The organism is Geodermatophilus sp. URMC 64 (assembly GCF_053502555.1).
Window position 1 is genome coordinate 5,558,605 of the sequence record NZ_CP199955.1, and the last position, 57,671, is coordinate 5,616,275.

A 57,671-nucleotide genomic window follows, 5' to 3' on the forward strand; every position below is an offset into this window, starting at 1 on the left:
CAGGTCCTCGAGCTGCAGCGGGGGTTCCAGCCGGTCCAGTCGATCCCCGCCCTGCTGCTGTGGGAGAGCGACCGGCCGATCGACGAGCAGACGCTCGGCGAGATCACCGACCGGGTCCAGGAGGCCACGCGGATCGCCGAGGATGCCGGCTCCCTCGCCGGCGACGTCTCCCCGCCCATCCCGTCCGAGGACGGCGAGGCGGTGCAGGTCTTCCTACCCCTGACCCCCGACCTCGGCGACCGGATCGTCACCCTGGTGGCCGACCTCCGCGCCGCGATCCCGGTCGAGGGCATCGACAGCTACGTCACCGGACCGGGCGGCATCTTCGCCGACTTCGCCAACTCCTTCGTCGGCATCGACGGCGTCCTGCTGATCGCCGCGTTCAGCATCGTGCTGCTCATCCTGCTCGTGGTGTACCGCAGCCCGCTGCTGCCGCTGCTGGTCCTCGGGACGGTGGGCCTCGCCCTCGTCGCCGCCGAGGCCGTGGCCTACCTGCTCGCCGACGGCGGCGTCATCACCGTGAACGGCCAGAGCCAGGGCATCGCGGCGGTCCTCGTCGTGGGGGCGGCCACCGACTACGGCCTGCTGCTGGTCTCCCGCTTCCGCGAGGAGCTGCGCCGGGAGCAGTCGAAGTACACGGCGATGCGCATCGCGCTGCACCGCTCGTGGGAGCCGATCGTCGCCTCCGGGGCCACCGTCGTCCTCGGCGTGCTGTGCCTGCTCTTCTCCGACCTCGGGTCGACCCGCGGCCTGGGCCCGATCTCCGCGGTCAGCGTCGTCTTCGCCGTCCTCGGCGCGCTCACCTTCCTGCCCGCCGCCCTGGTCCTCCTCGGCCGCGCGGCGTTCTGGCCCTTCCGGCCGCGGTACGGCGTCGAGCCCAGGCACGGCCGGGGCTGGCAGCGCGTGGCCGCGCTCGTCGGCCGCCGTCCGCGCCGGGTGCTCGCGATCAGCACGCTGGCCCTGCTGGCCGCCGCGGTCTTCGCGCCCACCTACGCCGCGGACGGGATCACCTTCTCCGACGCGATCCGCGGCGAGTCGAACGGCGTCGCCGGGCAGGCGGCGCTCGAGCGGCACTACGAGGCCGGCGTCGCCAGCCCGGCGGTGATCGTCACCCCGGAGGACAGCTGGCAGGAGGTCGCCGAGACGGCGGCCGGCACGGACGGCGTGGCTTCGGTCGCCCCGTTCACCGGCGCGGCCCCGCTGCCGCTGGCCCCGCCCACGGTCGTCGACGGCATGGTGCGGCTCGACGCCACGCTCGCCGTCGCCCCCGACAGCGTCGCGGCGATCGAGACGGTCGAGTCACTGCGCACGGCGCTGGACGCGGCCGACCCCGACGCCCTCGTCGGGGGCGACACGGCGGCCAACCTCGACGCCCGCGAGAGCGCCGCCCGCGACCTGCGGATCATCGTCCCGGCGGTGCTCATCGTGATCACCGTCGTGCTGGCCCTGCTGCTGCGCTCGCTCGCGGCGCCGCTGCTGCTGGTCGCGACCGTCGTCCTCAGCGTCCTGGCGACCGCCGGCGTCGCGGCGCTGATGTTCGAGCACGTCTTCGACTTCCCCGGCAGCGATCCCAGCATCCTGCTGATCGCCTTCGTGTTCCTCGTCGCGCTGGGGATCGACTACAACATCTTCCTGATGACCCGCGCCCGCGAGGAGTCGCAGCGGCACGGCACCAGGGACGGCGTCCTGCGGGCGCTGGCCGTCACCGGCGGGGTGATCACCAGCGCCGGCCTGGTGCTCGCGGCCACGTTCGGCGCGCTGTCGGTGCTCCCCCTGCTGTTCCTGGCGCAGATGGCGTTCCTCGTCGGCTTCGGCGTCCTGCTCGACACCCTCGTCGTCCGCTCGCTGGTCGTGCCCGCCGCGGTCGCGTTGCTCGGCGACCGCACCTGGTGGCCGAGCGCGCTGTCGCGTCCGCGGGCGCGCGGGAGGGAGCCCGAGCCGGAGCCGGCCCGCGTCTGACCGGCTGGGTCAGGCCGTGCCCTCGCGGACCTTCGCCAGCCAGACCTCCGCCTCGGCGAACGCGGCGTCGTCGGCGGTCGGGGCCACCGGCCGGTTCTGCCGGTCGTCGGCGCGCGGGTACGAGCCCAGGAACCGGACGTCGTCGCAGACCCGGTGCAGCGCGGCGAGCGCCTCCCCCACGCGGCGGTCGAGCACGTGCCCCTCGCAGTCGAGGGAGAACGAGTAGACGCCCAGCCGCTCACGTCGCGGCCGCGACTCGATCCGGGTCAGGCTGATGTCCCGCACGGCGAACTCGCGCAGCAGCTCGAGCAGCGCGCCGGTGCGGTCGCCGACGACCGCGACCAGCGAGGTCTTGTCGTTGCCGGTCCGCTCGGGCAGCGCGCCGGGGCGCGTGACCAGGACGAAGCGGGTGACCGCGCCCGGGTGGTCGGCGATGTCCTCGACCAGGGTCGCCAGGCCGTAGCGCTCGGCCGCGATCGGGGCGCAGACGGCGGCGTCGAACTCGCCCTCGGCGACGGCCCGGGCGGCGGCGGCGGTGGACGTCGTCGGCAGCGGGGTCACGCCGGGCAGGTGGTCGGCGAGCCAGCGCGCCGACTGGGCGATCGCGTGCGGATGGCTGGCCAGCGAGCGGACGTCGGCGAGCGTCGTCCCCGGCCGGGCGACCAGCGTCATCGACACCGGGAGGAACACCTCGCGGGTGATGACCAGCGGCTCGCCGTAGGCCAGGCCGTCCATCGTCGCGGGCACGGAGCCCTCGACGGAGTTCTCCATCGGCACGAGCGCGGCGTCGGCGTCCCCCGATCGGACGGCGGCCAGGGCCGCGGCGACGCTCGGCTGGGGGTCCCGCCGTCCCTCGGACGCGGCAACGGCCCTGCTCAGTGCCGCTTCGGCGAAGGTACCCTCAGGACCGAGATAGGTGAACCGCGTCGGGGGCATGCTGCGAGGCGTTCCGGGCACCCGGCGAGGGTAGTGCGGTCGCCACGGGGTGGACGCCCCGCCCGGGAGAGCTGCCTCGCTCTCGGCAGAGCCGGCCGACCCGGCCGGCTCGCCCCGTCGTATGGAGGGACGCGTGACGCCCGGCCCGGTCCAGGACACCGAGAGTGACCTCGACGCTGCGCTGTGGCGCCTGCTGGCCGCGACCGACCGCCAGGACGCCGCCGCCTTCCTCGCCGGTCTCGACCACGCCGAGCCCGCCCTCGCCACGGCGACCGGGCCGCGCTGGGGCGTCTGGCGGCACATCCTCGCCGCGCGCCGCGCGCTGCTCGAGTCGGCGCCGGAGGCCGCGGGTGAGGAAGTCGCCGCCGCCCGGGAGGCGCTCGACAAGTGGCCGCCGACCGCCGACACCGCCCTGGCCCTCGCCCACCTCGCGCACGTCGAGGTGACGGCGGACCGCTTCGACGCGGCGATGCTGCTGGCGATCGACGCCAGCCTGCTGACGGAGGGCTCCCCGCCCCCGGCCCCCAGCCGCGCCCTGCTCCAGGCGCACTTCTGGCTCTCCCGCACCCTCACCGCGCTCGACCTCGAGGAGCTCGCCGTCGCCCACGCCCTCCGTGGGCACGGGGTGGCCCTGCAGCTGCCCGACCTCGCCGACCAGTGGCGCCTGCTGCTGCTCACCGCCCAGCAGCACACCGAGCTGGCGCAGACCCTGCGCCGGCGCGGCGAGATCGACCGCTCGCGCGAGCTCGCCCGCACCGCGATCGACTGCGCCACCACCGCCCGGGCCCTGGGGCACGAACCCGAGGACGCCGACGGCGACCTGCTCGACGTCGTCCAGTCCTGGGCCCTGACCTGCCGCGACGCCCTCGACGACGCCCTCGGCCCCATGCGCAGCGCCCACCGGCGGGTGCAGGCCGACGGCGGCGTGTGGCTGCGCGGGTACGCCGACCTCGCCCTCGCCCGCCTGCTCGTGCTGCTGGCCGCGCGGGACGGCAAGCCCGCGCTCGGCGAGCAGGCCATCGACCTGCTGGTCGACGCCTCCGGCGCGTTCGCCGCCGCGGGTGACCGGCGGCGCTACCGGCACTGCCTGCTGGAGCTGGGCCAGGCGACCGCCGCGCTGGGCCGGCCCGGGGAGGCGCTGCACTGGCTGGAGGCCTATCGCGCCGACACCGGCCGGGCGCAGGCGCGCAGCCGCGAGCTGTGGGCGGAGATGTTCGTCCGCCGCAGCCGGCTGCGGGAGGCCGAGCGGCAGGCGGCGCTGCTGCGCCGGCACGCGCTCGAGGACCCGCTCACCGGGCTCGGCAACCGGCGCAGCGCGGAGCGACGGCTCGGCGCCCTGCAGCTCGCCGAGGCCCCGCTCTCGCTGGCCGTGGTCGACGTCGACCGGTTCAAGGAGGTCAACGACGAGGGCTCGCACTCCTCGGGCGACGCCGTCCTGAAGCGGGTCGCCGACCTGCTGCGCGAGCACAGCCGCACCGGCGACGAGGTGTACCGGTGGGCCGGGGACGAGTTCCTCGTCGTCCTCCCGACCGCGACCGAGGCGCAGGCCGTCGTCGTCATGGACCGGCTGCGGGCGGCCGTGGCCGGCGCGGACTGGTCCGACCTCCCGCTGGCGGGACCGGTGACGGTCAGCATCGGCGTGGCGACCGCACCGGCCGGCGAGGACGGGACGGTCGGCTGGCGGGCGCTGTTCGACACCGCCGATCTGCACCTGTTCTCCGCCAAGCGGAGCGGCCGCAACCGTGTGCGGGCCCCGGGTGGCATGCTGCCCTCCTCCGATCCGCAGGCCTCCGCATGACCGTGTGGGGCGCGTGGGGCAGGACGGACGGGGGACGGCGCGCCTCCCGACCGGTGCTCGACACCGGTGGGGACGACGTGCACAGTGCGCTCGTGCCACCCGGAGCCCTGCATCATCGGGTGACCGCTGCCCTGGCGAACTGGCAGCTGGACGACGCCGAGGAACTGCTCGCCGATGTCGAGCGCGATCCCTCCCCGTACGAGGTCCCCGAGACCGAGAGCCCGGCCGACCTGGGCCGTGCCTGGGCCGACACCCTCCGCGCCGAGCTGCTGGTCCGGCGGCTGCGCGTCGCCGGGTTCACGCTGGTCGGCGACCCGCTGGGACCGGCGTCCGAGGCCGCGCCCGCGCTCGATCTGCACGCCGGGGTGGCCGAGCTGATCGAGGGCACCGGGGACGACGGCGCCGACCCGCGCGCCGAGTCCGCCTCCCGGGCCGCGCTGGCGATCGCGCTGGTCCGCTCCGCCAAGGCCGCCTTCGACGCCACGGACGACGACCTGCAGCGCGCCGCCGGCCTGGCCCGGCACGCCCGCATCGAGCTGCTCTCCCGCCGGATCGACGCGGCGATGGACGAGGCGGTCGAGGCGGCCAGCCTGCTGGACCCGGCACTGCCGCCGAGCGCGCTGCTGGTCGACACGCTCTCGACGCTGGCCGGGGTGCTGGCCGACCTCGAGCTGATGCCGCTGGCCCTGGACTACCAGCGCCGCGCCCACGAGACGGCGGTCGCCGCGGCCGCCGCGCCCGGGGCCCTGTCACCGGAGGACGGCGACCCCGAGGTGCTGGTGGCCGCGCACGCCACCCGCCTCGGCGAGCTGTGCGCCGAGCTGGGCGAGGGCCTGCTCGACGACGGCGCCCCCGAGTCGGCCGCCCCGCACTTCGCCGAGGGCCGCCGGATGGCCGAGCGCGCGCTGGAGCTGCTGCCGCCCGACGAGCCCGGCGTGGTCGCCGCGCAGGTCGTGCACGGCTGGGCGCTGGTCGGCCTCGGGGAGCACGCGGCCGCCACCGGTCCGCTGCGCGCCGCCGTCCGGATCACCTCGGCCACCGCCGACCGCGCGCTGCTCTCCTCGGCGCAGCTGGCGCTGGGCCGCGCGCTGCGGCGGCAGGGCGACGGCCGCGGCGCCGACGAGCACCTCACCCAGGCACTGGCGCTGGCCACCGAGCACGGGCTGCCCCGGGTGCGCCGCGCCGCGCTGCGGGAGCTGTGCACGCTGCACTCCGAGCTCGACGACGCCGGGCGGGCGCTGCCCTACCTGCAGGCCTACATCTCCGACGAGCTGGACCGGGTCGACGAGCGGCGGACCCGCTGGGTGGAGCTGTTCGGCCGGCGCAAGAGCCTGCTGGAGACCGAGCGCGCGGCCGGCCAGCTGCGCCGCCAGGCCTACGAGGACCCGCTCACCCACCTGCCCAACCGGCGCTACGCCGAGGCGCGCCTCGACGGGCTGCTCTCGGCCGGCTCCGCGCCGGGCCTCGCCGTGGTCGACGTCGACCACTTCAAGTCGATCAACGACGCCGTCGGCCACCCGGGCGGGGACGCCGTGCTGCGGGTGGTGGCCGAGCTGCTGGTCGACGGCGTCCGCGACACCGACGAGGTGTGCCGCTGGGCCGGCGACGAGTTCGTCATCCTGCTGCCCGACACCACCGCCGAGCAGGCCGAGCACGCGCTCGAGCGGATCCGCCGGGCGATCGCCTCCTACGACTGGTCGGAGTTCGGCCTCGACCGGCCGGTGACGATCAGCGTGGGCATCGCCTCGGCCGCCCGCGGCGACGACCGGCGCACGCTGTTCGCCGCGGCCGACGGCGTCCTGTACGACGCCAAGCGCAGCGGCCGGGACCGCGTCGTCCGCCTCTCCGCGGTCACCCAGACGCGGGCCGACAGCCTGTTCACCCCCGCCGTCCCGGCGGACGACGCCCCGGTCGCCGACGCCCCGGTCACCGACGTGCCGCCGGCCCACGGCTTCGCCGCCCTGCTCGTGGACGGTCCCCTGCCGGTCGACCCGCCGCTCGGGCTCGGCGGCCCGGCCGACCCTCCCCTGGCCCCGCTGCCCGGGCGCGTCCCGGCGCGCACGCCGGAGGCCCTCTCGGCGACGGAGCCCGAGGTCGTCCGGGGCGCCGGGCGCAGCACCGAGCAGGTGCTGGCGCTGGTCCGCGAAGCGCGCCGGGCTCACCCCGACCGCCCCGCGCTCGTGCTGCGCGCCGCCCCCGAGACCCTCGTGGCGCTGGCCGCCGAGCACGGCGGCTGCACGACGCTGGACGCGGCGGCGATGGCCGCTGCCGTCGGGCCGCTGCCCGAGCCGGTCGGCCGCGTGGCCGTCGTCGGGGGTGCCGGCGACGACGCGCCGGTCGCGGCGGAGGTCGCCTTCGTCGCCCGCGTGACCGGCACCGAGGTGGCCCGGGTCGAGGACGCCGATCCGCTCGCCGGCGCCGACTGCGTGGTCGTGGTCCCCGGACCGGACGCCGCGCTGGCCGGCCGGATCGCCGCCGCGACCGACGTCCCCGTGGTCGCGGTGCCGACGTCGAGCGGGCAGACCGGGAGCTTCGCCGGGCTGGGCGCGCTGCTCACGATGGTCGGCACGCCGACGCCGGGCGTCGTCGTCAGCACCGTGGACGACGGCTGGTCGGCCGGCGTCTTCGCCGCCCGGATCGCTCGCCGTACCGCCCGCCCCTGACCGCTCCCGGCGACAGGCATGATCGCCCGGTGACCCTCGGCTGGCTCGATCTGCAGGCGGGCGCGAGCGGCGACATGCTGCTCGGCGCGCTGGTCGACGCCGGCGTGCCGCTCGACGTCCCCGCCCGCGCGGTCGCCGCCCTCGGGGTCGAGCGGATCGGACTGCGCACCGAGCAGGTCACCCGGCACGGCCTCGGCGCGACGCGCGTGCACGTCACCGCGCCGGAGACCGCCACCCGCCGCACCTGGTCCGACGTCCGGGCGATCCTCACGGCGGCGGACCTGGCCGGCGACGTCCGCGACCGGGCGCTCGCGGTCTTCCGCCGGCTGGCCGAGGCCGAGGGTCGGGTGCACCGGACCGACCCGGACGACGTGCACTTCCACGAGGTCGGCGCCCTGGACGCGCTGGCCGACGTGGTCGGCGTGGTCGCCGGCTTCGCGCACCTGGGGCTCGCCCGGCTGACCGCCTCCCCCGTCGCGCTGGGCAGCGGCTGGGCCCGGGGCGCGCACGGCGTCGTCCCGGTGCCGGCTCCGGCGGTGCTCGAGCTGCTGGCCGGCGTGCCGGTGGTCGCCGGCCCGGTGCCGGCCGAGATGTGCACCCCCACCGGCGCGGCGCTGCTGGCCGAGCTGGTGGACGAGTGGACGACGCTGCCGCCGATGCGGGTCGCGCGGACCGGCTACGGCGCCGGCGGGCGGGACCCCGCGCAGCTGCCCAACGTCGTCCGCCTGGTGCTGGGCGAGCCGGCGGCGGAGGACCCGGGGGCCGTCGTCCTCGAGGCCAACGTCGACGACCTCGACCCGCGGCTGTGGCCGGGCGTGCTCGACGCCCTGTTCGCCGCGGGCGCCTCGGACGCCTGGCTCACCCCGATCGTCATGAAGAAGGGCCGCCCGGCGCACGTGGTCAGCGCGCTGTGCCCGCCCGCCGCCGTCCCGGCCGTGCAGGCGGCGGTGTTCGCCACCACGTCGACGATCGGGCTGCGGGTGGTCCCGGTCGGCAAGGTGGCCCTGGACCGGACGACGGCGTCGGTGCAGGTGCTCGGCGGGTCGGTCGGCGTCAAGATCGCCCGCGCCGGCGGACGGGCGGTCAACGTGAGCGTCGAGTACGAGGACGTCGCCGCGCTCGCGCGGGAGCTGCGCCTGCCGGTCAAGGAGGTCCTGCGCGCGGCCACCGCCGCCGCGGCGGAGGCCCATCCCGTGGAGAGGACATGACCGGGGTCGACGTGGTCGAGGCGGTCTACGACGCGTTCGGCCGGGCCGACGTGCAGCGGATCATGGAGCTGTTCGCCCCCGACTGCGTCAGTCCACCAGTCCCCCGCGCTGCCGTCCGGAACGGGCGGATCGCCCGCTTCGAGGTCTACCTGGACACCGCCGGCATGCTCGCCGCGCTCGGGTCACCGCCGGCGTAGTCCCACCGCCACCACCGGGACGACGGCGAGCACCAGCAGCGCGACCGCGCCGGTCCCCCCGACCGCCCACGCCGCGAACACCGGCAGCGACGCCAGTTCGATGCCGAACCCGGCGACCGAGGTGATCGTCGCCCGGTGCGGGCCCGTGATGCGGTGCTGCAGCCGGGCCTCGGCGACCACGAGCACCGCGCAGTACAGGCCGTAGAACAGGGCGACGGCGGCCAGCGCGGCCGGCCGCGCCCACGCGCCCGCGGCGGCCAGGAACAGGCCGGAGGCCACCAGCAGCGCGAGCAGCCACCGGGTGGGCAGCCGCTCCGCGCGGCCGGCCAGCGCGGCACCGACCCCGCCGGCCAGCGGGACGGCCAGCGTGGCGAGCGCGACCGCGGTGGGGGGCACGCCCCAGGCGCCGGCCATGAGCGGCCAGTACTCCTCCACGCCGTCGATCCCGCCCAGCAGCGCCGCGGCGACGACGATCGCGCGCAGGCCCGGCCGGCGGGCGGCCTCGGTCACCCCGCCCCACAGCGTGCGCAGGAAGCCGGCCACCTCCGCCGCGCCGTCGCCGTCGTGCCGGCGGGGCGGCTCGGGGAAGCGGGTCGCCAGGACCGCGGTGACCAGGCAGGCGGCGACGCTGGCCCAGCCGACCAGCGGATAGCCGCCCAGGGCGAACAGCGCCGTCGCGGCGAACGCCGTCGGCACCTGGACGACGAGGCCCGCCGCGCCCATCCAGCCCGACACCCGCGCGTAGGCGGGGCTCGCGCCGGCGGCGTCCAGGCCCTCGTACACCAGCGCCTCGGCCGCGCCCGAGGCCAGCGCGCCGCCGACGCCCCACAGCGCGAAGCCCACGGCGAAGGAGGCCGCCGTCGGCACCGCCGTCCACAGCGCGAAGCAGGCCGCCTCGAGCAGCGAGGCGAGCACCAGCGCGCCGCGGCGCGACCAGCGGTCGGCCAGGGCGCCGGTGGGGACCTCGGCGAGCAGGGCGCTGACCGACCACACGGCGAACAGCGCGGAGACGGCCGCCTCCGACAGCCCCGCGTCGACGAAGAGCAGCGCGTAGATCGGGTAGAGCGGCACGAGGGAGTCGGCGACCGACCAGGCCAGCGCGAGCCGGGCCAGCGGTCGCGCCTGCGGGGTCAGCGCGGGAGGAGAGGCAGCGCGTCAACGGAACGGCATGGCGCGGACCGTAGCGGCCGAGCTCCTCGGCCGCACCCGTGTTTCGCGGCTGGCCCCGCGGGGCCACCGGTTGGCCCCTCTGGCGCCGGAGCCCGGGCAGGAGGAGGGTGGTTCCCGCGAACGCCGAGAGGACGTGGTTCTTCGTGTCCCTGCCGTCGATCCCCACCGTCTGCCGGACGGTCGTCGTCCTGGCCTTCCTGCTCGCCCTGGCCCTGGCGGGCCGGCCCGGGTGGGCGAGCTTCGTGCCGGCCCTCGCGCTCGTCGCCGTGTGGATCGCCCCGCTGGTGGTGCGCCACCGCCGCCGCGCGGTCGTGGCCGTGGCCGACGCGGCGCCCGCGGAGGCGCCGGCCGCCTGATCAGGCCAGCTCGGCGATGGCCTCGATGGCCAGCCAGATGCCGAAGAGGAAGAACAGCGCCGCCGCGCCGTAGGCGATGACCTTCTCGGGCAGCCGCTTGCCCAGCGCCCGGCCGACCACGATGGCCAGGGCGTCGGCCGCGACCATGCCGAGCGTGGACCCCAGCCAGACGCCGAACCAGCCGTAGTCGGGGTCGGTGGCCAGGGTGATCGTGGCGAGCATCGTCTTGTCCCCGAGCTCGGCCAGGAAGAACGCCGTGCCGACGGCGATGATCGCCCGCTTGCCGGCCCGGTTGACCTTCTCCTGCTCGTCCTCGGTGAGGGTGTCGCCCCGCAGGGTCCACGCGCCGAAGGCGAGGAACGCGACGGCCGCCGCGAGGTTGATCCAGCCCGTCGGCAGCGCGGCGCCGAGCCCGAAGCCGATCGCGACCGAGACAAGGTGGACGATCGCGGTGGCGACGGTGATGCCGATGAGGACCGGCCACACCTTGAAGCGGGTGGCGAAGGTCAGGGCCATGAGCTGCGACTTGTCCCCGAGCTCGGCGACGAAGATGACGCCGAAGGAGATGAGCGTGCTGATCAGGACTGCGTCCACGGGGCGGTGCGGGCCTCTCTGGTCCGGCCGGTCCGAAGCGCGACACCTCGACCCGGCACGTGCTGCCTGGATCGAAGGTCTCGCCCGCCTGCCGGAACGCAGGCCGCGCGGCCGGACCTCCGCCGGGAGACCGGCGTCGGTCAGTGTGTCGACCGCGACATTGGGGGCTACTCCCCTTCGCTGACCCCCAGGCTACCGGCCGACGACCCCCGGCACACCGTGACGCTGCTCTCGCGCGGGACCGCGCGGGACCGCGCCGCTCAGCCCGTCGGGCCGGCCTCCCGCGGCTCCGCCACAACGCGTACCGGGCGCCGCCGGTTGCTGACCAGCAGGTACGGGGCGGCCCACACGCCGACGAGCAGCACCCCGAGCAGGGTGGCCAGCCAGCCCGGGCGGCCGGCGACCGCGAGCGCCACCACGAAGGCCCCGATGACGACGGTGCGGGCGAGCGTCCGGGTGGTGAGCGGGTGTCCCATGACGAGCGCCTCCTCGGTCATGCGATGGGCTGGGCAGCGGTCGGGACGGAGATGCCGTAGTCGCGGATCTTGCGGTAGATGGTGGCCCGCGACATAGCCAGCCGGCGGGCCGCCTCCACCTTGCTGCCGCCGGCGTCGAGCAGCGCCTCCACGATCGCGTCGCACTCCAGGGACTCCAGCGGGGTCAGCACCCGCTTGGTGGTGACCCGGCACTCCGGCGGCAGGTCGCGCACGCCGATCACGCCGGAGCGCCGCTTGGCGACCACCTTGCGCAGCACCGCGACCAGCTGGTCGACGTTGCCCGGCCAGCGGTTGTGCGTCAGCACTCGCATGACCTCCGGCGACGCCGTGACGACCGAGCCGTGGCCGAGGCGGGAGAGCAGGTGCGGCACGAGCTCGGCGACGTCCTCGATGTGGTGGCGCAGCGGCGGCACCGACACCGTGCGGGGGAAGGCCGACAGCAGCGCCGTCAGCTCGGCGTCGGGCTCCCGGCCGAGCGGCCCGACGGTCGCGATCAGGACCGGCCGGTCCGAGTCGGTGGACTCGCGGTAGGGCTCCAGGACGTCGGCCAGCTCGGCCATCGCCTCCCGCGGGAGCCGGTCGACGTCGGTCAGGATCACCGTGCCGCCGCCGGCGGCCAGCTCCTCGGCGACCTCGGACACCCAGTCCGGCCCGGCGTCCTCCGCGTGCAGCACCCGGAGCCGGGCCGCGGGCGTGCGCGCCTGGTGGGCGGCCCGGGCGACCGTCTCGCGGCCCGACCCCCGCTCGCCCTCGAGCACCAGCCACTCACCGGCCTGCAGGTGGCGGTCGACGGCCGCGCAGCACTTGGTCCAGGCCGGGCCCGAGCCGACCGCGGCCGGCAGCGGGCTGGGCGCCGCCACGGCCTGCCGCGCGTCCGCGGCGGCCGCCGACTGGACCAGCTGGACGTCGAGCACGCCGCCGGCGACCCCGCTGGAACTGACCGTCGGCCGGATGTGCACCCGCGCCGTCCGCCCGCTCGGCAGGTCGATCAGCAGCGGATGCCGGCGGCCCTCCGCCAGGGCCTCGGTCGCCTCGGCCAGCAGCGGTTCCTGGTCGGCCGGGTCGAGCACCTCCCGCGCCTTGTCGTTCATCATCACCAGGTCCTCGCCGATGGCGAGCACCGGGCCGCGGTTGCGCCGGCAGGCGACCAGGTAGTCGTTGAGGACGGCGAGCTCCCGCTGCCCGCTGTGCTCGAGCAGCATCTGCTCGATCCGGCGGGTCAGCGTGCCGGCGGTCGCGACCAGCAGCGGCCCGGCGTCGCGCTGCCAGCAGGTGAGGTCGACGACGCCGAGCACCTTGCCGGTGACCGGGTGGCGGATCGGGGCGCCCGCGCAGGCCAGCTCCTCGAGCCGCTCCACGTAGTGCTCGTGGCCGAACACCTGCGCCGGCCCGCGGGCCTCCAGCGCCGTCCCGATGCCGTTGGTGCCGACGAACTGCTCGGCGTAGCTGAACCCGGGGGCCAGCCACACGCGGTCCAGGTGCTGCCTCAGGGCGCTGTCGCCGGTGCGGCGGCTGAGCACGACACCGTCGGCGTCGCAGAGGATCACGCTGACCGGTTCGGTGGCGAACAGGTCGGCGATGTCGCGGAGCACGGGCTCGGCGGCGCGGTTGAGCAGCGAGTCGTCGTCCGCACCGGGCTCGAACGGCAGGTCGAGGTGGTCGGGCCGGATCTGCCAGAGCCGGGACCGCGTCCAGGAGGCCAGGATCGGCTCGCGGACGACGCCGGGGAGCACGGGCTCGTCGACGAGGAACAGCGTCCGCGCCCGCGCGACGTCGTCCCCGCCGGGAACGGCGGGGACGCCGGCCCGGCCGCGTGCCAGCTTCGGGCCCGATCCCCTCGACACGGCCACCCGTCGCCTCCCTCGTCTCTGAGGAGCGCATCAACGCCTGGGTGTGGCACCCGGACGACAAACCCTAGGGAGCTCAACCCTAGGAACGGGCGAATCGGCCGACGTCTCATATTGAGACCACTCACGGCCCGGCGAGCCACTGTGATCCGTAGCACGAGGAGCACGGTGCAGGGGGCACCGCGCCGCGCTGCTCGCCGCCTCCGGGGTCCACGACGCCCGTGTCCGTCGCGGCTTCCGAGGAACCGAGAACGCGCTGCCGCGCGGCCTCCGGCGCCCCGCCGCCGAGGGCCCCGGCACCGCCCGAGTCCCGACCCCGACCGTGAGGAGTCGACGTGAGTCGACAGAGCCTGGCGAAGGCCCACCAGAAGATCCAGGAGCTGGCCTGGGAACCCGTCTACCACGAGCCGTACATGAAGTACGGCACCGACTACACCTTCCGGAAGGCGCAGAAGAAGGACCCGCTCAAGCAGATCCTGCGGTCCTACTTCCCGATGGAGGAGGAGAAGGACAACCGCGTCTACGGCGCCGAGGACGGCGCGATCCGCGGCAACATGTTCCGCCAGGTGCAGGAGCGCTGGCTGGAGTGGCAGAAGCTGTTCCTGTCGATCATCCCGCTGCCCGAGATCTCGGCGGCCCGCTCCATGCCGATGCTGTTCCAGGCGGTGCCCAACCCGGAGCTGCACAACGGCCAGGCTATCCAGATGATCGACGAGGTCCGGCACTCGACGATCCAGCAGAACCTCAAGCGCCTGTACATGAACAACTACATCGACCCGGCCGGCTTCAACAACAGCCTGCGCAACTTCCACAACGACTACTGCGGGACGATCGGGCGGCAGTTCGCGGAGGGCTTCATCACCGGTGACGCGATCACCGCGGCCAGCATCTACCTCACGATCGTCGCGGAGACCGCGTTCACGAACACGCTGTTCGTGGCCATGCCGGCCGAGGCGGCGGCCAACGGCGACTACCTGCTGCCGACGGTGTTCCACTCGGTGCAGTCCGACGAGTCCCGGCACATCTCCAACGGCTACGCCACGCTGCTGATGGCGCTGTCGGACGAGGGCAACCGGCAACTGCTCGAGCGCGACCTGCGCTACGCGTGGTGGAACAACCACGCCGTCGTCGACGCCGCGATCGGGACCTTCATCGAGTACGGCACCAAGGACCGCCGCAAGGACCGCGAGTCCTACGCGGAGATGTGGCGCCGGTGGATCTACGACGACTACTACCGCAGCTACCTGGTCCCGCTCGAGAAGTACGGACTGACCATTCCGCACGACCTGATCGAGGAGGCCTGGAACCGGATCTGGAACAAGGGCTACGTGCACGAGGTCGCGCAGTTCTTCGCCACCGGGTGGCTCGCCAACTACTGGCGCATCGACCCGATGACCGAGGAGGACTTCGAGTGGTTCGAGCACAAGTACCCGGGCTGGTACGACAAGTACGGCAAGTGGTGGGAGAACTACCGCCGGCTGTCGATCCCGAACGGGCACAAGCCGATCGTCGGTGAGGACGTCGACTACGTGTACCCGAACCGCTGCTGGACCTGCATGGTGCCCTGCCTCATCCGTGAGGACATGTGCACCGCCGAGGTCGACGGCGTGCACCGCACGTACTGCAGCGAGACCTGCCGGTGGACCGACGTCGAGGCCTTCCGCCCGGTGTACCAGGGCCGCGAGACCCCGAACATGGGCCGGCTGGTGGGGCACCGCGAGTGGGAGACCCTGTACCACGGCTGGACCTGGGACAAGGTCGTCGAGGACATGGGCTTCGTGCGGGACGACGGCAAGACGATGACGGCGCAGCCGCATCTGAACCTCGACCCGAAGAAGATGTGGACGACCGAGCACCTGAAGCGGCTCGGCGTGCTGCAGAGCCCGAACGTCCTGTTCAACGAGATGACCGACGAGGAGCGGGCGGCGTTCGTCGCCGACTACCACCGCCAGGGCCCGGCCGGCCGTCCGGCACCCGCCAAGAGCGCCTGAGCGCGGGTCAGGCGAGGGGGAGGGTCGGGTGCCCCCCGGCCCTCCCCCGCCACCCCCTCATCAATGGCTGAAGGCTGCCCGCGATCCGCGGGGCCCGAGGGCCGACCCGCGACGACCCAGAGGTGGAGCCCATGGGCGAGAAGTACTCCGTCCGGTTCGAACCGGTCGGCATCGAGATCGAGGTCGACTCCGACCAGACGATCCTGCGGGCGGCCGCGGAGCAGGGCGTCCAGCTCATGCACGGCTGCAAGGAGGGCCAGTGCGCCTCCTGCAAGTCCTTCGTCCTGGACGGCGAGGACATCGAGCTGGACAGCTACTCGACCTTCGCGCTGCCCGACTTCGAGAGAGAGGAGGGCCAGACCCTGCTCTGCCGGGCCCACGCCTACGAGGACCTGGTGATCGAGCTCCTCAACTACGACGAGGAGATCATCGCCTCGGGGCTGCCGCTGCGGCAGGGCACGGTCGAGGTGGTCGCCAACGACCCGGTCACGCACGACATGCGGCACCTCGTCGTCCGGCTGCTGGAACCGGAGGAGATCAAGTACTTCCCCGGCCAGTACATGGACTTCCAGGTGCCCGGCCACCACGCGACCCGGTCGTTCTCCATGGCGAACACCCCGAACCGGGAGGGGATCTTCGAGTTCGTCATCAAGGTCTACCCCGGGGGGCTCTTCTCCGGGCTCCTGGCCGATTCGATCAAGGTCGGTGACCGGCTGCAGGTGGAGGCGCCGTTCGGCGCGTTCCGCCTGCGCGAGAGCAGCACCAACGACCTGCTGTTCCTGGGCGGCGGGGCCGGCATCGCACCGCTGCTGGCGCTGCTGCGGTCGATGGCCGAACGCGGGATCGACCGCCCGGTCACCTTCTACTACGGGGCACGGACCGTGCGGGACCTGTGCTTCGAGGAGGAACTCGCCAAGCTCGCCGAGCAGTTGCCCGGCCTCACGTTCGTCCCAGCGCTGTCCGAGCCGGCGGCGGACGACGGATGGGGCGGCGAGACCGGCCTGATCACCGACGTCGTCGCGCGCCGGGAGACCGACCTGAGCAGGGTGGACGTCTACGTCTGCGGACCGCCGCCGATGGTCGAGGCGGCGCTCGTCCTGCTCCCCCGGCTCGGACGCAGCGAGGACCACATCTTCTACGACAAGTTCACCACCACCGGTGAACCGGAAGGCGAGGACTGACCATGACCACCACCGAGCCCCGCGTCGCCGAAGTACCCGCGCGGCCAGAGCGGAGCGTCCCGCGGGTCAGCTTCACCGACGCCGAGGCCGGGGCCAAGGAGTTCCCCGACTCGAGCGCCAGCGCCCGGCGCTACAACTACTACAAGCCGGCCAAGCGCAAGCAGACCCACTACGAGGACGTCACCGTCGAGGTGCAGCCCGACCCCCGGCACTACCTGTCGCAGGGCTGGATCTACGGCTTCGCCGACGGGCAGGTCGGCTACCCGCTGAACTGGACCAAGCTCAAGGCCTGGGGCGTCGACAAGCCCGAGCCGAAGCGTGGCGTGGGGACCGGTGGTGGCGGCAAGGACCTCGACTGGCCAGCCCACGGCTGGCACGAGTTCCGCGACCCCAACGAGGAGTGGGAGCAGACGATCTACCGGTACAACGCCAACGTCGTCCGGCAGGTCAACCAGAACATCGAGAACGCGCGCAACGCCAAGGCCTTCGAGCAGTGGAGCCGCAACTGGGTCACGTTCGTCGAGCGCAGCGTCGGCGCCTGGATGCACGTCGAGCACATCCTCGGGCTCTACGTCTTCGCGGGCAACGAGCGCTCCGGGCCGACCAACATGCACAACACCGCGATGGCGGTGAACAGCGCGCACAAGATCCGGTTCGCCCAGGACCTGGCCCTCTACAACCTCACGCTGACCGAGGAGGTGCCGGACTTCGACGGCACCGCCCACCTGTCGTCGTGGAACGAGGACGCCGAGTGGCAGGGCGTCCGAGAGGTCACCGAGGCGCTGCCGGCCATCGAGGACGACTGGGGCGAGGCGATCTTCGCGACCAACATCGTCTTCGAACCGCTGATCGGCGAGCTGTTCCGCAGCGGGCTGGTCATGCAGGCCGCCCCGGGCAACGGCGACTTCGTCACCCCCACCATCGTCGGCGCCGGTGAGTACGACTACGCCCAGCGCGACCTGCGCTGGACGCAGGCCTGCTTCGGCCCGCTGGTGCAGGACCGCGAGTTCGCCGACCACAACAAGCGGCTGATGCAGGAGTGGCTGGCGCACTGGGTGCCGCGGGCTCTCGGCGCCGCGCGCACGATGCAGCCGCTGTGGTCGCAGCCCGACGCCCGTCCACCCCGGTTCGAGGACTCCCTCGACCGCGCCAAGAACCGCTTCGCCGGGATCCTGTCCGATCTCGGCCTGGAGACCCCGAAGGAGCTGGCCCAGTGACCACCACGGCTGCGACCGAGTTCGGCGCCGTCAACAAGACCTCGTCCAACCGCGCCGGGATCACGCTGATGAACGACCAGGTCGGTCACGTCGTCGCCGAGGTCATGCGGACCAAGCCCGGCGTCACGGTCACCTACCTGCCGTCGATGATCCGCGTCGACGCCGACCAGCGGATGGACTTCGTCTACGACGAGCTGGCCGAGGCACTGGGCGAGGAGCCGGGCTCCTTCACCTCGGCCGACCTCGAGGAGAGCATGTCGACCCACTACGGCCGCATGGTCCACGAGGACGACCGCACGATCATGTTCGCCAACCCCGAGGAGGCGGCCGAGTACCTCGGCTTCGACCTCCGCCCGGTCTCGTAGGCCGGCTGATCACCTGCTGCGGGGCCGCCGGCCCGGCGCACTGCGCGCCGCGGTCGGCGGCCCCGTGCGGCCGGCGCGTGCGCTCGGCCGGTTCCCACCCGCGCAGAAAGACCGACCGTCCCCACCCCTCCCGGCCGTGGGGCCAAAGTGGCCACTTTGGCCCCACGGATCGGGCGGCCCGCGGCCCCAGGAGGACCCTCATGGCCAAGGAACTGCGATTCGGCGCCGACGCACGGCACCTGCTGCAGGCAGGTGTCGAGCAGCTCGCCGCCTCGGTGAAGAGCACGCTCGGCCCGAAGGGGCGCAACGTGATCCTGGAACGGATCACCGGCTCCCCCGAGGTCACCAACGACGGTGTGACCATCGCCCGCGAGATCCACCTGCGCGACCCGTTCCAGAACATGGGCGCGCAGCTGGTCAAGGAAGCGGCGATCAAGACCAACGACACGGTCGGCGACGGGACGACGACCGCGATCGTGCTCGCCGAGGCCATCGTGAAGCAGGGCATGGCGGCCATCGAGAACGGCGGCAACCCCGTGCTGGTCAAGCGCGGGATCGACGTCGCCGTCGCCCGGCTGGTCGAGCACCTGGCCGGCGTGGCCCACCCGCTGCGCGACGAGGACGACTTCCGCCGGGTGGCCGCCATCTCGGCCAACGACGACGAGACGATCGGCACCGCGGTCGCCCGCGCTCTCTACGCGGTCGGTGACGGCGGCGTGGTCACCGTCGAGGACTCCGCCGTCCTCGGGATCGACGTCGACTTCGTCGAGGACTTCGAGTTCGACAACGGCTACGTCTCGCCGTACATGGTCACCGACCTCGGCCGGCTCGAGGCGGTCATCGAGGACTGCTACGTCCTGCTGACGGCGCACAAGATCACCGACGTCAAGCAGCTGATGCCGGTCCTCGACAGCATCATGCGGGCGCCGAAGCCGCTGGTGATCGTGGCCGAGGCGGTCGAGGGCACCGCGCTGCAGATGCTGGTGCACAACCACGTCAACGGGATCTTCCAGTGCGTGGCCATCCAGGCTCCCGGGTTCGGCGAGAAGCGCATCCACCTGCTCGAGGACATGGCCGCGCTGACCGGCGGCCAGGTGCACTCGCGGGCGTCGTCGTTCGCCCTGGAGCAGATGACCACGGCGCACCTCGGCCAGGCCGACCAGGTCCGGGTGACCAGCGACCACACCACGATCATCGGTGGGCACGGGGCGCCGGAGGCCCGCGAACGGCGGCTGTCGCAGCTGCGCGCGGAGCTGGAGCGGGCGACCATCGGCACCGACCAGGACTTCCTGTCCGAGCGGATCGCCCGGCTGTCGGGCAAGGCCGCCGTCATCAAGGTCGGTGCCCCGACCAACGCCGAGGCCAAGGAGATCCGCCACCGCGTGGACGACTCCCTGCAGGCGACCCGGGCGGCGATGGCCGAGGGGATCCTGGCCGGCGGCGGCGCGGCGCTGTTGCACGCCGAGCCCGCGCTGGACGACCTCGACGTCTCCGGCGACTACCGGGTCGGCGTGGAGATCGTCCGCGGCTCGCTGGCCGAGCCGGTGCACCTGATCGCGGAGAACGCCGGCTACGACGCCGCGGACGTGGTCAAGCAGGTCGGGACGATGGCGGTCGACGAGGGCTTCGACGCGCTGCAGGGCCGGTTCGGCAACCTCGTCGAGCTCGGCGTGATCGACCCGCTGCGCGTCGTCCGCTCCGCATTGCAGAACGGCGCCTCGGTGGCCGGGCTGGTCCTCACGACGAACTCCCTGGTCGCGGAGGAGCAGACGCCCTGGAACAAGGCGCTGATGACCGAGTTCGGACCGCTCGACGAGGGCATCCCGCAGCCCTCGCCGGACGCGAGCACGCCGCAGTCCCTGGGCCTCGGCCCCTCTATGGGATGAGGGCCTCGTCCTCCCCGCCCCCCTCGCACGCTCGGGGGGCGGGGCCCTGGACGGGGCCGCTCCAGCACGTCACCGGTGTCTCAGATTGAGACGCGTGCCACACCAGCGCATCCGTACGTTTCCGGTTCACAGGTCGCCCGAGCCGGAGGAGACGAGCGCATGCGAGCCGTCCGCGTCCACCGCTACCACGAGGACCCGTCGATCGACGACATCGGCGAACCCAAGCTGACCGGGCCGCTGGACGTCATCGTCAAGATCGGCGGCGCCGGCGTCTGCCGCACCGACCTGCACATCCTCGAGGGGCAGTGGGCCGAGCTGCAGAACCCCGACCTGCCCTACGTGATCGGGCACGAGAACGCCGGCTGGGTGCACGAGGTCGGGGAGGGCGTCACCAACGTCGCCGTAGGCGACACGGTGATCCTGCACCCCCAGCCCAGCTGCGGGCTCTGCAAGGCCTGCCGCGCCGGCCGGGACATGCAGTGCGAGAACGCCTTCTTCCCCGGGCTGTCGAACAACGACGGCGGCATGGCCGAGTACCTGCGCACCACCGCCCGCGCCTGCGTGAAGCTCGACCCGTCCACCAACCCCGCCGACGTCGCCGCGCTCGCCGACGCCGGCATCACCGCCTACCACGCCGTCCGCAAGGCCCTGCCCCTGCTTCACCCGGGGACGACGGCGGTCGTGCAGGGCGCCGGCGGCCTCGGTCACATCGGCATCCAGTGCCTGGCCGCGCTCTCGGGCACCCGCATCGTCGTCGTCGACAAGAACCCCGACGCCCTGAAGCTGGCCGGGGAGATCGGCGCGGACGAGACCGTGCTCGCCGACGGCAACCAGGTGCAGGCGGTCCAGGACCTCACCGGCGGCGGCGCCGACGTGGTCTTCGACTTCGTCGCCGAGCAGGGCGCGGAGATGGACGGCTGGCACATGACCGGCCAGGCCGGCTCCTACTACGTGATCGGGTACGGCGGCGAGCTGCGGATCCCGACGCTGGAGTTCGTCGCGGGCGAGAAGAACGTCGTCGGCAACATCGTCGGCACCTACACCGACCTGGCCGAGCTCATGGTGCTGGCCCAGGCCGGCAAGGTCACGCTGCACACGCAGCAGTACCGGCTGGACGACGCCGTCGACGCCCTGCACGACCTCGACGCCGGCAAGGTGCGCGGTCGCGCCATTCTCGTCCCCTGATCCTTCCCGATCCTCCGAGCAGTCCGAGAAAACGACGCGAGAGGTGCGCGTACATGTACGAGAAGAATGGCGAGAAGTACTTCGTCGTCGATGCCCACATGCACTTCTGGGACGCCAGCAGGGAGAACTGGGTCCAGGGGCGTGAGCAGTACGCCAAGGGCTGGATCGACTGCTTCTACGGCTACCACCAGCTGGCCCCGCCGGAGACCCACTGGGACTGGGAGCACTACCTGAAGGTCTCCGAAGAGGACCTGATGCGGGACGTGTTCGAGGAGGGCTACGTCGACAAGGCCATCTTCCAGTCCACGTACCTGAAGTACTGGTACCGCGACGGCTTCAACACCGTCGAGCAGAACGGCGCGCTGCTGGAGAAGCACCCGGACAAGTTCATCGTCAACGGCCGCTGGGACCCCCGGGACGGCGACGCGGGCCTCAAGCAACTGGAGGAGGACGCCCGGCGCTGGAACCTCAAGGGCGTCAAGGTCTACACCGCGGAATGGCACGAGAACGGCTCGCGCGGCTGGAAGCTCACGGACAAGGAGTCCTACCGGTTCCTGGAGAAGTGCCGGGAACTGGGCATCACGAACATCCACGCGCACAAGGGCCCGACGATCTGGCCGCTGAACAAGGACGCGTTCTCGATGGACGACGTCGACCAGACGGCGACCGACTTCCCGGACCTGAACTTCATCATCGAGCACGCCGGCATCCCGCGGATCGACGACTTCGCCTACATGGCCGTGCAGGAACCGAACGTCTACGCGGGCCTCTCCGTCGTCATCGGCGGGCTCATGCACTCGCGGCCGAAGTTCTTCGCCAAGGTGATGGGTGAGCTGCTGTTCTGGGTCGGCGAGGACCGCCTGACCTTCGGCAGCGACTACAACATCTGGACGCCGAAGTGGCAGATCGAGCAGTTCGTCGACTGGCAGATGCCCGACGACGAGGCGTTCACCGACTACCCGCGGCCGACGACCGCCACCAAGAAGAAGATCCTCGGCCTCAACGCGGCCAAGCTGTACGGCATCGAGGTGCCGGCCGAGTGCCAGCTGCCCACGTCCGCGGGCGATCAGGAGAAGCCCGGCGAGCAGCTGCTCACCGAGGCGGCCGCCGCGGGGTCACCGGCCTGATGCTGCGCGACTCCGTCTGGCAGGCGCTGGGGACGGTGCTCGACCCGGAGCTCGACGAGCCCATCACGGATCTCGACTTCGTGGCCTCGTGCACCGTCTCCGGCGACGGCGTCGCCGTGGTCCGCCTGCGGCTGCCGACGTTCTTCTGCGCGCCCAACTTCTCGTTCCTCATGGTCGCCGACGCCTACGACGCGGTGTCGGCGGTCGAGGGCGTGACCCGCGCGGAGATCTCCCTCGAGGACCACCACGCCTCGGCGGAGATCAACGGCGGGGTGGCCGCGCACGCCGGCTTCGTCGAGACGTTCTCCGGCGAGGCCGACGCCGAGCTCGACGAGCTGCGGCGGTACTTCCTCGAGAAGGCCGTCGTCGCCGGGCAGGACCGCGTGGCCCGGCCGCTGGTGGACGCCGGGGTCGGCCCCGACGAGCTCGCCGAGCTCACGCTGGGGTCGGTACCGGCGTCGCCGGAGCTCGACCGGCTCCGCCGTCGCCGGGCCGCCCTGGGGCTGCGGGACGACGACGACGCGCCGCTGCTGATCCACCCCGACGGCAGCCGGGTCGACTCGGCGCAGGTCCCTCTGCACCTGCGGCGGGCGCGGCTCACCCGGCTGGGCATCGAGAGCAACGGGGAGTTCTGCCGGAGTTTCCTCAAGACCCGGTATGCGGACTCGGCGGGCACCGGCTGACCCTTCACGCCGGGCGAGCGACCAGCACCCGGAAGAGGTTGTTCAGCCGGTAGCCGCCGTCGTCCGTGCGGTACGGCTCCATGCGCTCGAGCACGGCCGTGCGCATGGCTACCGGTCCGGCCCGCCGGCCGACCGTCCGCCCCAGCGCGGAGTCGAACAGCGGCCCGAGGAGCTCGTCCTCGTCGGCGTAGTCGAACGGGCAGACCACCTCGTCGAGCCGCTCGACGGCGAGGCCGGCCCGCTCGGCGAGCCGGCGCAGCCGCTCGGGGTCGGTGAGCGCCGGGCCGGAAGGCGGCCGCGGTCCCAGCCACGGGGCGAGCGCCTCCCCGAAGACGCGCACGTCGCACTCCTCCTCCCGCCCCCACACGGTCGCCGCCACCACCGGGGCGCGGCGCCCGGCGACGGCCAGCACCCCTACCGGGTCGGCCACGTGCATGAGCAGCTGCACCGCGGCGACGGCGTCGAACGGGCCGGCCGGCGGGTCCTCCGCACGCCCGACCGCGAACGACCCCTCGGGCACCTCCGCGGCGGCCTGCGCGACGGCCGTCGGGTCGACGTCGATCCCGGTCACCCGGGCGCCGCGGTCCGCCGCGGCGCGCGCGAACAGCCCGGCGCCGCAGCCCAGGTCGAGGAGCCGTGTTCCGGGCCCTACCGCGGTGGCGTCGAGAACGGCACCATGCAGGTTCACAACCCAGCCACGCGGGCCCTCCCCACTCACGGCCCCGACCCTAGGCGCCGGGAGGGCTGACCGTGCTCGAGAGGGAAGCGGCGATCCGGGCCGACCGCCGTCGGCGGCTGGCGTTGTTCGGCCCGGCGTTCGTCGCCGCGATCGCCTACGTCGACCCCGGCAACTTCGCGACCAACATCTCCGCCGGCGCGCAGTTCGGCTACCTGCTGCTCTGGGTGATCGTCTCGGCGAACCTCATGGCGATGTTCGTGCAGAGCCTGTCGGCGAAACTGGGCCTGGCCACCGGGCAGAGCCTGCCGGAGAACTGCCGGGCGCACTACCGCCGTCCGGTCGTCCTGGGGCTGTGGGCCCAGGCCGAGCTCGTGGCGATGGCCACCGACCTGGCAGAGATCGTCGGCGGCGCGATCGCGCTGCACCTGCTGTTCGGGGTGGACCTGTTCGTCGGCGGGCTGATCACCGGGGCGATGGCCTTCCTGCTGCTGGCCCTGCAGACCGACGGGGACCGGCGCTTCATCGGCGCGATCACCGCCTACTTCGGCATGATCGTCGCCGCGTTCCTGCTGCTGGTGCTGCGCGCGGACATCGACGCGGGCGGGGCGGCCGAAGGGCTGGTGCCCCGCTTCGACGGCGCGGAGAGCCTCCTGCTGGCCACGGCAATCCTCGGCGCCACGGTCATGCCGCACGCCATCTACCTGCACTCGGCGCTGGTCACCGAGACCATCCAGGCCCGTTCGACCCGGCAGAAACGGCAGGCGCTGCGGGCCCAGCGGATCGATGTCACGGTCGCGATGAGCCTGGCCGGGCTGGTCAACGCGGCGATGCTGCTCGTCGCGGCCGCGCTGCTCGTCGGCCGTGACTTCGGCGACACCGACACGCTGGAGGGCGCGTACGAGGGGTTCGGCGCGGTCCTCGACGAGTCGACGGCGCTGCTGTTCGCGCTGGGCCTGCTCGCGTCCGGCTTCGCCTCCGCGAGCGTCGGCACCTACGCCGGCCAGGTGATCATGCAGGGCTTCCTGCGCCGCCGGATCCCGCTGTTCGCCCGCCGGGCGCTGACCATGTTCCCGGCGCTGGCGATCCTGGCACTCGGCCTGGAGCCCACCAGGGCGCTGGTGATCTCGCAGGTGGTGCTGTCGTTCGGCATCCCGTTCGCGCTCGTGCCGCTGCTGCTGCTGACCCGGCGCCGGGACGTGATGGGCGAGCTGGTGAACCAGCGCCGCACCACGCTCCTCGCCACGGTCGTGGCGGGCCTGATCATCGCGCTGAACGTGCTGCTGCTGTTCCAGCTGCTGTTCTGAGCGCCCAGTGCAGGGGACGGCGCAGCGCCGCGGGCAGGCGGGTGGTCGCGTCGCCGCGGGCGGCGTCGAGCTGGGCCTGGGTGAGGAACAGCGCGCCGGTGAGATCGGCGCCCCGCAGGTCCGCGTCGCGCAGGTCGGCCCCGATGAGGTCGGCCGTGCGCAGGTCGGCACCGCGCAGGTCGGCCGCGATGAGGTAGGCGCCGCGCAGGTTCGCCCCGCGCAGGCCCGCGCCGCGCAGCCGCGCACCGATCAGGTCCGCCCCGCGGTGATCGGCGCCGGAGAGCCCCGCCCGCGCGAGCTCGCCGGCCCGCAGCAGCAGCGCGCTCACCTCGGCCCGGACGGTCGCGACGTCGCAGCGCTCGAGCTCGTCGGCGCTGCCTCGCGTGAGCGCGTCGACCTGCTCGTAGGCCGTGCGCAGTTCCACGTGCAACGTCCGGGCGGCGTCGAGCCGGAGCGCCTCCGCGAGGTACGTCAGCAGCTCGTGCAGCTGCCGCACGACCGGGAAGACGGCGAACATCCGCCGCGCCGTCCCCGGGTCACCGCGCCAGTCCCGGCCGCCGAAGGTGACCTGCGAGACCTTCTGCCCCGCGCCCTGGCAGTCGAAGACGGTGCACCCGGCGAAGCCGCGCTCGCGCAGCTGCCCGTGGATGCGGCAGCCGAAGTCCTCGCGCAGGTGGGTGCAGGGGGTGCCCGCGGGCTTGTCGACGGCGAAGTCGGCGGAGCGGGCGAACGGCAGGGCGACGCAGCAGAGCCCGAAGCAGCGCGCGCAGTCGGCGCGCAGGTCGGCGTCGGTCACCGCTCCAGTGTGCGCAGCCACTCCGCCAGGGCGCGGCCGATCGCGTGCGGCGAGTCCTCGGGGACGAAGTGCGCCCCCGGCACGCTCACCTCGGTGAGTCCCGGCCACTTGCGGACGACGGTGCGTGGCCGCCCGACCAGCAGGTAGCCCGGCTCGGCGTTGAGGAACAGCTTCGGGACGTCGCTGTGCGCCAGCCACTGCCCGTACCGGGCGACCACGTCGTGCACCCTCGGCGGGACGTTCTCGATCGGGATCTGCCGCGGCCACTCCAGGGTCGGCCAGCGGTCGGCGCGGTCGCGGAACGGCGCCCGGTAGCGCTCGTGCGCCTCGGGGGACAGGCCGCGGGCCACGGACGCCGGGAGGATCCGCTCGACGAAGACGTTCTCGTCCAGCACCCTGCGCTCGCCGTCCGGGCCGCGCATGGCCTGGAAGATCCTCCGGCCGGCCGCGGGCCAGTCGGCCCAGACGATCGGCGTGACGATCGCCTCCATGAAGGCGATGCCCCGCACGCGGTCTCGGTTGCGGCTGGCCCAGTGGAAGCCGAGCGCCGACCCCCAGTCGTGCAGGACGAGCGTGACCGGACCGGTCGGGACGACGGTGTCGAACCAGGCGTCGAGGTGGGCCGCGTGCGTGGCGAAGGAGTAGGTGCCCGGACCGGGGTCGGGCAGCTTGGCCGACTCGCCCATGCCGATCAGGTCCGGCGCCAGGCAGCGGCCGAGGTCGCACACGTGCGGGATGACGTTGCGCCACAGGTAGGACGACGTCGGGTTGCCGTGCAGGAAGACGATCGCGTCCCCCTCCCCCTCGTCGACGTAGGCCAGGTCCGCCGCGCGCCGGCGCTCGAACGGGTCCTCCGGGGAGACGTCGTCGTCCATGGTCGCGATCCTCTCCCGCGCGGCACCCTCAGGCGCGGCGGAAGGTGCGCGCCGCGGCCTCGACGCGGGCCCGGTGGGCCTCCCAGTCGGCGGCCGACCGCTCCGGGAGGTTCGCGTTGCCCGCACTCATGCCGGCGGCACCGTCGATCAGCTCCCGGACGATGTCGGCGTGACCGGCGTGCCGGGCGACCTCGACGCACAGGTGCCGACGATCTCCTCCCGGCTCTCCGCGGCGGTGGCCCACATGTCGGAGTCCGGCTCGGCGCCGTCGTCCCACGGGTACGCCCGGCCGCTGGGCCGGCCGAAGACCTCGCCGAGGTAGCCCAGCTGGACGTAGGCGACGTGCTTGACCAGGCCCAGCAGGTTCGTGCCGGTCGGCGTCATCGGCCGCCGGACGCCGTACTCGTCACAGCTCCTCCTTGGCGTCCACGCCGGCCAGCCTGGCCCACGTCCCGGGTAAATGCTTGACCCTGACGTCGCGTCAGGCCGCAGGCTCGTCGTCGTCAACGAGGAGGAACCCGTGAACGTGGGCGAGGTCGCGGCGCTGGCCGGCGTGACGGTGCGGACGCTGCACCACTACGACCGGATCGGGCTGCTCTCGCCGTCGGAGCGGACCGCGGCGGGCTACCGCCGCTACACGCCGTCCGACCTGGACCGGCTGCACCAGGTGCTGGTCTACCGCGAGCTCGGCTTCCCCCTCGAGGAGATCGCGACCCTGCTGGACGACCCCGACGCCGATCCCGTGGCGCACCTGCGCCGGCAGCTGGCGCTGCTGCGGGACCGGCTCGAGCGCACCCGGGCCATGGTCGCGGCCGTGGAGAAGGAGATGGAGGCACGCACGATGGGGATCTCCCTGACCCCCGAGGAGCGGTTCGAGGTCTTCGGCGAGAACGACCCGTCGCAGTACGAGGCCGAGGCCGAGGAGCGCTGGGGCGAGACCGACGCCTACAAGGAGTCCCGGCGCCGGACGTCGTCCTACACCAAGGACGACTGGCTGCGGATCAAGGCGGAGGGCGCCGACGTCGAGCGGCGCTTCGCCGAGGCGCTGCAGTCCGGCGTCGCGGCCGACTCGGAGCAGGCGATGGACGTCGCCGAGGAGCACCGGCAGCACATCAGCCGGTGGTTCTACGACTGCCCGCCCGAGATGCACGCCGGCCTGGGCCGGATGTACGTCGAGGACGAGCGGTTCACCGCGCACTACGAGCAGGTCGCGCCCGGCCTGGCGCAGTACGTGAGCACCGCAGTCCAGGCCAACGCCGCCCGCCAGGGCTGATGCGCAGGGGATCCGTCGCGGTGACCGCGACGGATCCCCTCCGCTCACACGCGGATGAGCAGTTCTCCGTGCGTCATCGACAGCCAGCCGTCGTCGGCGTCCCGCCACCGCCGCCAGGCGGCGGCGATCTGCTCGAGCTCGTCCGGGGTGGCCAGGCCGTAGGCGACGGCCTGCTCGGCGAAGGACGACGCGGTCACCCGCCCCGCCCAGGAGTTGCCCCACCACTCCCGCTCGGCCGGCGAGGCGTAGCACCAGGACGACGTCGTCGCGGTGACGTCGCGCAGGCCGGCCGCGTGCGCCCACGCGAGCAGCCTTCGGCCGGCGTCGGGCTCGGCGTCGTTGTGCCGCGCCACCCTGTGGTAGAGGTCCAGCCACCGGTCGAGGCCCTCGTCGTCCGGCCACCAGACGAAGGTGGCGTAGTCGACGTCCCGGACGGCGAGCAGCCCACCGGGCCGGCAGACCCGGGCCATCTCGCGCAGCGCGGCCACCGGATCGGTCAGGTGCTGCAGCACCTGGTGGGCGTGGACGACGTCGAACGAGTCGTCGGCCGCGTCGAGCGCGTACACGTCGCCGACGCAGAAGGTGACCGCGACGCCGCGGGCCCCGGCCAGGGCACGCGCCTCCTCCAGCGGCGCCGGGGAGACGTCGAGCCCGACCACCCGGCCGGGCGCCACCCGCGCGGCGAGGTCGACGGTGATCGTGCCGGGGCCGCAGCCGACGTCGAGAACGTCGAGGCCGGCCCGCAGGTGCGGGGCGAGATAGGCCGCGGAGTTCTCCACCGTCCGCCAACGGTGCGACTGCAGCACCGCGTCCGCGTGCCCGTGCGTGTAGGTGTCCACCCGGACAGCCTCCCGCACGGGGTCCACAGAGTGGAACCACTCTCCCGCTTGGTGGGATAACGGCCAAAGTGGCCACAATGGCCGCAGGTGGTCAGTTCTGCTCGGCCAGGATCCGTTCGGCCACCATCGCCGCCCGCGCCCGGTCGGCCGGGACCAGCCCGATCCGCGTCCGCCGATCGAGCAGGTCGGCCACCGTCCGCGCGCCCTCGGCACGGACGGCGAAGCGCAGCTCCCCCAGCGTCTCCGGTCGGCCCGCGATCACCGGCTCGGTGCCCAGCGCCTCGACCAGCGGCGCCTCCGTGCCGTAGCGGGCGACCAGCCGGGCGGGGGTGGCGATCCGGGGCAGCACGACCCGCGGCGCGGCGCCCACGAGCGGCAGCCGGGCGGTCGAGGAGCGCGCGGCGCCGCGGCCGAGGCGGGCGACGACCCGGTCGACCGCCTGCTCCGCCATGGCGCGGTAGGTGGTCAGCTTGCCGCCGACGACGGTGAGGACCGCTCCGTCCCACTCCAGCAGGTGCTTGCGGGAGAGGTCGGCGGTCGCGTCGCCCGGCCCCGTGCCGGCCGAGGCGGGCAGCACCAGCGGCCGCAGCCCGGCGTAGGCGCCCACCACATCCGCCCGCTTCAGCGGCGCCGCCAGCACCTGGTTCACCGTGTCCAGCAGCTGCGCCACCTCCGCGTCGGAGGGCTTCGGGTCGTCGTCCCCCGGCGGGCCGGCCACCGGCTCGTCGGTGATGCCCAGGTAGACCAGCCCGCCCGGCTGCGGGAGCGCGAAGACGTACCGGGAGCGGGACCCCGGCAGCGGCACGGTGAGCGCGGCCGACGGCGAGCCGAGCCGCTCGCCCGGCACCACGAGGTGCGAGCCGCGCGAGGGCACCAGCCGGATCCCCGGGGCGAGCCGCTGCGCCCACACCCCGGTCGCGTTCACGACCACCCGGGCCCGCACCGTGGTCGACACCCCGCCGGGCAGGGAGACGTGCACGTCGGCGCCGTCCACCCCGGTGACCTCAGCGCCGGTGAGCACGTGCGCGCCGTACGCGGCCGCGGTGCGCGCCAGCGCGACGACCAGCCGGGCGTCGTCGGCGAGCTGCCCGTCCCAGAAGACGACGCCGCCGCGGCCCGGCTGCAGCGCCGGCACCAGGCGGGCCGCCGCGGCCCGGGACACCCGCCGCGTCCCGGGGAGCGAACCCCGGCCGCCGGGGACCGAGAGGCGGATCGTGTCGGCGGCCCGCCCGCCGAGCTCGGCCAGCGCGCTGACCGACCGGCCGGCGACGTCGGGCACGAGGAACGGCAGCGGCCGGACCAGGTGCGGCGCGGTCGTCCCCATGAGCACGGCCCGCTCGCGGGCGCTCTCCCGCGCCAGCCCGAGCTCGCCGTGCGCCAGGTAGCGCAGCCCGCCGTGCACCAGCTTGGAGGACCACCGGCTGGTGCCCGCGGCCAGGTCGGTGCGCTCCAGCAGCGCCACGGACAGCCCGCGGAAGGCGGCGTCCAGGGCCACGCCCGCGCCGGTCACTCCCCCGCCGACGACGACCACGTCGACGCGACCGCCGGCGAGGACGTCGAGGTCACGGGCCCGCCGGGCAGGGCTCAGGGCTCCGGGCAGCACCGGCAGACTGTAGCGATGTCCGAGCAGCCGGAACTGACGATCCAGGGCTGGGGGCCCGCGCGGCCCGCCGCCGGGGAGACCGTGCCCAAGGCCGCGCGCCGGTACCTCACCCGCGAGCTGGGCTGGACACCGCGCGCGACGCCCCCGGTGCCGGTGGACGACATCGCGTTGGCGCCGTCCCGGCTGCCGGAGTCCGCGCACATCGTGCTGACCGGGCTGCTCGGCGAGGAGAACGTCCGCACCGACCGCGAGGCACGGCTGCGGCACGCCGGCGGGAAGAGCTACCTCGACCTGCTGCGCCGCCGCGCCGGCGACGCGCACGAGGCCCCGGACGCCGTCCTCACCCCGGGCAGCACCGAGCAGACCGCCGCGCTGCTGGCCGCGTGCAGCGCGCACGGCGTGGTCGTCGTCCCGTTCGGGGGCGGCACCAGCGTGGTCGGCGGCCTGGCCGGCACCGACCCCGACGACCGGCCCTGCGTCGCCGTCGACGTGTCCCGCATGGCGGCGGTGCACGCCGTCGACGTGCCGTCGTCCCTGGTCACCGTCGGCCCGGGGATGCGCGGCCCGGCCTTGGAGGCCGCGCTGGCCGAGCACGGGCTGACGCTGGGCCACCTGCCGCAGAGCTTCGAGTTCGCGACGCTCGGCGGCTACGCCGCGACCCGGTCGGCCGGGCAGCAGTCGACCGGGATCGGCCGCTTCGACGACCTGGTCGCCGGGGTCACGCTGGCGACGCCGCAGGGCGTGCTGGAGCTCGGCTCCCCGCCCGCGACCGCCGCCGGGCCCGACCTGCTCGGCCTCGCGGTGGGGTCCGAGGGCACCCTCGGGATCATCACCGCGCTGCGGCTCCGGGTCCGCCCGCGCGCCCGGACGACGCGCTACGAGGGCTGGTCGTTCCGCACGTGGGCCGCCGGGCTCGCCGGGCTGCAGCGCCTGGCGCGGCACGACCTGCTGCCCGACGTCGTCCGGCTCTCCGACCTCGACGAGACCCGGGCCAACCTGCTCATGGCCTCCGGGGCCGGCGCGCGGGCGCTGCGGGGCAGCCTCAAGGCGCGCGGCCGTGGCGACGGCTGCTTGCTCGTCGTCGGCTGGGAGGGGCTGCCGACGCTCGTGCGCGCCCGCCGGAAGGCGGCGGCGTCGGTGCTGCGCGAGGACGGCGCGGTCCGGCTCGGCACGCGGGTCGGCGAGTCGTGGCGGGCGCACCGCTTCGAGGGCCCGTACCTGCGCGACCGGCTGATGGACGGCGGCCTGCTGGTCGAGACCCTGGAGACGGCGGCCACCTGGACGGCGCTGCCGACGGTGTACGACGCCGTCCGCCGGGCGCTGCGGGACTCCCTCTCCCGGGACGGGCGCCGTCCCCTCGTGATGACCCACCTGTCGCACGGCTACCCGACCGGCGGCTCGCTCTACTTCACCGTGCTCGCCGACCGGGACGACGACCTGCCGATCCAGCAGTGGCTCGCGGCGAAGCGGGCGGCCACCGACGCGCTGCTCGCGGCCGGCGGCACGCTCACCCACCACCACGCGGTCGGCGCCGACCACCGGCCGTGGCTGGAGCGCGAGATCGGCCCGCTCGGGGTCGAGGTGCTGCGCGCGGTCAAGCAGCGCCTGGATCCGGCCGGCATCTGCAACCCCGGGGTCCTCCTCCCGGAGTGAAGCGGAGGGGATTCGTGCGCGTCACGCGCACGAATCCCCTCCGCGAGCGCCCGGGGTCACGGGGCAGGTGTGCTCAGATCGCGTGGCCGAAGGAGAAGACGCGGTCGGGGTCGACCGCCCGCTTGACGGCCAGCAGCCGCTCCGCGACGCCGGGCGGGTAGGCCGCGGCCACCTCCGCCGGCCCCTCGACCTCGCCGAGGAAGTTGATGACGCACCCGGGCGCCTTCCACGGCTCCAGCGCCCGAAGCACACCCTTGCCGAGCGCGGGCACGACCGCGGCCAGCTCCGGGATCGCCGGGCCGAGGGTCAGCACCTGGTAGGCGCCCTCGCGGCCGGCGACCGCGTTCGGGTGCTTCGGCTGGCGGGCCAGCGCGCCGCCGAGCAGCCGGATCTCGACCATGATCAGGGGGATGTCCAGCTGCGGACCGGCGGCGGCGAGCAGGGCGTCGACCGCCTCCGCGGGCAGCTCGGCCAGCTGCATGCCCTTCTCCCAGCCGGGCAACGGGTCGGTCGGGTCCATGTGGATGGCGTCGAGCTCGGTGGTCAGCAGCGGGTGGACGAAGCCCAGCACGATCTCGCCGCTGGCCCGCATCGGCTCGAGCAGCCGCTCGCCCTCTGCGGGGTCGTCGCCGGCGTAGGCGTAGCGCAGGTGGACGACGGTCTGCCCGCGCAGCGGCGGCGGCAGCTCCTCCAGCGGCGGTACCCGCAGGATCGCGATCGAGGTGCCGACCTCCTCCGGCAGCGTCGGCGCCCACTCCCGGAAGGCGTGCAGCACCGAGGCGGCGTCCTTGCCGGCGAAGAAGATCCCGCCGCCGAACACCGACCGGACCGGGACCAGCTGGATCTCGATCGCGGTGACCACGCCGAAGCTCCCCTTGCCGCCGCGGACGGCCCAGAACAGCTCGGGCTCCTCCTCGGGGCAGACGGTGCGCAGGGCGCCGTCGGCGGTGACGATCTCGACGGAGAGCACCGAGTCGGCGGCGAAGCCGAACTTGCGGCCGAGCGAGCCGAGCCCGCCGCCGAGGGTGTAGCCGACGACGCCGACGTCGGACGACGAGCCGCACAGGCCGGTCAGCCCGAACGGCGCGGCCGCCTCCAGGACCTTGATCCACTTCACCCCGGCCTCGACACGGGCGGTGCCGCGCATCCGGTCGATCGTGACGCCCTGCATGCGGCGGGTGGAGACCATCAGCGAGCCGGCCGCGTTGCGCACCGGGCCGTGCCCGGTGGCCTGGACGGCGACCTTGAGGCCGTGCGCGGTGGCCCACGAGACGGCGGCGGCGACGTCGGCGGCGCAGGTGGCCCCGACGGCGATCGCGGGGGTGTGGGTGACGGCGAGGTTCCAGGTCGCGACCTCGGCGGCCAGGCCGTCGTCGCCGGCGGCGTAGACGGGGCCGTGCACTCGGCTGCGCAGGTCGTCGACGTCGGCGGCCGGGATCGCCGGCGCCAGGCTGTCGAGGGCCTCGTCGTCGAGAACGAGGCCGGCGGGCTCGGTGGTGTCGAGCTCGTTGATGCTCATGTGGGGTTCTTCCCTCGGGGTCACGGTGGGAGCTGTTCGGGACGGCGCTCACGGTGGCGGGGGCCGCTTGACCCCCACTTGCAAGACTCTTGGAGGACCTCTTGCAAGCGCCGCTGATACCGGAAGGGCTCCCTTTTCCCTCCCCGTCCTGCGAAGATCCCGCGTCGTGCGTTACCGCGTCCTCGGCCCGCTGGAGGTCACGGGAACCGACGGGCGACCGGTCGACGTGGGGGGCGCCAAGCCCCGCGCACTGCTCACCCTGCTGCTCGCCGAGGCCAACCGGGTCGTCGGCGTCGACCGCATCGTCGCCGCGCTGTGGGGCGACGAGCCGCCGCCCACCGTGACCGGCACCTTGCAGGCCTACGTATCGCACCTGCGCCGGGTGCTCGAGCCGGAGCGCGGTCCGCGCGAGGCGCCCACCGTGCTCCTCACCCGGTCCCCCGGCTACCTGCTGCGCACCGATGCCGCAGACCTCGACACGCTCCGCTTCGCCGAGCTCGTGGACGAGGGCGACCGCGCCGTCCAGGGCGGGGACGCCACCCGCGGGGTCGGCCTGCTCGACCGCGCGATCGAGCTGTGGCGCGGGCAGCCGCTGGCCGAGCTCGGCGACGATCCCGCCGTCGGCACCGACCGGCTGCGGCTGGTCGAGCTGCACGTGCGCGCCCGCGAGCGGCGCTGCGACGCCCTGCTCGCCCTCGGCCGCGCCGACGAGGCGGTCACCGACCTGCAGCACCTGGTGGCCGAGAACCCGCTGCGCGAGCGGCTGTGGGCCCGGCTGGTCACCGCCCTCTACGCCGCCGACCGCCAGGCCGACGCGCTCGAGGCGGTCCGCCGGTGCACCGAGCTGCTGCGCGACGAGCTCGGCATCGACCCCGGCCCCGAGTTGCGCGACCTGGAGCAGGCGGTGCTGCGGCAGGACCCCAGGCTGCTCGATCGGCTGCCGCGGCCGAAGCTCACCGTCGCCCCCGCGCCGGCGCCCGCCCCGGCCGGAGCGACGATCGTCGGCCGCCGGCAGGAGCTGGACCGGCTGCGCGCGGTCGCCGAGCAGGTCGGCGCCGGGCGCGCCGCCGTCGTCGTCATCGAGGGCGAGGCGGGCATCGGCAAGACCCGGCTGGCCGAGACCGCGGCCGACGCGGCGCGCGCCGCCGGGTGGTCGGTCGCGTGGTCCCGGTGCGCGGACGACGCCGGCGCCCCGGCGCTGTGGCCGTGGACCCAGGCGCTGGAGCAGCTCGGCCAGGAGCAGCTGACGCTGGTCACCGAGGACGAGGCCGGCGGGGACGCCGACGCCGCCCGGTTCCGCCTGTTCCAGGACCTGCGCAGCCGGCTGACCGCGGCCGCGACCCGCCCGGTGCTCGTCGTCCTCGACGACCTGCAGGGCGCGGACACGACGTCGGTGCAGCTGCTCGGGCTGCTCGGCCGGCACCTGCCCCGCGTGCCACTGCTGCTGATGGTCACCGCGCGGACGACGGGCGAGGAGGTGCCGGAGCCGGTCGCGGACTGCCTGGCCCGGCTGGCCCGCGAGCCCGCCGCCACCTGCCTGCGGCTGGTCGGGCTCGGCGCGGACGACGTCGCGGCGCTGCTGGCCGCCCAGCTCGGCTCCTCGGGCGACCGCTCGTTGGCCTCGGCGGTGCACGACCGCACCGGCGGCAACCCGTTCTTCGTCGTCGAGCTCTCCCGCTGGATGCTGGGCTCGCACGACCTGCACCTCGACCGCGTGCCGGTGCCGCCGTCGATCGGCGAGGTGCTGCGCAAGCGGCTGGCCCGGCTGCCGGAGGGCACCCGCGCGGTCCTGCAGCTGGCCGCCGTCGCCGGCCGCGAGGTGCCGCTGGACCTGCTCGAGGCCGCCGGCAGCCCCGCCGAGGAGGCGCTCGCCGCGCTGGACCCCGCGGTCGCCGTCGGGCTGGTCGTCGAGGGGACGACGCCGTGGACCTGGCGGTTCACCCACGCCCTCGTGCAGGAGGTGCTCGTCGGCGACCTGTCGGCGCTGCAGCGGGCGCGGCTGCACGCCCGCCTCGGCGCGGCCCTGGAGCAGCGTGCCGCGGCCGGATCCCCCGACGCGTCGCTGCTGGAGCGCCTGGCGCACCACTTCGTCGAGGCGGTGCCGGTGGCCGGCCCCGGTCCCGCCCGGCGCTACTCGGCCGAGGCCGCGCAGGCGGCGCGCTCCCGCTGGGCGCACGGGGAGGCGGCCGAGCACACCCGGCGGGCGCTGCGGCTGCTCGACCCGAACGCCCCCGACGCGCTGCGCACCCGGCACCAACTGCTCACGCTGCTCGGCAACGACCTGCTGCGCAGCGGCCAGCGCACCGAGGCGCACGAGATCACCGGGCAGGCGATCGCGGCGGCCCGCGAGCTGGGCGACCGCCGGTGCCTGGCCGAGGCGGCCGCGATCTGGGGCAGCATCACCGTCTGGAACTGGCGGCCGCACGGCATGGTCGACGACGACATGGTCGCCGTCCTGGAGGACCTGCTCGAGCACCGCGACGAGCTCGCCGACACCGACGACGAGCGCGACCGGCTCGCCGCCCGCCTGCTCGGCACCCTGGGCGTGGAGCTGGCGTTCAGCTCTGACCTGCAGAAGGGTGTGCGGTACGCCGAGCGGGCGGTCGAGCTGGCGCGGCGGATCGGCGACCCCGAGCTGCTCGGCCGCACGCTGAACAACTACAGCCTCGGCGTATGGGGCCGCCCCGGCGCCGCCGAGCTGCGGCTGGCGGCCGCCGACGAGACCATCGCGCTGGCCGGTCGCGGGCTGCCGCGGCGCACCGAGTTCTTCGCCCGGCTGCACCGGGCCGCGATCCGGCTGCACCTGACCGACCTGCGCGGGTTCGAGGCCGACTCGGACGCCGCCCGCCGGCTGGCGATCTCGCTGTCCGGCCCCGAGGTGCGCCCGCACGTGCTGTGGCAGCAGGCCGGCGCGGCGTGGCTGCGCGGCGACGCCTGGCGGGCCGAGGAGCTCACCACCGAGGCCTACGAGCGGTACCGCCGGGTGACCCCGCACGCCCGGCACGCCTACGCCGCGCACCAGTTCACCCTGCGCCGCGGCGACTCCCGGCTGCCCGAGGCGATCGACCTGCTGGTCGAGACCGGCGACGAGGGCAACCCGCTGCTGCAGCTGATGGCGGTGCTCGCGGCGGCGGAGTCCGGCGACCTGGCCGAGGCGCGGCGGCTGCGCGCCCGCTGGGGGCGGACGCACATCCGCGACTGGGCCAGCGACGTCGCCGTCCTGCTGGAGGCCGAGGTCGCGCTGCACCTCGGCGACGAGCCGGAGCAGGAGTTGGCCGTCGTCCAGCTGCTGCCCTTCCGCGGGCGGCAGGCCGTCCTGGGGACGCCGTCGTTCTCGCTGGGCGCCTACGACGAGCTGCTCGGCCGGATCGCCGAGCACCACGGCGACACCGTGGCCGCCCGCGAGTGGTGGCTGGCCGCGCGGCAGCAGGGCCGGCTGGTCGGCTCGCCGCACCAGATCGCCCTGACCGAGTCACACCTGGCGCGGGTGCCCGCCGACACGGCGGTCCGTCCCAGCCGCACGCGCTCTACCACGCCGCCGGCCGATCCCGCGGCGGCTTCGGCCTGAGAGCCGCGGCCACGATCAGCTGAGCTGATCGTGGCGGCTCCTGGCTCACGGTGGGACGTGAGCCAGGACGCGGTGCGGTGAGCTGGGACGGCGCTACTTGGTGGTGGCGATGCCGCCGTCGACGGGGATGACGGCGCCGGTGACGTAGGCGCCGGCCCGGCTGGTCAGGTAGACGACGACACCGGCCATGTCGTCGGGGCGGCCGATGCGGCCCAGCGGCGAGCGGGCGGCGATCTCGGTGCCGAAGGCCTCCAGCGTGGCCGCCATCATCTTCGACTCGAACGGCCCCGGGGCGACGGCGTTGACGGTGATGCGGCGCGGGCCGAGCTCGCGCGCCAGCACCCGCGTCAAGTGGTGCAGCGCCGCCTTCGACGCGGAGTACGAGTAGGTGTGCATCGGCGGCACGTGCAGCCCGTCGATGCTGCCGACGTTCACCACGCGCGCCGGGTCGTCGTCCGTGCCGGCCTCCTCGAGCAGCGGCAGGAACGCGCGGGTGAGGAAGAACGGGGACTTCAGGTTCAGGTCGAGCACCTTGTCCCAGGCCGAGGCGGGGAACTCCTGCAGCGGCGCACCCCAGGTGGCGCCGGCGTTGTTGACCAGGATGTGCAGCTCGTCCTCGCGCTGCCCCACCTCACCGGCCAGGCGACGGCACTCCTCCTCGGTGGACAAATCGGCGGGCACGGCGTGCACGGTGCCGAAGGCGGAGAGCTCCTTGCGGGCCTGCTCGCAGGCCTCCGGCTTGCGGGAGCTGAGGTAGACGCGCGCCCCGGCCTGGAGCAGCCCGCGCGCCATCATCAGGCCGATCCCCCGGGTGCCGCCGGTGACCACGGCCACCTTGCCGGTCAGGTCGAACAGATCCACGTGCCGCCTCCCGCGTCGTCGCGGGGCGCGGAATTGCCGCCCCGGGCGCACCTTATCCAGCGGCCTGAGCAGCGCCGGAGCGGGCGGCTGTGCCAGTCTGCCGATCATGACCGACGCCGCGACCCGGACCGCCGTGGGCGCCAGCAGCGAGGTCGGGACCCTCCGCACCGTGCTGCTGCACCGGCCGGGCCCGGAGCTCTCCCGGCTCACGCCGCGCAACAACGACCAGCTGCTCTTCGACGGCGTGCCGTGGGTTGCGCGGGCGCAGGAGGAGCACGACGCGTTCGCCGAGGCGCTGCGCGACCGCGGCGTCGAGGTGCTGCACCTCGACCGGCTGCTCGCCGACGTCCTCGCCGTCCCCGCCGCCCGGGCCGAGCTCATCGCCGCCGCCGTCGACGACCCCCGGCTCGGGACGACGCTGCGGCGCGCGGCCTCCGCGCAGCTGGCCGACCTGGCCCCCGAGGACCTGGCCGGAGCGCTCATCGCCGGGCTGGCGCACGACGAGCTGCGCGGCGGCTCGGGCCTGGCCTACCAGCTGATGCACCGCTCGGACTTCATCGTCGCGCCGCTGCCCAACCTGCTGTTCACGCGCGACTCCTCGGTGTGGATCGGCGACGAGGTGGCGGTGACCTCGCTGGCCATGCCGGCCCGCCACCGGGAGAGCACGATCACCGCGGCCGTCTACACGCACCACCCACGCTTCGCCGGGGTCGAGCAGCTCTACGGCGCCCACTTCGAGCACCTGGAGGGCGGCGACGTCCTGCTGCTGGCGCCCGGGGTCGTGGCGGTCGGCGTCGGCGAGCGGACGACGGCCGGCGGTGCCGAGCGGCTGGCGCGGCAGCTGTTCAGCCGCGACGTGGCGCACACCGTGCTCGTCGTCCCCATCGCGCAGCAGCGGGCGACCATGCACCTGGACACCATCGCGACGATGGTCGACGTCGACGCCATGGTCATGTACCCGGCCGTCGCCGACTCCCTCGTCGCGTGGACCGTCACCGCCGAGAACCCGGGGGCGGACGCCGGCGAGATCGGGCTGACCGTCCGCGGCCCGGCGCCGTTCCTCACCGCCGCCGCCGACGCCATGGGCATCGACCGGCTGCGGGTCATCGACACCGGGCTGGACCCGGTCACCGCCGAGCGCGAGCAGTGGGACGACGGCAACAACACCCTGGCACTGGCGCCGCGCCTGGCCGTCGCCTACGAGCGCAACACCGTCACCAACGCGGCCCTCGAGGCGGCCGGCATCGAGGTGGTGCGGATCGCGGGCTCCGAGCTCGGCAGCGGCCGCGGCGGCCCGCGGTGCATGAGCTGCCCCGTGGCGCGCGATCCCCTGTAGCTCTCTGAGACAAGGGGTGCGCCGTCGTTCCCCCGTGCACCACGCTCCAGGCACCGCCCCCGGCACGGGGGCCGACCGGCGCCGAGGAGAGACCCATGGCCGACGTGATGCGTGCCTTCGTGATGCTCGAGGTCGGGAAGACCGCCGTGGTGGAGAAGCCCATCCCGACCCCCGGGCCGGAGGAGGCCGTCGTCCGGACGACGGCCTCCCTGGTCTGCACGTCGGACGTGCACACCGTGAAGGGGGCCCTGCCGGTCGAGAACGGCCGCACGCTGGGCCACGAGTCGGTGGGCGTCGTGCACGCGCTCGGCTCGGCGGTGACCGGGTTCAGCGAGGGCCAGCGGGTCGCGGTCAACGCCGTGACGCCGTGCTTCCGGTGCAGCTACTGCCAGCGGGGCTTCCCGAGCCAGTGCGGGGGCGCCCTCGGCGGCTACCGGTACACCGCCCAGATGGACGGCAACATGGCCGAGTACTTCGTCGTCCCGGCGGCCGCGGCCAACCTCACCCCGATCCCGGACGACGTCACCGACGAGCAGGCCGTCTACACCTGCGACATGCTCTCGACCGGGTTCATGGGCGCCGAGCACGCCTACCTGCAGTTCGGCGAGACCGTGGCCGTGTTCGCCCAGGGGCCCGTCGGGCTGTGCGCCACGATGGGGGCCAACCTGCTCGGCGCCGGGCGGGTGATCGCCGTCGAGTCACGACCGGAGCGCAAAGAGATGGCCCGGCGGTTCGGCGCGGACGACGTCGTCGACTTCACCGAGGGCGATCCGGTCGAGCAGATCATGGACCTCACCGGCGGCGAGGGCGTCGACGCGGCCATCGAGGCCTTCGGCTTCCCGGAGACCTTCGAGGGCTGCCTGCGGGTGACCAAGGCCGGCGGCCGGGTCTCCAACATCGGCTACCACGGCGAGAACCCGAATCCCTTGCCGCTGCCGCTGGACGCCTTCGGGCTGGGCATGAACGACAAGGCGATCCACACCGGGCTCTGCCCCGGCGGCAGCGAGCGGATGACCCGGCTGCTGCGGCTGCTGCAGACCGGACGCATCGACCCGACGCCGCTGACCACGCACCGGTTCGGCTTCGACGACGTGGAGCGCGCCTTCGAGATGATGCAGACCAAGGAGGACGGCATCCTCAAACCCCTCATCACCTTCGGCTGAGCCCTGGCCAAAGTGGCCATTTTGGCCCTCCCGGGCGCCGGTCACGGCCGTTGTCCGGGCCAAAATGGCCACTTTGGCCCCAAGGTCAGATGCCTTGGGCGAGGCGGTGGTAGGCGGCGCTCCAGCGCAGCTCCTTGGCCAGCGACCGCCGTGTCGTGTCGGCGTCGATGACCACCAGCTCGGTCGAGAAGACCTCGGCCAGGTCGGTGAGCTCGTCGGCGCCGAGCTGGGTGGACAGCACCGTGTGGTGCGGGCCGCCGGCGGTGAGCCAGCCCTCGGTCGCGGTCGAGAAGTCCGGCCTCGGCTCCCACACCGCGCGCGCCACCGGCAGGTTCGGCAGCGGCTCGTCCGGCTCGACGACGTCGATCTCGTTGGCCACCCAGCGGAACCGGTCGCCGAGGTCCGACCACCCCACGACCACACCGGACGCCGGCGTCGCGGTGAACACCAGCCGCGCCGGGTCCTCCCGGCCCCCGATGCTCAGCGGGTGCACCTCCACGCGGGGCCGCTCGTCGGTGATCGTCGGGCAGACCTCCAGCATGTGCGCGCCGAGGATCTTCGGGGTGTCGGTGTCCAGGTGGTACGTGTAGTCCTCCATGAAGGAGGTCCCGCCCGGCAGCCCGTGCCCGACCACCTTGAGCACGTGCAGCAGCGCGGAGGTCTTCCAGTCCCCTTCGCCGCCGAAGCCGTAGCCGTCGGCCATCAACCGCTGGACGGCGAGGCCGGGCAGCTGGCGCAGGCCGCCGAGGTCCTCGAAGTTCGTGGTGAACGCGCCGAAGTCGCCGTCCTCGAGGAACGTGCGCAGCGCCGCCTCGATCCGCGCCTGGTAGCGCACCGCCTCGTGCTCGGGCCCGCCAGGCTCGGCGCCGTCCCGGAAGTCGTACAGGTCCAGGTACTCCTCGACCAGCGCGTCGACGGCCTTGTCCTCGACCGCGTCGACGACGGCGACCAGGTCGTTGACGCCCCAGGTGTTGACCGAGACGCCGAAGCGCAGCTCGGCCTCCACCTTGTCGCTCTCGGTCACGGCGACGTTGCGCATGTTGTCGCCGAAGCGGGCCAGCTTCAGCGACCGCGCCGCCGCGGCGCCGGCGGCGGCCCGCACCCACGAGCCCACCCGGGCCTGCACGCGCGGGTTGGACACGTGGCCGGCGACCGTCGTCCTCGGCTGGCGGATGCGGGTCAGGATGAACGCGTGCTCGCGGTCGCCGTGGGCGGCCTGGTTGAGGTTCATGAAGTCCATGTCGATCGTCGCCCACGGCAGGGCGGCGTCGGCCTGGGTGTGCAGGTGCAGCAGCGGCTTGCGCAGCGCGTCGATGCCCGAGATCCACATCTTCGACGGCGAGAAGGTGTGCATCCAGGTGATGACGCCGAGGCAGTTCGGGTCCTCGTTGGCCTCACCCATCGCGCGGCGGATCGCGCCGGCGTCCTTGAGCACGGGCTTCCACACCACCCGGACCGGGACGGCGTCGGCGGCATCGAGCCCGGCGGCCACCCGCTGGGACTGCTCGGCGACCTGCTGCAGGGTCTCCTCGCCATAGAGGTCCTGGCTCCCGGTCAGGAACCAGACCTCAGCCCCGGCGAACGGATCGGTGCGCATCAGAGAGACTTCCTCACTGTCCGTAGACGTTCTGGTAGCGGGCGTAGAGCTTGTCGACGTCGGCCTGGTCCATCGGCAGCGGCTCCCCCAGTTGGCGGGAGAAGTGCACGGTGCGCGCGACGTCCTCGGTCATGACGGCGGCCTTGACCGCGGCCTTCGCCGTCGGCCCGATCGTGAAGACGCCGTGGTTGCGCATCAGCACCGCCGGCGACCGGGAGCCGGACAGCGTCTCGACGATGCCGCGGCCGATCGAGTCGTCCCCGATCAGCGCGAACGGACCGACCGGGATCGGGCCGCCGAACTCGTCGGCCATCGCCGTCAGCACGCAGGGGATCTCCTCCGCGCGCGCCGCCCAGGCGGTCGCGTACGGGCTGTGCGTGTGCACCTGGCCGTTGACCTCGGGCATGTTCCGGTAGACGTAGGCGTGCGCGTCGGTGTCGGACGACGGCTTCTTCACGCCGTCCACGGCGTTGCCGTCGAGGTCGCAGACGGTGACGCCCTCCCAGGTCAGCTCGTCGTACTCGACGCCGCTGCCTTTGATGACGAACAGGTCCTCACCGGGCACCCGCTCGGACACGTTGCCCGAGGTCCAGGTGACCAGCTCGTAGCGGGTCAGGTAGGCGTGCAGCCGGGCGACGTGCTCGCGCTGCTCACGGTGGGTGCCACGCTCGGTCAGGGTGCTGGTCATGCCGTTGTCTCCTCGTTCCCCACGTGCTCCACGGCGGCCCGCTCGACCGGCAGCGCCGCGACGTACCGCCGCATGAAGGCGTCGAAGCCGGCGACGTCGTCCGCCTCGGGCTCGGCGGTCTGCAGCCGGACGCCGGTGAACACCGCGGTGTCCAGGTAGTCGGCCAGGTCCTGCTCCGGTGCCCGCCGGACGGCGAAGGCGGCGAGGACGGCCATCCCCCACGCCCCGCCCTCGGCCGCGACGTCGCCGACCGAGACCGGCGTCCCGATCGCCGCGGCCAGGAAGCGCTGCGCCACGCCCTCGGTCTTGAACAGGCCGCCGTGCGCGAACATCCGGTCGAGCCGCACGCCCTCGGCCTTCTGCAGGACGTCCATGCCGATCCGCAGGGTGGCCAGGGACGCGAACAGGTGCGTCCGCATGAACGTGGCGAGGTCGAACCGGCTGCCCGGGGAGCGCACGAACAGCGGCCGCCCCTCCTCCAGGTCGGTGATCGGCTCCCCGGAGAGGTAGTTGTAGGCCAGCAGCCCGCCGCCGTCGCTGGCGCCGCCGAGAGCGGCGGTGAACAGGACCTCGAAGACCGACGACGGGTCGGCCTCGGAACCCAGCGCCCGGGCGAACTCGGTGAACAGCCCCGCCCAGGCGTTCAGCTCACTGGCCCCGTTGTTGCAGTGCACCATGGCCACCGGATCCCCGGCCGGCGTGGTGACCACGTCGAGTTCCCGGTGCATCCGGGTGAGCTCGTGCTCGAGCACGACCATGGCGAAGATGCTGGTCCCCGCGGAGACGTTGCCGGTGCGCGGAGCGACCGAGTTGGTGGCGACCATCCCCGTGCCCGCGTCACCCTCCGGCGGGCAGAGCGGGATGCCGGGACGCAGCCGCCCGGTCGGGTCGAGCAGCTTCGCGCCCGCCTCGGTGAGCTCGCCGGCCGGCCGGCCGGCGACCGCGATCCCGGGCAGCAGGTCGGCGAGGGTCAGCTCGACCCCGGCCTCGGCAGCCAGCTGGTCGAACCGGGACAGCATCGTGGTGTCGTACCCGCCGGTGCCGGTGTCGATCGGGAACATGCCGCTGGCGTCGCCGATGCCGAGGACCTTCTCGCCGGTGAGCTGCCAGTGCACGTACCCGGCCAGGGTCGTCAGGTGGTCCAGCCGGCCGACGTGTTCCTCGCGGTCCAGGATCGCCTGGTAGAGGTGCGCGACGCTCCACCGGTGCGGGATGTTGAAGCCGAACTCCGCGCTCAGCCTCTCCGCTGATCGGCCCGTGTTCGTGTTGCGCCAGGTGCGGAACGGCGTGAGCAGCTCGCCGTCGGCGTCGAACGCCAGGTAGCCGTGCATCATCGCCGACACGCCCAGCGCGCCGACGCCTGCCAGTTCGACCCCGTGGCGTCGCCGCACGTCGTCCGCCAGCGTCGCCACGCTCTGCTGCACCCCGGCCCAGACGGCCTCGAGCGAGTACGTCCACAGCCGGTCGACGAACTGGTTCTCCCAGTCGTGACTGCCGACGGCGAGCGGAGCGTGATCCGGGCCGATCAGCACCGCCTTGATCCGGGTCGAGCCCAGCTCGATGCCCAGGGCCGTGCGACCTCCGGTGATCGCTTCGCCGGCATCCGTCGTCATGTCAGGAGCCCCTTCCGCCCACCGGCACGCGACCGGATGTTAGCGCTAACAGCTCAGGCCGCCTCATCCCCGGTGCGGCACGGGGCCGGTGCTGGAGCGCACCAGCAGGGACGCCGGCACCGGGGCCGGGTGCAACTCCTCGCCCTTGAGCCGGGCCAGCACCAGCTCGACACCGCGGCGGCCGAGCTCGGCGAAGTCCTGCCGCACCGTGGTCAGCGGCGGGGTGAAGTACGGCGCCTCGGGCAGGTCGTCGAAGCCGACGACGCTGACGTCGCGGGGCGCCTCGAGCCCCTCCTCGTGGAAGGCGGCGAGCAGGCCGAGCGCCATCTGGTCGTTGGCCAGGAAGACGGCGGTGATCTCCTCGCCGTCGCGCACCCGGGCGGCGAGCAGCTTGCCCGCGGCGTAGCCCGACGACGGCGTCCAGTCGCCGCGCAGGATCTCCGGCACCGGAGCACCGGCGGCGACCAGCTCGGCCCGCCAGCCCGCGATGCGGTCGCGGGCCTCCTTCGAGTCGGCCGGGCCGGTGACGTGGTGCACCGTGCGGTGGCCCAGCTCCAGCAGGTGCCCCGTGGCCAGCCGGGCGCCGGTCAGCTGGTCCACGCCCACCGCCGGCTCCTCGAGGGCGCCGCCGCTCTGGACGGTGACCAGCGGCACCGGCGCCGAGATGGCGTGCAGCGCCTCGAAGGCATCGTCGTAGGTACCGAGCGCCACGACCGCGTCGACGGACTGCGCGACGAAGCGGTCGATGGCGTCGCGCATCGCCTCCGCGGTCGCGTCGTCCAGGACGGTGACCGCCAGGGCGTAGCCGGCCGCCCGCGCGGCCTGCTCGAGGCCGACCAGCGTCTGCGCCGGGCCGTACTGGTTGATGTTGACCGTGACGAACCCGATCGTCCGCGTCGACCCGGTGACCAGCGCGCGGGCCGCCGTGTTGGGGCGGTAGCCCAGCTCCGAGATGGCGGCGAGCACCCGCTCGCGGGTCAGCGGCGCCACGTTGGGCGAGCCGTTGATGACCCTGGAGACGGTCTGGTGGGAGACACCGGCGCGGGCCGCGACGTCGGACATGACGAGCGCACGAGGCGCTCCATCGGGCTGCACGGGTCTCCCTCCTGGGCGTGGTCGGCTGGGTGCGGGTGCGCGGGGACCGCCCCGGCGCCCGCGGGCGCCGGGGCTGGTCCGCACCTTGCGGTCAGCGGGCGCCGGCGCGCCGCTTGTTGTAGACGTCGAACGCGACGGCCAGCAGCAGCACGAGGCCCTTGACCACCGACTGGACCGACTGGTCGATGCCCATGAGCTGCATGCCGTTGCTCATGACCGCCATGATCAGACCACCGACCATGGCCCCGATCACGGTGCCCACACCGCCGGTGACGGCGGCACCGCCGATGAAGCAGGCCGCGATCGCGTCGAGCTCGAACATGTTCCCGGCCGCGGGCTGCGCGCCGTTCGATCGGGACGAGAACACGATGCCGGCGACGGCGGCGAGCACGCCCATGTTCACGAACAGCCAGAAGTTGACCGCCCGCACCTTGACGCCGGAGAGCGTCGCGGCGGCCAGGTTGCCGCCGATCGCGTACACCTGGCGGCCGAACACGGTCCGCTGGGTGACCAGCGTGTAGGCGAGGATCAGCACAGCCAGGATGATCAGGATGATCGGCAGGCCGCGGGCGTGCGCCAGCTGCCAGGCGAAGGCCATGACCACGGCACCGACCAGGACGATCCGGGCCACGAACAGCGGGAAGGACTCCACCGGCTGCTGGTACTTGATCCGGGCGACGCGGGTTCGGAAGGTGCTGAAGGCGTAACCCACGACCGCGAGCGCGCCGATGAGCAGCGTGAAGGCGTCGTAGCCGTTGCCGCCGATGAGCCCGTTGAGGAAGCCACTGGCGATCTTGCTGTACTCGCTCGGGAACGGCGAGAGCGAGATGTTGTCCAGCACCTGCAGGGTCAGGCCGCGGAACAGCAGCATGCCGGCGAGGGTCACGATGAACGCCGGGATGCCGACGTAGGCCACCCAGAAGCCCTGCCAGAAACCCACGAGCAGGCCCACGCCGAGCGCGGCGAGGATGCCGGCCCACCAGGGCATCCCCTGGCGGATCACGATCACCGCGGAGGTCGCGCCGGTCAGCGCCACCACGGAGCCCACCGAGAGGTCGATGTGCCCGGCGATGATGATCATGACCATGCCGATGGCCAGGATCAGGATGTAGGAGTACTGCAGGACGATGTTCGTGATGTTCCCGGGCGACAGCAGCGTGCCGCCGGTGAGGATCGCGAACAGCGCGATGATGACGACGAACGCGATGTAGATGCCGCTCTGCCGCAGGTTGCGGGTGAACAGCGCCCGGACGTCACTGGTGCCCGTGTGCAGCGCAGCGGCCTGCGCGGTCTCGGTCGCGGACGAGGTCTCTTCCGCCGGCGGCGGCGCGGTCCTGGTCATGCGGCGAGCTCCCTCTCCTTGGTCATGAGCGCCATGAGGCTCTCCTGCGTGGCGTCGGCGACCGGCATCTCGCCTGTGATGCGGCCGGCCGACAGTGTGTAGATGCGGTCGCAGATGCCGAGCAGCTCGGGCAGCTCCGACGAGATGACGAGCACGCCCTTCCCGGCCGCCACCAGCCGGTTGACGATCGTGTAGATCTCGTACTTGGCGCCCACGTCGATACCCCGGGTCGGCTCGTCGAGGATGAGCACATCCGGATCGGTGAACAGCCACTTGGACAGGACGACCTTCTGCTGGTTGCCGCCGGAGAGCTTTCCGACGATCGACAGCACGCTGGGCGCCTTGATGTTCATCTCCTTGCGGTAGCCCTCGGCGACCTTGATCTCCTCGTTGCCGTTGACCCAGCCGCCACCGGCGAGCTTCTTCAGCGCGGCGGCGGAGACGTTGCGGCGGATGTCCTCGATGAGGTTGAGGCCGTACCGCTTGCGGTCCTCGGTGGCGTAGGCGATGCCCGCGTCGATGGCGTCGGCCACGTTGCGCGCCCGGACCTCCTTGCCGTGCACGAAGACCCGGCCGGAGATGTTCCGCCCGTACGAGCGGCCGAAGATGCTCATCGCCAGTTCCGTGCGCCCGGCGCCCATGAGTCCGGCGATGCCGACCACCTCCCCGGCGCGGACGGTGAAGTTGGCACCGTCGACGATCTTGCGGTCCTGCGTCGGGTGCCAGACGGTCCAGTCCTCGACCCGGAGCACTTCCTCGCCGGGGTGGGATTCGCGGTGAGGGTAGAAGCTCTCCAGGTCACGGCCGACCATCCCGCGGATGATCCGCTCCTGGGTGACCTCACCGCGATGGAGGTTCAGCGTCTCGACGGTCTTCCCGTCGCGGATGACGGTGACGTTGTCGGAGACCGCGGTGATCTCGTTCAGCTTGTGCGAGATCATGATGGAGGTGATGCCCTGCTCGCGGAGCCGGCGCAGCAGGTCGAGCAGGTGGGCGGAGTCGTTGTCGTTCAGCGCCGCCGTCGGCTCGTCGAGGATCAGCAGGCGGACGTCCTTGGAGAGCGCCTTGGCGATCTCGACCAGCTGCTGCTTGCCGACGCCGAGCTGGCCGACCGGCGTGACCGGGTTCTCGTCGAGGCCGACCTGCTTGAGCAGCGCGGCGGCGTCGGCGTTGGCCTTGTTCCAGTCGATCAGGCCGCCGCGACCCCTGCGCTCGTTGCCCAGGTAGATGTTCTCGGCGATCGAGAGGTAGGGCACCAGGGCGAGCTCCTGGTGGATGATCACGATGCCGACGTGCTCGCTGTCGCGGATGCCGGAGAAGTGGACCGACTGCCCGTCGTAGATGATCTCGCCGTCGTAGCTGCCGGTCGGGTAGACGCCGGAGAGCACCTTCATCAGCGTCGACTTGCCGGCGCCGTTCTCTCCGCAGATCGCGTGGATCTCGCCCCGCTGGACCGAGAGGTTGACGTTCTCCAGCGCCTTCACGCCGGGGAAGGTCTTGGTGATGCCGCGCATCTCCAGGATGTGGTCGTCCATGGACTCCGTCGTCCTCGCTCTGGCGCGCTGTGTGGGAACTGTGTGGAAGTCAGCATGGCCCCGTCCGGCGGACGTGGCGAGCGGACCCGGAAAGCTGGTGCCGGCCAGGCCCGGCAGCGCCATCGCTGCTGCCGGGCCCGGCCGGGACTCGGGGGTTGTCGGTCAGTCGGACTGACCGGAGGCGACCTCGTCGGCCGTCCAGTAGCCGGTGTCGATCAGTTCCTTCTGGATGTCGTCCTTGAAGACGGTCACGACCGGCAGCAGGTAGGACGGGACGACCTTGACACCGTTGTCGTACGTCTCGGTGTCGTTCGCCTCGGGCTCGCCGCCCTTGAGGAAGGCCTCGGCAGCGACGACGGCCTGCTCGGCCAGGAGACGGGTGTCCTTGAAGATCGTGGAGCTCTGGACACCGTCGTTGATCAGCTTGACCGAGGCGATCTCGGCGTCCTGACCCGTGACCACGGGCATCGGCTTGGGCTGCGAGTCGAGGTTCGGGCCGTAGCCGGCGTTCTGCAGGGCGGTGATGATGCCGCGGGACAGACCGTCGTAGGCCGAGAGGACGCCGTTGACCGTGGAGCCGTCGCTGTAGGCCGAGGTGAGCAGGTCCTCCATGCGCTTCTGGGCGGTCTCCTGCTGCCAGCGCAGGATCGCGCACTGCTCGATGTCGGTCTGGCCCGACTTCACGACCAGCGTGCCGTCGTCGATCTTCGGCTGGAGGACCGACATCGCGCCGTCGAAGAAGAAGTGCGCGTTGTTGTCGTCCAGCGAGCCGGCGAACAGCTCGACGTTGAACGGACCGGTCGCGGTGCCGCCCGGGTTCTCGTCGTTGGCGATGCCCAGGCCGGTGAGCAGCGCGTTGCCCTGCGCGACGCCGACCGCGAAGTTGTCGAAGCTGACGTAGAAGTCGACGTTCTCGCTGTCGCGGATCAGCCGGTCGTACGAGATGACCGGGATGCCCGCGTCGGCCGCGGCCTGCAGCTGGCTCGACAGCGCGGTGCCGTCGATCGCGGCGATGATGAGCAGGTCAGCGCCCTGCGTGATCATCTGGTCCACCTGCTGGGACTGGGTGGGGATGTCGTCGTTCGCGTACTGCAGCTCGACCGTGTAGCCCTTGTCCTCCAGCTGCTCCTTCACGGAGTTGCCGTCGGCGATCCATCGCTCGGAGGTCTGCGTCGGCATCGAGACGCCGATCGTCTGGTCCTCCGGGTTGGCGTTGGCGTCGCCCGCGCTCGAGCTGCCACCGGCGCCGCTGCCGCCACAGGCCACCAGACCCAGCGCCAGCGTCGCGCCCAGGGCGCTCAACCTGAGCTTCTTGCTCACCTGCTCATCTCCTCTTCGAGATCTCTGCCGCCGCTGGGGCGCTCAGGCCCGCTCGTCGCGAGCGGGGTCAGTGTGAGCGTTAACAAGGGGTATACGTCAAGCCCAACCGAGCAGATTGAGATGTCACGATCGGGTAACGCGCTCGTCATCTGAGCCCCCCTTCGCATCTCGCTGGGCTCACATGGCGCGGTCAGTCTCCACCCGCGGTCGAACCTCCGCAGCTCAGCGCAGGGTCACCTGTCGGGAGAGCAGACCGGCCCGGGCGCGACGCTCGTCGGCGCTGAGCGGTTCCGGGACCGCCAGGGCCTGCTCGAGGCGGGTCTGGAACTCGGTCGCCGGGCCGGTCCAGTCGGCCGCCGGGGCGTCGGCGGGCAGGTCCCACACCGGGACGACGAGACCGTGCGCGCGGAAGGCCCCGGCGTAGCGGGTGCCCTCGCCGAGGGTCAGCTCCTCGGCGGCGCGCAGGCGGGCGAGGGCGTCGAGCAGCGGCTCCTCGTCCTCGGGGCGCACCCAGCGCAGGTGGGCGCGCTCGCTGCCGGGCCGCACCCAGTACGCGGCGCCGAGGCCGTCGAGCCGTTCGGTCGGCAGCACCGCCGCGTTGGCCTGCTCGAGGCCGGCCATCGCGGCGGGTCCGGCGTCGGTGCCCTCGAGCCAGAAGCCGAAGTCCGGGTGCACCGTGACCTCGAGCGGTGCGGTGAGGTCGAGCACCTCCTGCAGCCGCGGCCCGGCCGACCCGGCGGCGCCCACCGGGCCCGGGTCGACCGGGGCGCCGGCCGGCGCCTCCAGCGCGGCCGCGAGCGCCGTCCCCAGGTCGCGGCTGACGTCGTCGGAGGAGGCGGGCAGCTGGACGCCGAGCAGGATCTCGCCGTTCGCGCGCACGAGGGCGGGTGCCCCGCCGGGGAGGACGCTGGCGAGCGTGACGTCGCGGCCGTCGGCGGTCCTCAGCGGAGCCGTCGCGGCGGGCACCAGCTCACGGAGGGCGACCCAGTGCGGCTCGCCCGGCAGGCCCTCGAACGGGCGGGCCACCGGCGGCGCGTAGCCGGAGCCGTGGCAGTGCTTGTAGCGCCGACCGGAGCCGCAGGGGCAGGGCGCCTTGGGATTGATCCCGCCTTCGGCGACCTGCGGGGCGGCGGAACGGCGCTTGGTTGCGGAGCGAGCCATGCGCCGAGCCTAGTTAGACGACCCCCTCGCCCCCCGACCCCCGCAGGCTCGGGCGGGACCCTGCGACGGCGGCCGCATCCCGCTCGGCGAGCCGCTGGAGGTTGCGCAGCTGGCGGCGGGCCATCACCAGGTCGCCCAGCGCCATCGCGCGGACGGTCAGCGATGTCGGCAGCGGCAGCGCCGGCGGTGTCCACCGGATGCGCATGAGCAGGTGCGCCCCGCCGTCCCGCGGCGAGACCGCGTAGGTGACCGCGACCCGGCCGAAGACGCCGCGGTGGTCGACGGTGAGGTGCTCGGGCCGCTCGAAGCAGACCACGCGGAAGACCCGCATGGCCGGCTGGCCGACGGCCAGCCGGTCGAGCCCGGGGGTGAGCCGCTGCGGGCTGCGGCGGCCGAGGTTGTCGACGACGTCGTAGGAGTACGGCGCCGCTCGCAGCTGGCACAGCCAGCGGAAGACCAGCTCTGGAGGCGCGGCGACGTCCACCGCCCGGTGCAGCACCACGTCGGCGTCCGGCAGCACCCGGTCGCAGGGCAGCGGACGGCGCAGGTCGTCGTCCGTCGCACCCCAGGCGTTCACCGCTCGAGCGAGGGTCACGGCGGTGACCTTGCCACCTACGCTGCCCTCCGTGACCGAGGTTGCCGCTCCGCTCGACCTCACCGACCCGGCGGTGGTGGCCGATCCGTACCCGGCCTTCGCGCGGGCCCGCGCGGTCGCCCCGGTGCAGTGGCACGAGGGGCTGCAGCTGTGGCTGGCGTTCACGCACGCGGAGGCCAACGCCGTCCTGCGGGACCGCCGGCTGGGCCGGATCTGGCGCGACAAGGAGCCGGCCGAGCGGTTCGGCCAGTTCAACCTGATCCACCGCAACGCGATCCTCGAGGTGGAGCCGCCGGAGCACACCCGGCTGCGCCGGCTGGTCAGCTCCGCGTTCGCCCGCGGGCACGTGAAGCGGCTGCGGCCGTGGGTCGAGGAGCTGGCCGGCAACCTCGTCGACGGGCTGGTCGAGCGCTCCGCCGGGGCCGAGCCGGTCGACGTCCTGTCGGGGATGGCCGAGCACCTGCCGGTCGCGGTGATCGCCGAGCTGCTGGGGGTGCCCGACGTCGACCGCCCGAGCCTGCGGCCCTGGTCGAACGCGATCGTCAAGATGTACGAGTACGGGCGGACGACGGCGGTGGAGGACGCCGCCGAGCAGGCCGCCGCCGAGTTCGTCGAGTACCTGCGCGCGTTGGCCGCCGACCGGCGCAAGCACCTCGGCGACGACCTGATCAGCCACCTGGTGTCGGTGCGCGACTCCGACGGCGACCGGCTCAGCGAGGACGAGCTGGTCACCACGTGCATCCTGCTGCTCAACGCCGGACACGAGGCGACGGTCAACGTCTCCGGCAACGGCCTGCTCGCGCTGCTCGAGCACCCCGACCAGATGCAGCGGCTGCGCGACGACCCCGGCCTGCTGCCCACCGCGATCGAGGAGCTCATGCGCTTCGACTCGCCGCTGCAGCTGTTCGAGCGCACCGCCACGGAGGACGTCGAGATCGGCGGGGTCACCGTGGCGGCCGGGCAGAAGATCGCCGCGCTGCTCGGGGCGGCCAACCGCGACCCGGCGGTGTTCGCCGAGCCCGACACCCTCGACGTCGGCCGCACCGACAACCCGCACATCTCCTTCGGTGCGGGCATCCACTTCTGCATCGGCGCACCGCTGGCCCGCGTGGAGCTGCAGGCCTCCTTCGGCGCGCTGCTCTCCCGCACGTCGCGGCTGGAGCTGGACCGGCCCGCGCGGCGTCGTCCGGAGTTCGTGATCCGCGGCCTGGCCGACCTGCCCGTCGTCCTCACGCGGTGACCGACGCCGTCCTGGACCGGCTGCGGGCGCTGGCCGACCCGTCGCGGCTGCCGGGGATGGCCCGCTACGGCATCGGCGGCGGCGCCGCGCTCGGCGTCACCGTCGCCGAGCTGCGGGTGCTGGCGAAGGAGCTGGGCCGCTCGCACGAGCTGGCCGCCGGGCTGTGGGCGTCCGGGATCCACGAGGCCCGGCTCCTGGCCGGCCTGGTCGAGGAGCCGGCCGCCGCCGACGCCGACCAGCTCGACGCGTGGGCCGCCGACTTCCGGTCGTGGGACCTCTGCGACCAGGTCTGCCAGAACCTCGTCCGCCACACCCCGTTCGCGTGGGACAAGGCACTGGAGTGGAGCGCGCGGCCGGAGCCGTACGTGAAGCGCGCCGGCTTCGCGGTCATGGCCGGCCTCGCCGTGTCGGACAAACGGGCGGACGACGACCGGTTCGAGGCGTTCCTGCACGCCGTCGCGGAACGGGGGGACGACGAGCGCCCCGTCGTCCGCAAGGGGGCGAGCTGGGCGCTGCGCCAGATCGGCAAGCGGAACCCCGCGCTGCGCGCCCGCGCCGTCGAGACCGCCCTGGCGCTGCGCGAGGGCGGTCGCGGTGCCCGGTGGGTGGGCGCGGACGCGCTGCGCGAGCTGCGCCGCTGATACGGCTGACCGCGGCGACCGAGCCCGTGGATCGCGGGCGAGGTGGCTGGCACCATTCCGCCATGCGTGGGCGGATGCAGCGGTACCCCCTGACGATCGACGGCATCTTCCGGCACGTCGAGCGGCACTTCGGCGACGCGACGGTGGCGTCCAACGGGCCGAACGGGCTCAGCCGGATGACGTACGCGGAGTGGGCGCACCGGACCCGGCGGCTGGGCGGGGTCCTCGACACCCTCGGCATCAGCGCCGACGGCCGGGTGGGGACGTTCGCATGGAACTCCGCCCGTCACATGGAGCTCTACTTCGCGGCGCCCTGCACCGGCCGGGTGCTGCACACGCTGAACATCCGGCTCTTCCCCGAGCAGCTGACCTACATCGCCAACCACGCCGAGGACGAGGTCGTCTTCGTCGACCGCAGCCTGCTGCCGCTGCTGTGGCCGCTGATCGACACCATGAAGACCGTCCACCACGTCGTCGTCATGGACGACGGCGGCAACAACGAGATCCCCGACGACCCGCGGGTGCAGGACTACGAGACCCTGCTCACCGAGGCGTCCCCCGTCGACTTCTCCGTGGACGACGAGGACCAGGCCGCGTCGATGTGCTACACGAGCGGTACCACCGGCAACCCCAAGGGCGTCGTCTACTCCCACCGCTCCACCTGGCTGCACACCATGGCGGTGCTCGGCGGCAACGCGCTCGGGCTCAGCCCGAAGGACGTCGCCATGGCCATCGTGCCGATGTTCCACGCGAACGCCTGGGGCATCCCCTACGCCGCCCCCGCCGCCGGGGCGAGCCTCGTCTTCCCGGGGCCGATGATGCAGCCCGAGGCGCTGGCCGACCTCATCGTCAGCGAGGGCGTGACGTTCACCGCCGGCGTCCCGACCATCTGGCAGGGTGCGCTGCCGCACCTGGCCGGCCGCGAGCACCGGCTGCGGCTGATCACCTGCGGCGGCTCCGCCGTGCCGAAGTCGCTGTCGGAGGCCTACCGCGAGCAGGTCGGGCTGCCGCTGCTGCAGGGCTGGGGCATGACCGAGACCTCGCCGGTCGCGTCGCTGGCGGTGGTGCCGCCCCGGTTCGCCGACGCCGACGAGGAGGCCAAGGCGACCCAGCGGGCCCGCGCCGGCACCCCGCTCCTGGGTGTCGAGGCGCGCATCGTCGAGCCGGGCACCACCGAGGAGCTGCCCTGGGACGACACGGTCACCGGCGAGCTGCAGGTGCGCGGCCCGTGGTGCGCGGAGGACTACCACGACCCCGAGAACCCCGGCGCGCTGACCACCGAGGACGGCTGGATGCGGACCGGCGACGTCGCGGCGATGGACGCCTACGGCTCGATCCGCATCGCCGACCGCACGAAGGACCTGATCAAGTCCGGCGGCGAGTGGATCAGCTCGGTGGACCTGGAGAACGCGATCATGAGCCATCCCGCCGTCGCGGAGGCCGCGGTCGTCGGCATCCCGCACCCGAAGTGGGACGAGCGCCCGCTCGCCTGCGTCGTCCTCAAGCCCGGGCGGACGGCGACGGAGGAGGAGATCCTCGAGCACCTCCGGCCGCTGGTCGCCAAGTGGTGGCTGCCCGACGCGGTGGAGTTCATCGACGAGGTGCCCAAGACCAGCGTCGGCAAGTTCTCCAAGAAGGACCTGCGCAGCCGCTACGCCGACTACCAGCTGCCTACCTGATCGCTCCGGGCGCCCGGAGCGGTGCAGCTCCCGGCGCCGAAAGCGGAACGGGGGTGCGGTGGAACGTGAGCCGGGTCACTGGCACGATGCGGCCATGCGCGGGCTCATGCAGGACTTTCCTCTCACGATCGATGCGATCTTCCGGCACGTGGAGCAGCACTACGGCGACGGGACGATCGTCACCAACGGGCCGGACGGGATCACCCGCTCCACGTACGCGGAGTGGGCGGATCGCACCCGCCGGCTCGGTGGCGTGCTGGACACGCTGGGCATCAGCGCCGACGGGCGGGTCGGGACGTTCGGCTGGAACAGCCAGCGCCACCTGGAGCTCTACTTCGCCGCGCCGTCCACCGGCCGGGTGCTGCACACGCTGAACATCCGGCTCTTCCCCGAGCAGCTGACCTACATCGCCAACCACGCCGAGGACGAGGTCGTCTTCGTCGACCGCACGGTGCTGCCGCTGCTGTGGCCGCTGATCGACACGATGAAGACCATCCAGCACGTCGTGGTGATGGACGACGGCGGGGACAACGAGATCCCCGACGACCCGCGGGTGCAGGACTACGAGACGCTGCTCGCCGACGCCTCGCCGGTCGACTTCCACGTCGAGGACGAGAACCGGGCCGCGTCGATGTGCTACACGAGCGGCACCACCGGCAACCCCAAGGGCGTCGTCTACTCCCACCGCTCCACGTGGCTGCACACGATGGGCGTGATCGCGCCGAACGCGTTCGGCCTGGGCATCCGCGACGTCGCGATGCCGGTCGTGCCGATGTTCCACGCCAACGCGTGGGGCATCGCCCAGGCCGCGCCGGCGGCGGGCGCCTCCCTCGTCATGCCGGGCTCGATGATGCAGCCCGAGGCCCTGGCCAAGATGATCATCGAGGAGGGCGTCACCTTCACCGCCGGCGTGCCCACCATCTGGCAGGGCGTGCTGCCGCACCTGGCCGGCAAGCCGCACAAGCTCCGCGACATCGGCTGCGGCGGCTCGGCGGTGCCGAAGGCGCTGTCGGAGGCCTACCGCGAGCAGGTCGGGCTGCCGATCCTGCAGGCCTGGGGCATGACCGAGACCCACCCGGTCGCGTCGTCCGGCATCCTGCCCAGGCGCTACGAGGACGCCGACGACGAGACCAAGGCGACCCAGCGCGCCCGCGCCGGCATCCCGTTCCTCGGGGTCGAGGCGCGCATCGTCGACGCGGACTCGATGGAGCCGCAGCCGTGGGACGACAAGGCCACCGGCGAGCTGCAGGTCCGCGGGCCGTGGTGCGCGAAGGACTACTACAACCCCGACGCCGGCGTGACGCTCACGACCGACGACGGCTGGATGCGCACCGGCGACGTCGCGGCCATGGACGCCTACGGCTCGATCCGCATCGCCGACCGCACCAAGGACCTGATCAAGTCCGGCGGCGAGTGGATCAGCTCGGTCGACCTCGAGAACGCGATCATGAGCCACCCGAAGGTGAAGGAGGCCGCGGTCGTCGGCATCCCGCACCCGAAGTGGGACGAGCGGCCGCTGGCCTGCGTCGTCCTCAAGGAGGGCGAGGAGTCCAGCGCGGAGGAGATCCTCGAGTTCCTCAAGCCGAAGGTGGCCAAGTGGTGGCTGCCCGACGCCGTCGAGTTCATCGACGAGGTCCCCAAGACCAGCGTCGGCAAGTTCTCCAAGAAGGACCTGCGCTCGCGCTTCGCCGAGTACGAGCTGAAGTCCTGACCGTCCGGGGTCTGGTCGCGGGTCACCCGGCGACCAGACCCCGGGTGGCCGGCACCAGCCCCCCCACGACCAGCACGAGCGCGGCGGTCGCCACGGGCAGGACACGGGGCCAGCCGGGCCGCGCGGCGTCGCGCCGTCGCCCGCCGCTCGAGGCGGTCGCGCAGCCGGACCAGGACGAGGCCGACGGCGGTCAGCGTCGCCGCCATGCCCGCGCCGTAGGCCAGCACGAGGACGACGCCGAAGGCCGTCCGCCCCAGACCGACCGACGCGAGCAGCACGATCAGCGCGGACGGGCTCGGGACGAGGCCGCCCGCGACGCCCATCCCGATCAGCCCACTGTCACGTTCGCGGCGTGACCGTCCGCCTACGCATAGGTAGCACACAGCGGGCCGAAAGACCCGGCTCGCGACGTGCGGCGGGTTCCCGGGGGCTCAGCGCACGAAGGGGGGCTGGCCGGTCTCGCTCACCATGGGCCGGCCGGCCGCCTCCCACTCCCCCATGCCGCCGCCGACGTTGACCGCGTCGTAGCCGTTCTGGTTCAGCCACGCGGCCACCCGCGCCGAGCGGCCGCCGCCGCGGCAGGCCACGTAGAGGGGCTCGCCCTCGGGCAGGTCGTCGAGCCGGGCGGGGACGTCGCCCATCGGGATGTGGGTCGCGCCCTCGATGTGGCCGGCCACCCACTCGTCGTCCTCGCGGACGTCGAGGACGACGGCGTCCTCGGGCAGTTCGGAGGCGGGCACGGTCGGGACCTGCAGCGGCATCACGCCGTCCATTCTGCAACGGCGCCCGCCCCACCTCGCGCGGCGCACGACGGTGCGACGATGCCGGTCGTGGGCACGGTGTGCCGGGCCGAGGTCCTGGGCGCCCTCTCACTGGCCACCGACCTCGGCATGGGCCAGCCCCTGGAGCACGGCCTGCGCGCGGCGGTGGTCGCCGTCCGGCTCGGCGAGGCCGCCGGCGCGGAGCCACGAGTGATCAACCAGGCGCACACGCTGTCGCTGCTGCGGTTCATCGGCTGCACCGCCGACGCCCACACCCAGGCGCACTTCTACGGCGACGAGATCCGGGCGAGCGCCGCCATCACGCCGGCGTTCTACGGCCGACCGGTCGAGGCGCTGCGGGTCA

At 73.5% G+C, this 57,671-nt stretch carries 48 protein-coding genes and 1 pseudogene (2 of these 49 only partly in view); 26 read left to right on the top strand and 23 right to left on the bottom strand.

The features are described from left to right. Window positions 1–1,959, top strand: the 3' portion of a protein-coding gene (locus tag ACWIYF_RS27290) for an MMPL family transporter (RefSeq protein ID WP_448625965.1). Its footprint begins 147 nt before the window's first position; the window shows 1,959 of its 2,106 coding nt (coding positions 148–2,106); its start codon lies off the left edge, out of view; it ends in the stop codon at window positions 1,957–1,959. Window positions 1,960–1,968: 9 nt separating this feature from the next. Here the strand turns inward: ACWIYF_RS27290 and pheA are convergent, their stop codons facing one another. After that, a complete protein-coding gene (gene pheA, locus ACWIYF_RS27295) occupies window positions 1,969–2,916 on the bottom strand; it encodes a prephenate dehydratase (RefSeq protein WP_448625966.1) in 948 nt (315 codons plus the stop codon). A 112-nt stretch (window positions 2,917–3,028) separates the two neighbouring features. Here pheA and ACWIYF_RS27300 point away from each other — a divergent pair, with 112 nt between their 5' ends. The 4 genes from ACWIYF_RS27300 to ACWIYF_RS27315 all read left to right on the top strand — a co-directional run bounded on the left by ACWIYF_RS27300 (window position 3,029) and on the right by ACWIYF_RS27315 (window position 8,761). Further along, entirely contained in the window at window positions 3,029–4,693 is a 1,665-nt protein-coding gene (locus tag ACWIYF_RS27300) for a diguanylate cyclase (RefSeq protein ID WP_448625967.1), read from the top strand. 119 nt (window positions 4,694–4,812) lie between these two features. Then, entirely contained in the window at window positions 4,813–7,356 is a 2,544-nt protein-coding gene (locus tag ACWIYF_RS27305; RefSeq protein WP_448625968.1) for a diguanylate cyclase domain-containing protein, read from the top strand. Window positions 7,357–7,385: 29 nt separating this feature from the next. Further along, window positions 7,386–8,564 (top strand): nickel pincer cofactor biosynthesis protein LarC, encoded by a 1,179-nt coding sequence (larC, locus tag ACWIYF_RS27310; protein WP_448625969.1) that lies wholly within the window; start codon window positions 7,386–7,388, stop codon window positions 8,562–8,564. Further along, window positions 8,561–8,761 (top strand): hypothetical protein, encoded by a 201-nt coding sequence (locus ACWIYF_RS27315; protein ID WP_448625970.1) that lies wholly within the window; start codon window positions 8,561–8,563, stop codon window positions 8,759–8,761. Before larC ends, ACWIYF_RS27315 begins: the two co-directional genes overlap by 4 nt. Here the strand turns inward: ACWIYF_RS27315 and ACWIYF_RS27320 are convergent. Further along, the gene (locus tag ACWIYF_RS27320; protein ID WP_448625971.1) at window positions 8,747–9,832 is read right to left on the bottom strand and encodes an MFS transporter; all 1,086 of its coding nucleotides are present in this window, start codon (window positions 9,830–9,832) and stop codon (window positions 8,747–8,749) included. The genes ACWIYF_RS27315 and ACWIYF_RS27320 overlap by 15 nt on opposite strands. 206 nt (window positions 9,833–10,038) lie before the next feature. Between ACWIYF_RS27320 and ACWIYF_RS27325 the strand changes: the two genes are divergently transcribed. Then, entirely contained in the window at window positions 10,039–10,287 is a 249-nt protein-coding gene (locus tag ACWIYF_RS27325) for a hypothetical protein (protein ID WP_448625972.1), read from the top strand. On the opposite strand, the gene ACWIYF_RS27330 is transcribed toward ACWIYF_RS27325, so the two are convergent. The 3 genes from ACWIYF_RS27330 to ACWIYF_RS27340 form a co-directional block, all read right to left on the bottom strand. Next, complete coding sequence (locus tag ACWIYF_RS27330) at window positions 10,288–10,881, bottom strand: TMEM165/GDT1 family protein (protein ID WP_448625973.1); 594 nt, start codon at window positions 10,879–10,881, stop codon at window positions 10,288–10,290. 260 nt (window positions 10,882–11,141) lie between these two features. After that, entirely contained in the window at window positions 11,142–11,357 is a 216-nt protein-coding gene (locus tag ACWIYF_RS27335) for a hypothetical protein (protein ID WP_448625974.1), read from the bottom strand. A 17-nt stretch (window positions 11,358–11,374) separates the two neighbouring features. Beyond that, window positions 11,375–13,228 (bottom strand): sigma-54-dependent Fis family transcriptional regulator, encoded by a 1,854-nt coding sequence (locus tag ACWIYF_RS27340; protein ID WP_448625975.1) that lies wholly within the window; start codon window positions 13,226–13,228, stop codon window positions 11,375–11,377. Window positions 13,229–13,560: 332 nt separating this feature from the next. On the opposite strand from ACWIYF_RS27340, the gene ACWIYF_RS27345 reads away from it, so the two are divergent. The 8 genes from ACWIYF_RS27345 (at window position 13,561) to ACWIYF_RS27380 (ending at window position 22,860) form a co-directional block, all read left to right on the top strand. Continuing rightward, on the top strand, window positions 13,561–15,216 hold the full coding sequence (locus tag ACWIYF_RS27345) for a hypothetical protein (protein ID WP_448625976.1): 1,656 nt from the start codon (window positions 13,561–13,563) through the stop codon (window positions 15,214–15,216). A gap of 131 nt (window positions 15,217–15,347) precedes the next feature. Beyond that, on the top strand, window positions 15,348–16,397 hold the full coding sequence (locus ACWIYF_RS27350; protein WP_448625977.1) for an FAD-binding oxidoreductase: 1,050 nt from the start codon (window positions 15,348–15,350) through the stop codon (window positions 16,395–16,397). A 2-nt stretch (window positions 16,398–16,399) separates the two neighbouring features. Continuing rightward, window positions 16,400–17,614 carry a hypothetical protein gene (locus ACWIYF_RS27355; RefSeq protein WP_448625978.1) on the top strand — a complete coding sequence of 405 codons (1,215 nt, stop codon included), beginning with the start codon at window positions 16,400–16,402 and terminating at the stop codon, window positions 17,612–17,614. Beyond that, complete coding sequence (gene mimD / locus ACWIYF_RS27360) at window positions 17,611–17,979, top strand: propane 2-monooxygenase effector subunit MimD (RefSeq protein WP_448625979.1); 369 nt, start codon at window positions 17,611–17,613, stop codon at window positions 17,977–17,979. Before ACWIYF_RS27355 ends, mimD begins: the two co-directional genes overlap by 4 nt. A 200-nt stretch (window positions 17,980–18,179) precedes the next feature. Beyond that, window positions 18,180–19,865, top strand: a complete 1,686-nt coding sequence (gene groL, locus ACWIYF_RS27365) for a chaperonin GroEL (RefSeq protein WP_448625980.1) — start codon at window positions 18,180–18,182, stop codon at window positions 19,863–19,865. Between the two features lie 159 nt (window positions 19,866–20,024). Continuing rightward, entirely contained in the window at window positions 20,025–21,050 is a 1,026-nt protein-coding gene (locus tag ACWIYF_RS27370; RefSeq protein WP_448625981.1) for an NAD(P)-dependent alcohol dehydrogenase, read from the top strand. 53 nt (window positions 21,051–21,103) lie between these two features. After that, on the top strand, window positions 21,104–22,177 hold the full coding sequence (locus tag ACWIYF_RS27375; protein ID WP_448625982.1) for an amidohydrolase family protein: 1,074 nt from the start codon (window positions 21,104–21,106) through the stop codon (window positions 22,175–22,177). Beyond that, entirely contained in the window at window positions 22,177–22,860 is a 684-nt protein-coding gene (locus tag ACWIYF_RS27380) for an iron-sulfur cluster assembly protein (protein WP_448625983.1), read from the top strand. Before ACWIYF_RS27375 ends, ACWIYF_RS27380 begins: the two co-directional genes overlap by 1 nt. 4 nt (window positions 22,861–22,864) lie before the next feature. Here ACWIYF_RS27380 and ACWIYF_RS27385 read toward each other — a convergent pair whose 3' ends face one another. Next, window positions 22,865–23,578, bottom strand: a complete 714-nt coding sequence (locus ACWIYF_RS27385) for a class I SAM-dependent methyltransferase (protein ID WP_448625984.1) — start codon at window positions 23,576–23,578, stop codon at window positions 22,865–22,867. A 32-nt stretch (window positions 23,579–23,610) separates the two neighbouring features. Here ACWIYF_RS27385 and ACWIYF_RS27390 point away from each other — a divergent pair, with 32 nt between their 5' ends. Continuing rightward, window positions 23,611–24,843: an Nramp family divalent metal transporter gene (locus ACWIYF_RS27390; protein WP_448625985.1), complete on the top strand. Its 1,233-nt coding sequence runs from the start codon at window positions 23,611–23,613 to the stop codon at window positions 24,841–24,843. On the opposite strand, the gene ACWIYF_RS27395 is transcribed toward ACWIYF_RS27390, so the two are convergent. From ACWIYF_RS27395 to ACWIYF_RS27405, 3 genes and pseudogenes are all read right to left on the bottom strand, one after another. Continuing rightward, a complete protein-coding gene (locus ACWIYF_RS27395) occupies window positions 24,800–25,639 on the bottom strand; it encodes a pentapeptide repeat-containing protein (protein ID WP_448625986.1) in 840 nt (279 codons plus the stop codon). The two genes, ACWIYF_RS27390 and ACWIYF_RS27395, sit on opposite strands and share 44 nt — an antisense overlap. Continuing rightward, on the bottom strand, window positions 25,636–26,514 hold the full coding sequence (locus ACWIYF_RS27400) for a haloalkane dehalogenase (protein WP_448625987.1): 879 nt from the start codon (window positions 26,512–26,514) through the stop codon (window positions 25,636–25,638). Before ACWIYF_RS27400 ends, ACWIYF_RS27395 begins: the two co-directional genes overlap by 4 nt. Before the next feature lie 199 nt (window positions 26,515–26,713). After that, window positions 26,714–26,898 (bottom strand): annotated as a pseudogene (locus tag ACWIYF_RS27405) (mycothiol transferase); the annotation flags it as partial. Between the two features lie 136 nt (window positions 26,899–27,034). Between ACWIYF_RS27405 and ACWIYF_RS27410 the strand changes: the two are divergent. Further along, window positions 27,035–27,787 carry a MerR family transcriptional regulator gene (locus ACWIYF_RS27410; protein WP_448625988.1) on the top strand — a complete coding sequence of 251 codons (753 nt, stop codon included), beginning with the start codon at window positions 27,035–27,037 and terminating at the stop codon, window positions 27,785–27,787. A 44-nt stretch (window positions 27,788–27,831) separates the two neighbouring features. Here the strand turns inward: ACWIYF_RS27410 and ACWIYF_RS27415 are convergent, their stop codons facing one another. Together ACWIYF_RS27415 and ACWIYF_RS27420 are read right to left on the bottom strand one after the other, a co-directional pair. Further along, window positions 27,832–28,626: a methyltransferase domain-containing protein gene (locus tag ACWIYF_RS27415; RefSeq protein WP_448625989.1), complete on the bottom strand. Its 795-nt coding sequence runs from the start codon at window positions 28,624–28,626 to the stop codon at window positions 27,832–27,834. Between the two features lie 91 nt (window positions 28,627–28,717). After that, entirely contained in the window at window positions 28,718–30,229 is a 1,512-nt protein-coding gene (locus ACWIYF_RS27420; RefSeq protein WP_448625990.1) for a glycerol-3-phosphate dehydrogenase/oxidase, read from the bottom strand. Window positions 30,230–30,244: 15 nt separating this feature from the next. Here ACWIYF_RS27420 and ACWIYF_RS27425 point away from each other — a divergent pair, with 15 nt between their 5' ends. Then, window positions 30,245–31,882, top strand: a complete 1,638-nt coding sequence (locus tag ACWIYF_RS27425) for an FAD-binding oxidoreductase (RefSeq protein ID WP_448625991.1) — start codon at window positions 30,245–30,247, stop codon at window positions 31,880–31,882. A gap of 73 nt (window positions 31,883–31,955) precedes the next feature. Here the strand turns inward: ACWIYF_RS27425 and ACWIYF_RS27430 are convergent, their stop codons facing one another. Beyond that, window positions 31,956–33,401, bottom strand: a complete 1,446-nt coding sequence (locus ACWIYF_RS27430; RefSeq protein WP_448625992.1) for an FAD-binding oxidoreductase — start codon at window positions 33,399–33,401, stop codon at window positions 31,956–31,958. Between the two features lie 166 nt (window positions 33,402–33,567). Here ACWIYF_RS27430 and ACWIYF_RS27435 point away from each other — a divergent pair, with 166 nt between their 5' ends. Then, window positions 33,568–36,969 (top strand): BTAD domain-containing putative transcriptional regulator, encoded by a 3,402-nt coding sequence (locus tag ACWIYF_RS27435; protein ID WP_448625993.1) that lies wholly within the window; start codon window positions 33,568–33,570, stop codon window positions 36,967–36,969. 93 nt (window positions 36,970–37,062) lie between these two features. Here ACWIYF_RS27435 and ACWIYF_RS27440 read toward each other — a convergent pair whose 3' ends face one another. Further along, window positions 37,063–37,830, bottom strand: a complete 768-nt coding sequence (locus ACWIYF_RS27440; protein WP_448625994.1) for an SDR family oxidoreductase — start codon at window positions 37,828–37,830, stop codon at window positions 37,063–37,065. 106 nt (window positions 37,831–37,936) lie between these two features. Between ACWIYF_RS27440 and ACWIYF_RS27445 the strand changes: the two genes are divergently transcribed. After that, the gene (locus ACWIYF_RS27445) at window positions 37,937–39,166 is read left to right on the top strand and encodes an arginine deiminase (protein ID WP_448625995.1); all 1,230 of its coding nucleotides are present in this window, start codon (window positions 37,937–37,939) and stop codon (window positions 39,164–39,166) included. A 95-nt stretch (window positions 39,167–39,261) separates the two neighbouring features. Beyond that, window positions 39,262–40,329, top strand: a complete 1,068-nt coding sequence (locus tag ACWIYF_RS27450) for an NAD(P)-dependent alcohol dehydrogenase (RefSeq protein WP_448625996.1) — start codon at window positions 39,262–39,264, stop codon at window positions 40,327–40,329. Window positions 40,330–40,414: 85 nt separating this feature from the next. On the opposite strand, the gene araA is transcribed toward ACWIYF_RS27450, so the two are convergent. The 9 genes from araA to ACWIYF_RS27495 form a co-directional block, all read right to left on the bottom strand. Then, entirely contained in the window at window positions 40,415–41,926 is a 1,512-nt protein-coding gene (gene araA, locus ACWIYF_RS27455; protein WP_448625997.1) for an L-arabinose isomerase, read from the bottom strand. A gap of 13 nt (window positions 41,927–41,939) precedes the next feature. Continuing rightward, entirely contained in the window at window positions 41,940–42,614 is a 675-nt protein-coding gene (locus tag ACWIYF_RS27460; protein ID WP_448625998.1) for an L-ribulose-5-phosphate 4-epimerase, read from the bottom strand. After that, complete coding sequence (locus ACWIYF_RS27465; protein ID WP_448625999.1) at window positions 42,611–44,227, bottom strand: xylulokinase; 1,617 nt, start codon at window positions 44,225–44,227, stop codon at window positions 42,611–42,613. The genes ACWIYF_RS27460 and ACWIYF_RS27465 overlap by 4 nt, the downstream gene beginning before the upstream one ends. Before the next feature lie 63 nt (window positions 44,228–44,290). After that, the gene (locus ACWIYF_RS27470; RefSeq protein ID WP_448626000.1) at window positions 44,291–45,322 is read right to left on the bottom strand and encodes a LacI family DNA-binding transcriptional regulator; all 1,032 of its coding nucleotides are present in this window, start codon (window positions 45,320–45,322) and stop codon (window positions 44,291–44,293) included. Between the two features lie 91 nt (window positions 45,323–45,413). After that, window positions 45,414–46,664 (bottom strand): multiple monosaccharide ABC transporter permease, encoded by a 1,251-nt coding sequence (mmsB, locus tag ACWIYF_RS27475; protein ID WP_448626001.1) that lies wholly within the window; start codon window positions 46,662–46,664, stop codon window positions 45,414–45,416. Next, on the bottom strand, window positions 46,661–48,199 hold the full coding sequence (gene mmsA, locus ACWIYF_RS27480; protein WP_448626002.1) for a multiple monosaccharide ABC transporter ATP-binding protein: 1,539 nt from the start codon (window positions 48,197–48,199) through the stop codon (window positions 46,661–46,663). Before mmsA ends, mmsB begins: the two co-directional genes overlap by 4 nt. Before the next feature lie 162 nt (window positions 48,200–48,361). After that, complete coding sequence (gene chvE / locus ACWIYF_RS27485) at window positions 48,362–49,519, bottom strand: multiple monosaccharide ABC transporter substrate-binding protein (protein WP_448626003.1); 1,158 nt, start codon at window positions 49,517–49,519, stop codon at window positions 48,362–48,364. A 222-nt stretch (window positions 49,520–49,741) separates the two neighbouring features. Beyond that, the gene (locus ACWIYF_RS27490; protein WP_448626004.1) at window positions 49,742–50,680 is read right to left on the bottom strand and encodes a DUF5926 family protein; all 939 of its coding nucleotides are present in this window, start codon (window positions 50,678–50,680) and stop codon (window positions 49,742–49,744) included. Between the two features lie 13 nt (window positions 50,681–50,693). Continuing rightward, window positions 50,694–51,275, bottom strand: a complete 582-nt coding sequence (locus ACWIYF_RS27495) for a hypothetical protein (RefSeq protein WP_448626005.1) — start codon at window positions 51,273–51,275, stop codon at window positions 50,694–50,696. A gap of 31 nt (window positions 51,276–51,306) precedes the next feature. Between ACWIYF_RS27495 and ACWIYF_RS27500 the strand changes: the two genes are divergently transcribed. The 5 genes from ACWIYF_RS27500 to ACWIYF_RS27520 all read left to right on the top strand — a co-directional run bounded on the left by ACWIYF_RS27500 (window position 51,307) and on the right by ACWIYF_RS27520 (window position 56,902). Beyond that, window positions 51,307–52,515, top strand: a complete 1,209-nt coding sequence (locus ACWIYF_RS27500) for a cytochrome P450 (protein WP_448626006.1) — start codon at window positions 51,307–51,309, stop codon at window positions 52,513–52,515. Continuing rightward, the gene (locus ACWIYF_RS27505) at window positions 52,512–53,156 is read left to right on the top strand and encodes a DNA alkylation repair protein (RefSeq protein ID WP_448626007.1); all 645 of its coding nucleotides are present in this window, start codon (window positions 52,512–52,514) and stop codon (window positions 53,154–53,156) included. The genes ACWIYF_RS27500 and ACWIYF_RS27505 overlap by 4 nt, the downstream gene beginning before the upstream one ends. A 62-nt stretch (window positions 53,157–53,218) precedes the next feature. Continuing rightward, complete coding sequence (locus tag ACWIYF_RS27510; protein ID WP_448626008.1) at window positions 53,219–54,835, top strand: long-chain fatty acid--CoA ligase; 1,617 nt, start codon at window positions 53,219–53,221, stop codon at window positions 54,833–54,835. A gap of 94 nt (window positions 54,836–54,929) precedes the next feature. Beyond that, window positions 54,930–56,546 carry a long-chain fatty acid--CoA ligase gene (locus tag ACWIYF_RS27515; RefSeq protein WP_448626009.1) on the top strand — a complete coding sequence of 539 codons (1,617 nt, stop codon included), beginning with the start codon at window positions 54,930–54,932 and terminating at the stop codon, window positions 56,544–56,546. A gap of 44 nt (window positions 56,547–56,590) precedes the next feature. Next, window positions 56,591–56,902: a hypothetical protein gene (locus tag ACWIYF_RS27520; RefSeq protein ID WP_448626010.1), complete on the top strand. Its 312-nt coding sequence runs from the start codon at window positions 56,591–56,593 to the stop codon at window positions 56,900–56,902. Window positions 56,903–56,977: 75 nt separating this feature from the next. On the opposite strand, the gene ACWIYF_RS27525 is transcribed toward ACWIYF_RS27520, so the two are convergent. After that, a complete protein-coding gene (locus tag ACWIYF_RS27525) occupies window positions 56,978–57,307 on the bottom strand; it encodes a rhodanese-like domain-containing protein (RefSeq protein ID WP_448626011.1) in 330 nt (109 codons plus the stop codon). Between the two features lie 60 nt (window positions 57,308–57,367). Between ACWIYF_RS27525 and ACWIYF_RS27530 the strand changes: the two genes are divergently transcribed. Then, window positions 57,368–57,671, top strand: partial view of an HD domain-containing phosphohydrolase gene (locus tag ACWIYF_RS27530; protein ID WP_448626012.1) — the 5' portion only. The gene runs 1,250 nt beyond the window's last position; the window shows 304 of its 1,554 coding nt (coding positions 1–304); it begins with the start codon at window positions 57,368–57,370; its stop codon lies beyond the right edge, outside the window.

Excerpts from the sequence above, each read along its gene's own strand:
- ACWIYF_RS27315 (WP_448625970.1), top strand. The coding sequence starts at position 8,561 with ATGACCGGGGTCGACGTGGTCGAGGCGGTCTACGACGCGTTCGGCCGG.
- ACWIYF_RS27335 (WP_448625974.1), bottom strand. The coding sequence starts at position 11,357 with ATGGGACACCCGCTCACCACCCGGACGCTCGCCCGCACCGTCGTCATC.
- ACWIYF_RS27350 (WP_448625977.1), top strand. The coding sequence starts at position 15,348 with ATGGGCGAGAAGTACTCCGTCCGGTTCGAACCGGTCGGCATCGAGATC.
- ACWIYF_RS27355 (WP_448625978.1), top strand. The coding sequence starts at position 16,400 with ATGACCACCACCGAGCCCCGCGTCGCCGAAGTACCCGCGCGGCCAGAG.
- groL (WP_448625980.1), top strand. The coding sequence starts at position 18,180 with ATGGCCAAGGAACTGCGATTCGGCGCCGACGCACGGCACCTGCTGCAG.
- ACWIYF_RS27370 (WP_448625981.1), top strand. The coding sequence starts at position 20,025 with ATGCGAGCCGTCCGCGTCCACCGCTACCACGAGGACCCGTCGATCGAC.
- ACWIYF_RS27375 (WP_448625982.1), top strand. The coding sequence starts at position 21,104 with ATGTACGAGAAGAATGGCGAGAAGTACTTCGTCGTCGATGCCCACATG.
- ACWIYF_RS27380 (WP_448625983.1), top strand. The coding sequence starts at position 22,177 with ATGCTGCGCGACTCCGTCTGGCAGGCGCTGGGGACGGTGCTCGACCCG.
- ACWIYF_RS27400 (WP_448625987.1), bottom strand. The coding sequence starts at position 26,514 with ATGGACGACGACGTCTCCCCGGAGGACCCGTTCGAGCGCCGGCGCGCG.
- ACWIYF_RS27425 (WP_448625991.1), top strand. The coding sequence starts at position 30,245 with ATGTCCGAGCAGCCGGAACTGACGATCCAGGGCTGGGGGCCCGCGCGG.
- ACWIYF_RS27430 (WP_448625992.1), bottom strand. The coding sequence starts at position 33,401 with ATGAGCATCAACGAGCTCGACACCACCGAGCCCGCCGGCCTCGTTCTC.
- ACWIYF_RS27445 (WP_448625995.1), top strand. The coding sequence starts at position 37,937 with ATGACCGACGCCGCGACCCGGACCGCCGTGGGCGCCAGCAGCGAGGTC.
- ACWIYF_RS27450 (WP_448625996.1), top strand. The coding sequence starts at position 39,262 with ATGGCCGACGTGATGCGTGCCTTCGTGATGCTCGAGGTCGGGAAGACC.
- araA (WP_448625997.1), bottom strand. The coding sequence starts at position 41,926 with ATGCGCACCGATCCGTTCGCCGGGGCTGAGGTCTGGTTCCTGACCGGG.
- ACWIYF_RS27460 (WP_448625998.1), bottom strand. The coding sequence starts at position 42,614 with ATGACCAGCACCCTGACCGAGCGTGGCACCCACCGTGAGCAGCGCGAG.
- ACWIYF_RS27465 (WP_448625999.1), bottom strand. The coding sequence starts at position 44,227 with ATGACGACGGATGCCGGCGAAGCGATCACCGGAGGTCGCACGGCCCTG.
- mmsB (WP_448626001.1), bottom strand. The coding sequence starts at position 46,664 with ATGACCAGGACCGCGCCGCCGCCGGCGGAAGAGACCTCGTCCGCGACC.
- mmsA (WP_448626002.1), bottom strand. The coding sequence starts at position 48,199 with ATGGACGACCACATCCTGGAGATGCGCGGCATCACCAAGACCTTCCCC.
- ACWIYF_RS27490 (WP_448626004.1), bottom strand. The coding sequence starts at position 50,680 with ATGGCTCGCTCCGCAACCAAGCGCCGTTCCGCCGCCCCGCAGGTCGCC.
- ACWIYF_RS27510 (WP_448626008.1), top strand. The coding sequence starts at position 53,219 with ATGCGTGGGCGGATGCAGCGGTACCCCCTGACGATCGACGGCATCTTC.
- ACWIYF_RS27515 (WP_448626009.1), top strand. The coding sequence starts at position 54,930 with ATGCGCGGGCTCATGCAGGACTTTCCTCTCACGATCGATGCGATCTTC.
- ACWIYF_RS27525 (WP_448626011.1), bottom strand. The coding sequence starts at position 57,307 with ATGCCGCTGCAGGTCCCGACCGTGCCCGCCTCCGAACTGCCCGAGGAC.